This is a genomic window from Cupriavidus sp. 2TAF22, assembly GCF_052115045.1.
In the GTDB taxonomy this organism is placed as follows: domain Bacteria; phylum Pseudomonadota; class Gammaproteobacteria; order Burkholderiales; family Burkholderiaceae; genus Cupriavidus.
Genome location: NZ_JBFRFX010000025.1, coordinates 1 through 57046, shown reverse-complemented (window position 1 = coordinate 57046; position 57046 = coordinate 1). Strand labels below are relative to the sequence as shown.

Annotated in this window: 47 protein-coding genes and 4 pseudogenes (1 of these 51 cut by a window edge); 28 read left to right on the top strand and 23 right to left on the bottom strand. The window is 62.7% G+C overall.

The features are described from left to right. Nucleotides 1-1276: the 3' portion of an amidohydrolase gene (locus tag AB4Z48_RS26800; RefSeq protein ID WP_441619565.1), read on the top strand. The gene continues 104 nt to the left of window position 1, outside the view; only the last 1276 of its 1380 coding nucleotides appear in the window; its start codon lies off the left edge, out of view; the stop codon is at nucleotides 1274-1276. A gap of 377 nt (nucleotides 1277-1653) precedes the next feature. Beyond that, entirely contained in the window at nucleotides 1654-2976 is a 1323-nt protein-coding gene (locus AB4Z48_RS26795) for a (Fe-S)-binding protein (RefSeq protein ID WP_441619563.1), read from the top strand. A 159-nt stretch (nucleotides 2977-3135) separates the two neighbouring features. Here AB4Z48_RS26795 and AB4Z48_RS26790 read toward each other — a convergent pair whose 3' ends face one another. Further along, complete coding sequence (locus tag AB4Z48_RS26790) at nucleotides 3136-4026, bottom strand: LysR family transcriptional regulator (RefSeq protein WP_441619561.1); 891 nt, start codon at nucleotides 4024-4026, stop codon at nucleotides 3136-3138. Between the two features lie 256 nt (nucleotides 4027-4282). Between AB4Z48_RS26790 and AB4Z48_RS26785 the strand changes: the two genes are divergently transcribed. After that, nucleotides 4283-5326 (top strand): PDR/VanB family oxidoreductase, encoded by a 1044-nt coding sequence (locus AB4Z48_RS26785; RefSeq protein WP_441619559.1) that lies wholly within the window; start codon nucleotides 4283-4285, stop codon nucleotides 5324-5326. A 105-nt stretch (nucleotides 5327-5431) separates the two neighbouring features. Here the strand turns inward: AB4Z48_RS26785 and pdxR (AB4Z48_RS26780) are convergent, their stop codons facing one another. After that, nucleotides 5432-6886, bottom strand: coding sequence for a MocR-like pyridoxine biosynthesis transcription factor PdxR (gene pdxR / locus AB4Z48_RS26780; protein WP_441619557.1), 1455 nt, complete (start codon nucleotides 6884-6886; stop codon nucleotides 5432-5434). Nucleotides 6887-6999: 113 nt separating this feature from the next. Between pdxR (AB4Z48_RS26780) and AB4Z48_RS26775 the strand changes: the two genes are divergently transcribed. Both AB4Z48_RS26775 and AB4Z48_RS26770 read left to right on the top strand, forming a co-directional pair. Then, the gene (locus AB4Z48_RS26775) at nucleotides 7000-8355 is read left to right on the top strand and encodes an aspartate aminotransferase family protein (RefSeq protein WP_441619555.1); all 1356 of its coding nucleotides are present in this window, start codon (nucleotides 7000-7002) and stop codon (nucleotides 8353-8355) included. 84 nt (nucleotides 8356-8439) lie between these two features. Next, nucleotides 8440-9933, top strand: a complete 1494-nt coding sequence (locus tag AB4Z48_RS26770; RefSeq protein ID WP_441619553.1) for an NAD-dependent succinate-semialdehyde dehydrogenase — start codon at nucleotides 8440-8442, stop codon at nucleotides 9931-9933. Nucleotides 9934-10051: 118 nt separating this feature from the next. On the opposite strand, the gene cobD is transcribed toward AB4Z48_RS26770, so the two are convergent. From cobD to AB4Z48_RS26750, 4 genes are all read right to left on the bottom strand, one after another. Next, nucleotides 10052-11128, bottom strand: coding sequence for a threonine-phosphate decarboxylase CobD (gene cobD / locus AB4Z48_RS26765; RefSeq protein WP_441619551.1), 1077 nt, complete (start codon nucleotides 11126-11128; stop codon nucleotides 10052-10054). 128 nt (nucleotides 11129-11256) lie between these two features. Beyond that, on the bottom strand, nucleotides 11257-12537 hold the full coding sequence (locus tag AB4Z48_RS26760; RefSeq protein WP_441619549.1) for an amidase: 1281 nt from the start codon (nucleotides 12535-12537) through the stop codon (nucleotides 11257-11259). Nucleotides 12538-12745: 208 nt separating this feature from the next. Then, on the bottom strand, nucleotides 12746-13378 hold the full coding sequence (locus AB4Z48_RS26755; protein WP_441619547.1) for an NIPSNAP family protein: 633 nt from the start codon (nucleotides 13376-13378) through the stop codon (nucleotides 12746-12748). A 45-nt stretch (nucleotides 13379-13423) separates the two neighbouring features. Further along, complete coding sequence (locus AB4Z48_RS26750) at nucleotides 13424-14383, bottom strand: tripartite tricarboxylate transporter substrate-binding protein (protein WP_441619655.1); 960 nt, start codon at nucleotides 14381-14383, stop codon at nucleotides 13424-13426. Nucleotides 14384-14589: 206 nt separating this feature from the next. Here AB4Z48_RS26750 and AB4Z48_RS26745 point away from each other — a divergent pair. Beyond that, nucleotides 14590-14742 (top strand): annotated as a pseudogene (locus AB4Z48_RS26745) (IS256 family transposase); the annotation flags it as partial. 584 nt (nucleotides 14743-15326) lie between these two features. Here AB4Z48_RS26745 and AB4Z48_RS26740 read toward each other — a convergent pair. Beyond that, complete coding sequence (locus tag AB4Z48_RS26740; RefSeq protein WP_441619546.1) at nucleotides 15327-16085, bottom strand: sulfite exporter TauE/SafE family protein; 759 nt, start codon at nucleotides 16083-16085, stop codon at nucleotides 15327-15329. A gap of 760 nt (nucleotides 16086-16845) precedes the next feature. Between AB4Z48_RS26740 and AB4Z48_RS26735 the strand changes: the two genes are divergently transcribed. The 4 genes and pseudogenes from AB4Z48_RS26735 to AB4Z48_RS26720 all read left to right on the top strand — a co-directional run. Then, nucleotides 16846-17625 (top strand): acetoacetate decarboxylase, encoded by a 780-nt coding sequence (locus AB4Z48_RS26735; RefSeq protein WP_441619544.1) that lies wholly within the window; start codon nucleotides 16846-16848, stop codon nucleotides 17623-17625. Nucleotides 17626-17646: 21 nt separating this feature from the next. Further along, nucleotides 17647-18427, top strand: a pseudogene (locus AB4Z48_RS26730) (3-hydroxybutyrate dehydrogenase). Between the two features lie 13 nt (nucleotides 18428-18440). Further along, nucleotides 18441-19736: a DUF3734 domain-containing protein gene (locus AB4Z48_RS26725; protein ID WP_441619542.1), complete on the top strand. Its 1296-nt coding sequence runs from the start codon at nucleotides 18441-18443 to the stop codon at nucleotides 19734-19736. Between the two features lie 33 nt (nucleotides 19737-19769). Next, nucleotides 19770-19926 (top strand): annotated as a pseudogene (locus AB4Z48_RS26720) (epoxide hydrolase); the annotation flags it as partial. Nucleotides 19927-20277: 351 nt separating this feature from the next. On the opposite strand, the gene AB4Z48_RS26715 reads toward AB4Z48_RS26720, so the two are convergent. The 4 genes from AB4Z48_RS26715 to pdxR (AB4Z48_RS26700) all read right to left on the bottom strand — a co-directional run bounded on the left by AB4Z48_RS26715 (nucleotide 20278) and on the right by pdxR (AB4Z48_RS26700) (nucleotide 23551). Then, nucleotides 20278-20661 (bottom strand): DUF6697 family protein, encoded by a 384-nt coding sequence (locus tag AB4Z48_RS26715; protein ID WP_441619540.1) that lies wholly within the window; start codon nucleotides 20659-20661, stop codon nucleotides 20278-20280. A gap of 145 nt (nucleotides 20662-20806) precedes the next feature. Continuing rightward, complete coding sequence (locus AB4Z48_RS26710; protein ID WP_441619538.1) at nucleotides 20807-21643, bottom strand: PTS sugar transporter subunit IIA; 837 nt, start codon at nucleotides 21641-21643, stop codon at nucleotides 20807-20809. Further along, nucleotides 21640-21861, bottom strand: a complete 222-nt coding sequence (locus AB4Z48_RS26705) for a DUF2188 domain-containing protein (RefSeq protein ID WP_441619536.1) — start codon at nucleotides 21859-21861, stop codon at nucleotides 21640-21642. The genes AB4Z48_RS26710 and AB4Z48_RS26705 overlap by 4 nt, the downstream gene beginning before the upstream one ends. Nucleotides 21862-22063: 202 nt before the next feature. Next, a complete protein-coding gene (gene pdxR, locus AB4Z48_RS26700) occupies nucleotides 22064-23551 on the bottom strand; it encodes a MocR-like pyridoxine biosynthesis transcription factor PdxR (protein ID WP_441619534.1) in 1488 nt (495 codons plus the stop codon). A gap of 123 nt (nucleotides 23552-23674) precedes the next feature. Here pdxR (AB4Z48_RS26700) and AB4Z48_RS26695 point away from each other — a divergent pair, with 123 nt between their 5' ends. After that, nucleotides 23675-24313, top strand: coding sequence for an FMN-binding negative transcriptional regulator (locus AB4Z48_RS26695; protein ID WP_441619532.1), 639 nt, complete (start codon nucleotides 23675-23677; stop codon nucleotides 24311-24313). Between the two features lie 195 nt (nucleotides 24314-24508). Here the strand turns inward: AB4Z48_RS26695 and AB4Z48_RS26690 are convergent, their stop codons facing one another. Continuing rightward, a complete protein-coding gene (locus tag AB4Z48_RS26690; RefSeq protein WP_441619530.1) occupies nucleotides 24509-25105 on the bottom strand; it encodes a flavin reductase family protein in 597 nt (198 codons plus the stop codon). Nucleotides 25106-25262: 157 nt separating this feature from the next. Here AB4Z48_RS26690 and AB4Z48_RS26685 point away from each other — a divergent pair, with 157 nt between their 5' ends. Next, nucleotides 25263-26447 carry an acetyl-CoA C-acyltransferase gene (locus AB4Z48_RS26685; RefSeq protein ID WP_441619528.1) on the top strand — a complete coding sequence of 395 codons (1185 nt, stop codon included), beginning with the start codon at nucleotides 25263-25265 and terminating at the stop codon, nucleotides 26445-26447. A 59-nt stretch (nucleotides 26448-26506) separates the two neighbouring features. On the opposite strand, the gene AB4Z48_RS26680 is transcribed toward AB4Z48_RS26685, so the two are convergent. Continuing rightward, on the bottom strand, nucleotides 26507-28303 hold the full coding sequence (locus tag AB4Z48_RS26680; protein ID WP_441619527.1) for an acyl-CoA dehydrogenase C-terminal domain-containing protein: 1797 nt from the start codon (nucleotides 28301-28303) through the stop codon (nucleotides 26507-26509). A gap of 344 nt (nucleotides 28304-28647) precedes the next feature. Between AB4Z48_RS26680 and AB4Z48_RS26675 the strand changes: the two genes are divergently transcribed. The 11 genes from AB4Z48_RS26675 to AB4Z48_RS26625 all read left to right on the top strand — a co-directional run bounded on the left by AB4Z48_RS26675 (nucleotide 28648) and on the right by AB4Z48_RS26625 (nucleotide 39545). Next, a complete protein-coding gene (locus tag AB4Z48_RS26675) occupies nucleotides 28648-29265 on the top strand; it encodes a 2-hydroxychromene-2-carboxylate isomerase (RefSeq protein ID WP_441619526.1) in 618 nt (205 codons plus the stop codon). Between the two features lie 40 nt (nucleotides 29266-29305). Next, nucleotides 29306-30034 carry an SDR family oxidoreductase gene (locus AB4Z48_RS26670; RefSeq protein ID WP_441619524.1) on the top strand — a complete coding sequence of 243 codons (729 nt, stop codon included), beginning with the start codon at nucleotides 29306-29308 and terminating at the stop codon, nucleotides 30032-30034. 10 nt (nucleotides 30035-30044) lie between these two features. Then, entirely contained in the window at nucleotides 30045-31625 is a 1581-nt protein-coding gene (locus AB4Z48_RS26665) for an AMP-binding protein (RefSeq protein WP_441619522.1), read from the top strand. After that, complete coding sequence (locus AB4Z48_RS26660) at nucleotides 31622-32608, top strand: Bug family tripartite tricarboxylate transporter substrate binding protein (RefSeq protein WP_441619521.1); 987 nt, start codon at nucleotides 31622-31624, stop codon at nucleotides 32606-32608. Before AB4Z48_RS26665 ends, AB4Z48_RS26660 begins: the two co-directional genes overlap by 4 nt. A gap of 52 nt (nucleotides 32609-32660) precedes the next feature. After that, a complete protein-coding gene (locus tag AB4Z48_RS26655; RefSeq protein WP_441619519.1) occupies nucleotides 32661-34316 on the top strand; it encodes a class I adenylate-forming enzyme family protein in 1656 nt (551 codons plus the stop codon). Next, the gene (locus AB4Z48_RS26650) at nucleotides 34313-34948 is read left to right on the top strand and encodes a glutathione S-transferase family protein (RefSeq protein WP_441619517.1); all 636 of its coding nucleotides are present in this window, start codon (nucleotides 34313-34315) and stop codon (nucleotides 34946-34948) included. Before AB4Z48_RS26655 ends, AB4Z48_RS26650 begins: the two co-directional genes overlap by 4 nt. Before the next feature lie 71 nt (nucleotides 34949-35019). Next, nucleotides 35020-35781 carry a TetR/AcrR family transcriptional regulator gene (locus AB4Z48_RS26645; RefSeq protein WP_441619516.1) on the top strand — a complete coding sequence of 254 codons (762 nt, stop codon included), beginning with the start codon at nucleotides 35020-35022 and terminating at the stop codon, nucleotides 35779-35781. Nucleotides 35782-36066: 285 nt separating this feature from the next. Further along, on the top strand, nucleotides 36067-37029 hold the full coding sequence (locus tag AB4Z48_RS26640; RefSeq protein WP_441619514.1) for an NAD(P)H-dependent flavin oxidoreductase: 963 nt from the start codon (nucleotides 36067-36069) through the stop codon (nucleotides 37027-37029). Nucleotides 37030-37292: 263 nt separating this feature from the next. Beyond that, on the top strand, nucleotides 37293-38012 hold the full coding sequence (locus AB4Z48_RS26635) for a hypothetical protein (RefSeq protein WP_441619513.1): 720 nt from the start codon (nucleotides 37293-37295) through the stop codon (nucleotides 38010-38012). A gap of 84 nt (nucleotides 38013-38096) precedes the next feature. Continuing rightward, nucleotides 38097-38555, top strand: coding sequence for a MaoC family dehydratase (locus AB4Z48_RS26630; RefSeq protein WP_441619511.1), 459 nt, complete (start codon nucleotides 38097-38099; stop codon nucleotides 38553-38555). Between the two features lie 180 nt (nucleotides 38556-38735). Continuing rightward, nucleotides 38736-39545: an oxepin-CoA hydrolase, alternative type gene (locus AB4Z48_RS26625; RefSeq protein WP_441619509.1), complete on the top strand. Its 810-nt coding sequence runs from the start codon at nucleotides 38736-38738 to the stop codon at nucleotides 39543-39545. Between the two features lie 150 nt (nucleotides 39546-39695). On the opposite strand, the gene AB4Z48_RS26620 is transcribed toward AB4Z48_RS26625, so the two are convergent. The 5 genes from AB4Z48_RS26620 to AB4Z48_RS26600 form a co-directional block, all read right to left on the bottom strand. After that, a complete protein-coding gene (locus tag AB4Z48_RS26620; protein ID WP_441619507.1) occupies nucleotides 39696-40166 on the bottom strand; it encodes a hypothetical protein in 471 nt (156 codons plus the stop codon). An 89-nt stretch (nucleotides 40167-40255) separates the two neighbouring features. After that, nucleotides 40256-40465 (bottom strand): hypothetical protein, encoded by a 210-nt coding sequence (locus tag AB4Z48_RS26615; protein WP_441619505.1) that lies wholly within the window; start codon nucleotides 40463-40465, stop codon nucleotides 40256-40258. A gap of 164 nt (nucleotides 40466-40629) precedes the next feature. Beyond that, on the bottom strand, nucleotides 40630-42012 hold the full coding sequence (locus AB4Z48_RS26610) for an MATE family efflux transporter (RefSeq protein WP_441619503.1): 1383 nt from the start codon (nucleotides 42010-42012) through the stop codon (nucleotides 40630-40632). Nucleotides 42013-42110: 98 nt separating this feature from the next. After that, nucleotides 42111-42467, bottom strand: a complete 357-nt coding sequence (locus AB4Z48_RS26605; RefSeq protein ID WP_441619501.1) for a YciI family protein — start codon at nucleotides 42465-42467, stop codon at nucleotides 42111-42113. A gap of 26 nt (nucleotides 42468-42493) precedes the next feature. Then, nucleotides 42494-43402, bottom strand: a complete 909-nt coding sequence (locus AB4Z48_RS26600) for an NmrA family NAD(P)-binding protein (protein WP_441619499.1) — start codon at nucleotides 43400-43402, stop codon at nucleotides 42494-42496. Nucleotides 43403-43658: 256 nt separating this feature from the next. Here AB4Z48_RS26600 and AB4Z48_RS26595 point away from each other — a divergent pair, with 256 nt between their 5' ends. Next, complete coding sequence (locus tag AB4Z48_RS26595; protein ID WP_441619497.1) at nucleotides 43659-44222, top strand: PadR family transcriptional regulator; 564 nt, start codon at nucleotides 43659-43661, stop codon at nucleotides 44220-44222. Nucleotides 44223-44459: 237 nt separating this feature from the next. Here the strand turns inward: AB4Z48_RS26595 and AB4Z48_RS26590 are convergent, their stop codons facing one another. Then, nucleotides 44460-47378 (bottom strand): autotransporter outer membrane beta-barrel domain-containing protein, encoded by a 2919-nt coding sequence (locus tag AB4Z48_RS26590; protein ID WP_441619494.1) that lies wholly within the window; start codon nucleotides 47376-47378, stop codon nucleotides 44460-44462. Between the two features lie 929 nt (nucleotides 47379-48307). Between AB4Z48_RS26590 and AB4Z48_RS26585 the strand changes: the two genes are divergently transcribed. Genes AB4Z48_RS26585 through AB4Z48_RS26575 form a run of 3 tightly spaced genes read left to right on the top strand, consistent with a single transcriptional unit; the run spans nucleotide 48308 to nucleotide 51024 of the window. Beyond that, on the top strand, nucleotides 48308-48799 hold the full coding sequence (locus AB4Z48_RS26585; protein ID WP_441619493.1) for a polyhydroxyalkanoate granule-associated phasin: 492 nt from the start codon (nucleotides 48308-48310) through the stop codon (nucleotides 48797-48799). Further along, nucleotides 48796-49695: a class I SAM-dependent methyltransferase gene (locus AB4Z48_RS26580; protein WP_441619491.1), complete on the top strand. Its 900-nt coding sequence runs from the start codon at nucleotides 48796-48798 to the stop codon at nucleotides 49693-49695. Before AB4Z48_RS26585 ends, AB4Z48_RS26580 begins: the two co-directional genes overlap by 4 nt. 48 nt (nucleotides 49696-49743) lie before the next feature. After that, the gene (locus AB4Z48_RS26575) at nucleotides 49744-51024 is read left to right on the top strand and encodes an Nramp family divalent metal transporter (RefSeq protein ID WP_441619489.1); all 1281 of its coding nucleotides are present in this window, start codon (nucleotides 49744-49746) and stop codon (nucleotides 51022-51024) included. Nucleotides 51025-51278: 254 nt separating this feature from the next. Here AB4Z48_RS26575 and AB4Z48_RS26570 read toward each other — a convergent pair whose 3' ends face one another. Then, nucleotides 51279-51743 carry a hemerythrin domain-containing protein gene (locus tag AB4Z48_RS26570; protein ID WP_441619487.1) on the bottom strand — a complete coding sequence of 155 codons (465 nt, stop codon included), beginning with the start codon at nucleotides 51741-51743 and terminating at the stop codon, nucleotides 51279-51281. 700 nt (nucleotides 51744-52443) lie between these two features. Further along, nucleotides 52444-52690, bottom strand: a pseudogene (locus AB4Z48_RS26565) (ISNCY family transposase); the annotation flags it as partial. A 196-nt stretch (nucleotides 52691-52886) separates the two neighbouring features. Here AB4Z48_RS26565 and AB4Z48_RS26560 point away from each other — a divergent pair. After that, complete coding sequence (locus AB4Z48_RS26560; RefSeq protein ID WP_441619485.1) at nucleotides 52887-54356, top strand: alginate export family protein; 1470 nt, start codon at nucleotides 52887-52889, stop codon at nucleotides 54354-54356. Nucleotides 54357-54525: 169 nt separating this feature from the next. Here AB4Z48_RS26560 and AB4Z48_RS26555 read toward each other — a convergent pair whose 3' ends face one another. Further along, nucleotides 54526-55260 carry an IclR family transcriptional regulator gene (locus AB4Z48_RS26555; RefSeq protein WP_441619484.1) on the bottom strand — a complete coding sequence of 245 codons (735 nt, stop codon included), beginning with the start codon at nucleotides 55258-55260 and terminating at the stop codon, nucleotides 54526-54528. A 361-nt stretch (nucleotides 55261-55621) separates the two neighbouring features. Continuing rightward, nucleotides 55622-57022 carry an ISNCY family transposase gene (locus tag AB4Z48_RS26550; protein WP_441619482.1) on the bottom strand — a complete coding sequence of 467 codons (1401 nt, stop codon included), beginning with the start codon at nucleotides 57020-57022 and terminating at the stop codon, nucleotides 55622-55624. Between the last annotated feature and the right edge of the window lie 24 nt (nucleotides 57023-57046).

The window sequence follows — 57046 nt, the reverse complement described above, 5'->3', positions numbered from 1 at the left end:
GCCGGCCCCCGCCAGTGCCGACACCCTGCACGCACAGATCGAGGCGCGCGCCAAGGCCGTCGAAGCCCAGCTCATCGCCTGGCGCCGCGACATCCACCAGCATCCGGAACTCGGCAACTACGAGACCCGCACCGCGGAGCTTGTCGCCGACCACCTGCGCAAGCTGGGCATGGAAGTGGAGACGGGCGTGGCCAGGACCGGCGTGGTTGGCGTGCTCAAGGGCGGCAAGCCTGGTCCGGTGGTGGCGCTGCGCGCCGACATGGATGCGCTGCCGGTGAAGGAACGCGTCGACGTGCCCTTCGCTTCCAAGGCAAAGGGCCGGTACCTCGGCAAGGAAGTGGACGTCATGCACGCATGCGGGCATGACACCCACGTGGCGATACTGATGGCGACGGCCGAGGTGCTGGCCGGCATGAAGGACCAGTTGCCGGGCACGGTCAAGTTCATCTTCCAGCCAGCCGAGGAAAGCCCGGCGGATTTCGAGCCCAACGGCAGCAATATGTGGGGCGCCAAGCAGATGGTGTCCGAAGGCGTGCTGGACAACCCGAAAGTCGATGCCATCTTCGGCCTGCACGTTACCAGCGGCATGGAATCCGGCAAGCTCGGCTGGCGCAGCGGCCCGTCGATGGCGGCGGCCGACCAGTTCTGGATCGACGTCAAGGGCCGCCAGACCCACGGTGGGCGTCCGTGGGGCGGGATCGACCCGATCGTAGTGGCTTCGCAGATCGTGATGGGCCTGCAGACCATCCAGAGCCGGCAGGTCGATGCCATGCTGGAACCGTCGGTGATTACCGTGGGCACCATCCACGGCGGCAACCGCATGAATATTGTGCCGGAGAGGGTCGAGATGATGGGCACCATCCGCACCTATGACGAAGGCATGAAGAAAGACATCCATGCCCGCATGAAGCGCACCACCGAGGCCATGGCAACCAGCGCTGGCGCCGAGGCCAGCTTCCGCGTGGTGGAGCTGTACAACGCCACCATCAACCAGCCGGCCCTCACTGAGAAGATGGCGCCCACGCTGCAGCGGGTGGCCGGCGAAGGTAACTGGATGATCGCGCCCAAACGGAGCGAATCGGAGGACTTCTCGTTCTACCAGGAGAAGGTGCCGGGGCTGTTCTTCTACCTCGGCGTGACGCCCAAGGGCCAGGATGTGAGCAAGGCGGCCGCCAACCACTCGCCCGAGTTCTATGTGGATGAGCCGGCCCTGGTCAGCGGCGTGCGCGCGCTGTCCAACCTGACGGTGGACTACATGCTGATGGCGCAACGCTGAGCGCCCGGGCGGGCAGCGAGTCGGTGCCGACGCGCGACATGCACTTTGCCGCGCAGGAATCCGCGCCGTTCAGCCAGATGGAAGCCGCGTTCGGATTGGTTCCTGGCGGCGGCGCGGCCCGGCTCCTCACTCGTCTGACGGGCCGCGGCCGCGCGCTCGAGGTTCGCCCATCGAGATGCAGGCGTGCGAAGTCGCCTTGAGATTCCGGGAACATTACGCTGCCTGGAGAAGAGCCGCAAATCTTGAGGAATTGGGGCGAAATTGCGGCACGCTATTCCAGAAAGGAATCAACTGAAGCCAACTTTTCGCGGGCGGATCGCCACAATGGTTCTCAAGCGCCCGACATTGGGCGGGAGAGCGGTGCCTCAAGGATCCCCATGGAAAACAACACCCACAGTCCCCAGATTTTGAGCAGCTACGTGGCCCGGTCGTGGCAGGATCTGCAAGATGCTTGCACTCGATGCGGGAAGTGCGTGGAAGTCTGCCCGGTCGTGCCGTTTGCCGATGCCGCGGGGGAAGACCCGAAGGCCGTAGTGAAAGGCGTGTTTGATTTTGTCGGCGAGCCGGACGCTACGATCTCGAAAGCCTCGTACGCGTGGGCAAAGCAATGCAATGGGTGCGGGGATTGTATTCCGGCGTGCCCGGAAGGCATCAACCCACGCCGCATGCTAGCCCTCGCCAATGCCGAGATTGCGCGACGCACAAGTCCTACGCCACACCTCTTTCACAAGCTCTCCCGCGCGATTCGCATCATGGTTTCCATGCAGATGGTGCCGGCTGACGCCGCCCGCCTGCTGAGGCCAAAGAAGCCCCGGCCCGTCGACGTCGTGTTCTATACGGGTTGTAATGCGATTCGAACGCCGCATGTGCTATTCAATGCAATGTGCGTGCTTGACGCCCTTAGCGTCAATTACGAAGTAATGGGCGGCCCCGCGTCATGCTGCGGGATCGTCCACAGCAAGTGGGAAGGGGATTTGCCAAAAGGCGGCAGGGTGAGCGAGCAGACGCTCCAGAAATTCGGTGATTTCAAGCCGGAACGCGTCCTGAACTGGTGCCCGTCCTGCCAGATTCATTTCACGCAAACCATTGAAGGGTACCGCGAGGTCAAGTTCGATATCGATCACATCACAAAGTACCTGATCGAGAGGAAGGACCAGTTGCGCGCGCTCTTTACCACGCCCGTCAATATGCGCGTGCTCCTGCATACCCATCGAGGCCTGCTGCAGGTTAGCCAGGACGTCAAAGAGCTCTTGCAGGCCATCCCCGGACTCACGATCGTCGATGAAGTGGAAGAGCAGGGTTATATGTGCGGCAATTCCGGCTCTGACCGTTGCCCAGGACTGAAGCAACAGGAGCGCACTAGGACGGTCGACCATTACAAGCGCGGCGACATGGATGCCGTTGTCTCGCTATACCATGCCTGCCACCGCAGCCTGGCCTCCGATGGCAAGGTGCACGGATTCAAGGTAGTGAGTTTCACCGACCTGCTTGTCCGTGCGCTCGGACATGAGCCCTATGCGGACATGCTGGAACAATTTCGTGGCCGTGACGACTGGCGTACGATGGTGGACGAAGCTGCGCCGCTGCTTGAGGCGAACGGGATCGAAATGGATCCGGACGAGTTGGCCGCCGTCTTGCCTGACGTATTCTCCATGGCGGAGTATCGAGGCGGACTCGCTGCGTTCGCGCCGGGAGAATAGGCGTTATTCAAGTCAGCTTTGGCGATCTTCGTGCTTGAGTAGAGTTGCGGCAGAATGCCGCGACCCTTGCTCCGGTCGCGTATGAGCCAAGCTCAAAATGCCAGGGCTGCGGCACGAACGAAGGACGCGGGCCCCGCCCCGGCGCCGAGCCCGACATCCTCATGCTGGCTTCATGGCCGAATGCAGGGCGGTGCGGAACTTCTGTACCGCTGGCGACATATAGGCTTTCCTGCGGTAGAAAAGCTGCATGCGGGTCTCGAACGCTGTCTCGTAGGGGAGCGCAACGAGATCTCTTCCAGCATGGGTCTGGAGCATTTGATCCGTCAGGATCGTGATCAGATCGCTGTCGCGTAGCAATGACGGGAGGAGTGCGGTTGATGCGTCGGTCTCGATGACGACCTGTGGCGCGCCGAGCCCGTGCTCCTGAAAGAATTTGCTGACGAGTTGGCGCATGCCGTGACCAGGGAGTGGCAGTAACCACTGCGCGGACTTGAGCAGTGCCGGCTCCACCGATGCAGATGCCAAGGGGTGGCCACGCCTGGCAGCGATAACGTACCGCTGACGGCCAAAGTCATCGGACTGGAGTTCGTCGGGTATGGCCTCCGGCATGAAGCAAAGCGCAAGATCCAGCTGGCCATCTTTCAACTCTTCGAAAAGCAGTGTCGACACCTGCACGGAGAGCGCAAAGGATATTTCCTTTTCGCGCTTTGTATAGCGTGCCACCATCGGCAGAAGTGCGGATTCCAGGAGTGCAGGCACGACGCCGAGACGGATCCGCCCCGCAGACGCAGACTTGACAGCGGACATTTCGGCGTAGGTCTGCGCGACGGACTCTCTCACATCCGCAATGCGCTCTAACAGGACGCGTCCTGCGTACGTCAGTTCAACACCTCTTCCACCTCGATCGACGAGCCGGACTTCGAATTCGGCCTCCAGTCGCTGCAAGATCTTTGTGACGGTCGATTGCGTCAGGCCCAGTTTCTGCGCAGCGCGATGCAGGCTGCGAGCCTCAGCCAGTACCGAAAATACACGTAGATCCTCGATTCTCATCTTGCCTCCGTATGCTGCTCGCGTGGTGCCCAGGCCGAATGTAACGGAATTCAAACGGGGGTGGAAGCCACAACGGGGTGCGCAAGGCCAGATTCCGGTATGGAATCAAATCGTGCTCCGCATTCCTCGCTCGCTGGACGAAAATCGGGGTGTCACTCTCGGCCACCTGCGGCGTCGGTTCACTTGACGAATCCTGCGAACCTGATCGACCCAGCGTCGCCTGCCAAGCATCTCATCGAATTTGTGGAGACTACCCATGATGACGCAAACACCCGCTTCCCCGGCGACCGCACATGTGGCGCAGAAGGTCGCCCATCCTTCCACGCACGCTGCCGCGGATGCCCTGCATGCGCTCGTGCATAGCGTGGTCGCTGTTGCGGATGGCGTCATCAGCATTGAACTGCATCCTGCGCTGCCCGACATCAGTTTCCCCGCGTTCGCCGCCGGCGCTCACATCGATCTGCACCTGCCAAATGGCCTCGTTCGTAGCTACTCCCTGCACAATTCGCAGGAGGATGTCGGTCGCTATCGGATCGGTGTGTTGCGTGACCGATCCAGCCGTGGCGGATCGAGCTGGGTGCACAGCGAGTTGCGGGCCGGCGATGTGCTTCCCATCTCGAAGCCGCGCAATAACTTCGCGCTGGTCGAAGATGCGCCGAGATCCGTATTCGTATCTGGCGGCATCGGGATAACTCCGCTCCTCTCCATGATGCGTCGTCTCGATAGTCTCGATCGGGCGGCGCATCTTCTGTACTGTGCGCGTAACCGCCGCGAGGCGCCGTTTCTGCGTGACCTGGAGAAAATGGTCGGCGACAGGCTTGCAATGCAGCTTCACTTCTCGGAGGAGTCTGGTGCGACGGCAAGTCTTGAAGACTATCTGCGGGCCTTCACGCCCAACGATCACTTCTACTGTTGCGGCCCTTCGGGGATGCTCGACGCGTTCGAGGCAGCATGCGAGGCGTTGGGCTTCCCCAATGTTCACGTCGAGCGCTTCAGGGCCGCCACGGTCGATTCCGGGCAGGCTGTCCCCAGCGGGCAGTGCGTGGTCGAACTCGCCAAGAGCGGCCGCACCCTGCATGTCCCCAAGGAAAAACCGTTGCTCAGCTGTCTGCTGGAGGCAGACGTGGACGTCCTGTATAGCTGCGAAGAGGGTGTGTGTGGTTCCTGTGAGACGCGCATCCTCGCTGGGGAGGCCGATCACCGGGACAGCATTCTCAGCAAATCGCAGAAGGCATCGAACAGCGTGATGATGGTGTGTGTCTCGCGCTGCAAGTCCGATCACATGGTGCTTGATCTCTGAGGATGAGATAAGGAGGGCTCGCTGCCGCGGCGCGAGATGGCACGTTGCTTGACTGTGCCGTCCATCATCCGTGCCGTGGCCATGTCGGCCGCCAGTGCGGAACAATCATCTGCGCAGTTCATTGACTACGCGAGCGAAGGCGTCGGCAGATGCGCGGATCGCCTCGACTTCGATGGCGCCATAGCCCAGCACGAAACCATCGCGAAACGGCGTGGCATTCTGATTGTAGGTATTCAGGCGCCGAAGATAGATTCCCTCCGCACGCGAGCGGGAGACGGCAGCCTCGAAATCGGCCAGGCCGTTGATCCTGACGGTCAGGTGCAGGCCTGCGGCATTGCGCGAGGTTTCCATCTCCGCGCCGAAATGCTGGTCGAGGCATCGCAGCAGTTCGTCCTGACGCGCGCCGTAGATCTCACGCATGCGTCGAATATGCTTTGCAAAGTGTCCGTCGACGATGAAATCCGCCAGGGCAGCTTGCAGCGAAAGGTAGCCTGGCCGATACAGGCGCAGGGATGCGGCTGCAAAGCCGTCGACGAGATCCGTTGGGACAACGATGTAGCTCAGGCGCATCCCCGGGTACATCACCTTGCTGAACGTGCCCATCAGAATGACACGATCGCTGGTATCGACACCTTGCAGCGAGGGCAACGGGCTCTGGTCGTATCTGAACTCGCTGTCGTAGTCATCCTCGAGAATGAACGCGTCCCACTCCTCGGCCCGCGCCAGCAAAGTTCGGCGTCGCGCGTCAGACAGGGTGACGCCCATCGGAAACTGATGTGATGGTGTTGTGACGATCAATCTCGGGTGTCCTTCGCACTGGTCGACCAGCATGCCTTCCCGATCGACATCGACAGCCTTGACCTCAAGCCCGTTGGCCTTCAATACGATGGGTGCCGCCCAATGGCACGGATTCTCGACATAGGCGAGCTGTCCTTCATCCGCCAATATCCGCGAACACAGATCGATGGACTGGTTGACACCCATCGTCACGATGATCTGCTCAGGCGAAGCACGAACGGCCCGCGACACGCGCAGGTACTCCGCCAGGGCACGGCGCAGGGGCAGGTAGCCTCCCGGGCTCGAGTATCCCATCAGGTCAGCATGCTGCTCACCGAGATAGCGATTCTGAATCGCTCGCCATGTCCGAACCGGAAAGTAGTTGACGTCGCACACCCCCTGAACGAAGGCACCTTTGAATTCCTGTATCCCGGTGGGCGCTTGCACGATCTGCATCCCCCTGCGTGAAAGCGGACGGGCGTCGGAATTCTTTACGAAGGGTCGCTCGCAGAGCGGCAACTTGTCCGAGACAAAGGTGCCGTTGGTTGAGCCGGCGCAGAGATAGCCATCGTCCAGCAAATTTCCATATGCATTGACGACGGTTACACGCGCCACCCCTAGCGCAGACGCAAGCGCGCGCGACGCGGGCATCCGTGCGGATGCTCTCAAAGTGCCGTCCAGGATGGCGTCGCGAATGAGGTTAGAAATCTGCCGCTGCAGTGGCACGTCGTCGTCTCGGCGCAACGTGCTGTTCAGTAGATCGGAAAGCAGAGAATCGGCCATATTGGCCCTATCAATCTGATCGAGTTGGTCTCACAGGGTAGCGTCGGGTGCGCGTATTGTAAAGGCTCAAGACCGCTCGGAATTACTGAGAAACCAGCATAAAAGGAGTACTCGTGGCTGAGTCTGACACCAACCAGCAGAACGCATTGAATCTGGAGTCGTACTTCATGGGGTTCACGCCGAACAAGCAATTCAAGCGTCGTCCCCGCCTCATTGTCAAAGCCGAAGGTAGCTATATTTACGGGCCGCAAGGCGAGCGCATATTCGATGGGTTCTCGGGCCTGTGGTGTACGGGCATGGGGCACTGCCATCCCAGGATCGCCGAGGCAGTGAGCCAGCAGATGCGGCAATTGGATTACGTTGCCGCGTTCAACATGTCCCACCCATCCGCGTTCCGGCTCGCCGATCGCATTGCCAGACTGGCGCCGGCAGGGATGAATCACGTCTTCTTCACGACGGGCGGATCGGACGCCGTGGACACTGCGCTGAAGATCGCCATGGGTTATCACCGCATTAACGGCGACGCGGCGCGCTTCCGCTTCATCGGCCGCGAGCGCGGCTATCACGGTGTCGGGATGGGGGGCATCTCCGTGGGCGGGATGGTTCCGAACCGCAAGATGTTCGCGACGATGATGATGCCGGGTGTCGATCATCTTCCCCATACCCACAGCTTGAACGACATGGCGTTCTCCAGAGGGCAGCCGGCCTGGGGCGCGCATCTCGCCCGGGAACTGGAGCGCTTGGTCGCATTGCACGACGCATCGACCATCGCCGCCGTCATCGTGGAGCCGATGGCAGGATCGACCGGCGTACTCGTCCCGCCTGTGGGCTATCTCGAGGAATTGCGCCGGATCTGCACCAGGCACGGAATCCTCCTCATCTTCGACGAAGTGATCTGCGGCTTTGGACGAATGGGGGAGAACTTTGCTGCGCAGCGCTTCAACGTGAAGCCCGACATGATCACCTTTGCAAAGACGGTGACCAATGGGACGCAGCCGCTGGGTGGCGTGATCATGACCGACGAAATCTTCAATACGTTCATGACGACGCCCGAACACGTGAACACGATCTTCCATGGCTATACGTACTCGGCGCATCCTGTGCCGGTAGCCGCGGCGCTGGCCGCGCTGGATGTCTTCGACGAGGAAGACGTGCCTGCGCAGGTCCGGGCGCGCGAAAAGCTCTTCGAGGATGCGCTCCATTCATTGAAGGGCGAGCCGAATGTGATCGACGTCCGGAACATCGGCCTGGCTGGCGCAGTCGAGTTCACGCCGATCGACGGTCGACCGACGTTGCGCGGGTATCAGATCACCGAGCGATTGCTCGATCGCGGGTTCTATACGCGCTGGACTGGTGACATCGCGTCGATCTCCCCGCCGTTCTTCTCCACGGAAAGTGAACTCACCCAGATGATCGAAACCATGCGGGAAGTCATCCGGGAGAACGCAACGCAGGCGCAGAGCAGCTAGCGCCTGATCCATGAACGAGACGGAGTACATCCAGTCGATGCGTTCTGCAAGGACAGGGATGAGTGGATACATTTGGGAGTTGATATGGCTACTGTTACACAAGAGATTCATGCAGGTGCGGACTTCGGACTCGAGATCGCAAACGGGGATTTGCTGCGGAACGCCTGTTACGTCGATGGACGATGGGTGGGTGCGCAGGATGGCGCGACTGCGGCGGTAACGAATCCCGCCAACAATGCGGAACTCGGCACGGTTCCGTGGTGCGGTGTGGCGGAGACGCGGCAGGCGATTGCCGCCGCCGATCGGGCGTTCGACCAATGGAAGAAGCAGACGGCAGCTTATCGCAGCTGGCTTCTCAGGCGATGGTTCGATCTGATCCTGGCAAACAAGGAAGACCTTGCCCGGATCATCACCGCCGAACAAGGTAAGCCAATCGGCGAGAGCCGGATGGAGATCGAGTATGGCGCGTCGTTTGTCGAGTGGTTTGCCGAGGAGGCCAAGCGCGTGTATGGCGACGTGATTCCCGCGCCGATCCAGAGTTCGCGTCTCACCGTACTCAAACAGGCTATCGGCGTGGTGGCGGCGATTACGCCGTGGAACTTTCCGGTGTCGATGATTACGCGGAAATGCGCACCGGCGCTGGCGGCAGGATGTACGATCGTCCTCAAGCCGTCCGAGCTGACACCCTTGTCGGCGCTTGCGCTGGCACGCCTTGCGGAGGAGGCCGGCTTTCCTGCGGGCGTGGTGAATGTCATCACTGGCGACGCCGCGGTCATCGGATCCGAACTGACCGGTAGCACACGTGTACGGAAGATCAGCTTTACCGGATCCACCCGTGTGGGCAAGCTGCTGGCAAGCCAGGCGGGACACACGATCAAGCGCGTCTCGCTCGAGCTTGGCGGTAATGCGCCGCTTATCGTTTTCGATGATGCCGACCTCGACGTAGCCATTCGTGGCGTGATGGCATCCAAGTACCGGAACACCGGACAGACGTGCATCTGCGCGAATCGCATCTTTGTTCATGATCGCGTGTATGACGAGTTCTCGCGTCGCCTGGTCGAACAGGTGACGGCCTTGAAGGTGGGTAATGGACTGGAGGAGGGGGTTACACAAGGCCCGTTGATCAACCCGGCAGCGAAGGAGAAGGTCCACCGGCACGTGACCGATGCCGTCGGAAAAGGCGCTCGTGTGGTCCTCGGCGGAAAGCCGCATGGGCTCGGTGGTACCTTCTACGAGCCGACGGTTATTGTCGATGCGACCCCCTCCATGGCGTTGGCAGACGAAGAAACCTTTGGCCCGGTGGCCCCGCTTTTCCGCTTCCATACAGAGGACGAAGTCATTGCCATGGCGAATGCGACGCCTTATGGGCTGGCAGCCTACGTTTTCACGCGCGATCTCGGGCGCTCCTGGCGCGTCACCGAGGCCTTGGAGGTTGGTGTCGTGGGCGTGAACGAAGCCGCCGTTACGAATGCCGTCGCACCATTCGGAGGAGTCAAGGAATCCGGTGTCGGCCGGGAAGGGTCGAAGTATGGCCTCGATGAGTTCGTGGAGGTGAAGTACGTGTGTACGTCTATCTGACCCGCTATCCAGGTCGGGCGCCTTGCCGATGGGCATGGCATCCGGAGATCAGGTCAGCACGCCAATGATGAACGGCCCGAACTTCTTCGGAAGCTCGGGCCGTTTCGCTGTCGTGGCTTTACTTGCCGCCTACGATGTGGCGCGCATCACGCAACGCTTGCTCGATGCGCATCCATGCGTGCTCATCAGGCGGCAGGGACATGCGCAATCCCGGCACGTTTTCGAAGCGTCGTGTCCAAATGCCGTGGCGTGCCAGGCAATCCTGCCAGACTTCCGCAGCCGGCGTACGTGTCCACGCAAAAAGCGGCGTGTGGGTGCGGGAGGCGTCGAGGCCGTACTCACCCAGCAACTTTACGAAGCGTGCGCTGCTCTCGGTGAGACGGGAACACGCTTGTCTATGCCAGGCGCCATCCAGGAGTGCTGCTCGTGTGACGACACGGGCGGGTCCGGAAATCGTCCACTGTCCGCGCAGGTACTCCATGGCACGATGGACGCGCTCGCCAGTGATGACGGTGCCCACTCGGGCGCCTGCCAGGCCAAAGAACTTGCCGACGGAGCGCAGCACGATCAGGCTGTCGACGTTCGCGTGCGAGGCTACGCTGAATTCGGGCGTTGCATCGATAAACGCCTCGTCGACGATCAGTGCGCCACCGCGTGCGGCAAGCTCGCTGTGCCACGCGAGCAGCGCGTCGGGCGTGAAGAGCTCGGCCCCGGGGTTGTTCGGGTTGACGACCACCAGATATTGCAGATCCGCGGGGAGGGTGCGGCCAGGTTCGAGAAGAAAGCCCGCGCGATCGCGCACGTCGGAGACCTCCGCTGTCACAAAGTACTCGAGAGGAAACCCGTCAGCCGAGAACGCCCGTTCATACTCCCCGTACGCGAGGTAACCGACCCCGATACGCCCCTTTGGCAGAATCTTGGGTAGCATGCGGATCGCCGCCTGGGACCCGGGCATCACCAATGCACGTGTCGCGCGGTAGTGTTGTGCCGCTACCTCTTCGAGGTCGTCGTGATCGTCGGGCAAGCGCAGCCACGCGTCTGCATCGATGGGCGGCACCGGGTAGCCGACGGGATTGATACCGGTCGACAGATCTATCCATTTTTCACGCGGAATGCCGTAACGGCGAACGACCGCGCGAAGATCTCCCCCGTGGGGAATCGGGGCTGGAAATTCAGTATCGACAAGGTTGGTCATGAGCGTTTCTCCTGGGTTGGCCTCGTCCTCGGCGGCCGGTCTTGCTCGGGTGGGCGGGRAGGCCTGCCACCTGCTGCGTTCAAGCGGCTTTTCCCCGCGGGTGTCACTGGCGCGAGGAAGCATGTCGCTCAGGTCGGCCGGGTCGGCCGGGTCAGCAAGCTCTGTGCTTCGAGCTTCTCGACAAGAGCCAGAAGGGACTTGTCTGACCCAGCCGCACCGATGATGGACAGGCCAAGTGGGGCACCGTTGGCGGTAAGTAGTGGCAGGGAAATCTGTGGCAATCCCACCAGCGTGGCGATACTGAGGAAGCGCAGATCCGAAAGCCTCTGGCTGTTGAGCTCGGCCACTGTCGAGGCGCGCAAGGGGGCGGGGCCGGAAACCGTGGGCATGACGATCACTTGTCCTTGCTCCAGTGTGGCATGGAACTGTGCACGGATGCGGTCGCGTACCACGCTTGCCGCGAGATACTCATCTCGCGTTACCTTGCTCGCCAGCATGATTCTTTCGGCGATGTCCGGCCCAAGCGCGGGTTGCGCTCGCGCAACCCAAGGACCGAGTTCCTTCCAGACTTCATAGAACTGCACCGTACGGAAGGCGTTGACGAACTCGTCGAGCTCAGGGATTGCCGTGTGAAGGGAGCGACGGTCTTCCAGGCACGGATGCCATGTGCTCAATACGGATGCTGCCGCTCGCTGGGTTGCTTCGGGCAGGACCGACCAGGCGCCGTCGAATGACATCCAGCCCGTGAACGCTTCCGGCCGCATCGCGTCAGGGAGCAGAGCGCGTCCTGCCGCAGCAAGTGTCCGGGCATCGCGTGTCAACCAGCCGACAGCGTCAAACGAAGGCGCGAGAGCACGCACGCCATCGGAGGGAATCACGCCATGTGTCGTCCTGATGCCAAAGACACCGCAAAAGCTCGCTGGTGCACGAATCGAGCCGGCCGTGTCGGTACCCAGGCCGATATCGCACAAGCCGGCTGCAACGGCTGCTGCGGATCCGCAGGAGGATCCTCCGGTGAGCCGGTCAGGCGCGGCGGTGTTTATCGGAGACCCATAGTGAAAGTTGTTGCCGGCCAGGCTGAAGGCAAGCTCATCGGTCACGGTCTTCCCGACAATGCGGGCACCATTCTCACGAAGCTTCGACACGGCGAAGGCGTCTGCGGCAGGCAACGCATGCGTCTCCTCCCATTGCGGATTGCCGTAACCGGTGGGACACCCGGCGATATCGAAGACGTCCTTGATGCCGCAAGTGAGCCCGTCAAGGTGTCCGGAGCCTGTTGGCTGCCATTCGACAGCCTTGCCTGGCACGAAGGCTCCGACATCATCTCGCGGCGATTGTGTGGGAGACCGTTTTATCGACGTGGAGTGGTCGTCGCTGTATTGGCCTGAAATGTGATGATTGAAGTTCATGGCATCCTTCACGCTTCTCGGTTTGTGCAAGCGTCTTGCTGATATTTTGGCGACGGGTTGCGGAATCTGTGGCCCGAATCGATTCCGATGCGGAATAGGGCCCTGGCGACGACTCAAGCTATCGCCGCTCAGGCACTAGCGGTTCGTCATCGTTCTGCGGGCGCCGGACGCGTCGTCCCTCATCCCGGAGTCTGCCGCGCGTGTGCAGCTATGCAAGCGGCGAGAATGGTGCAGGGACGCAAAGAAGTGAGTTGGCGTCGATGAGGTGAGCCGGCGCTCCCTTTGGCGGCCAGATCTTCGCGCGAGCTGCTTCGGCGCGGATTTCAAAGCGCTCACTGGCATTGGCATAGGGCCAGATATGCGTGATGCGAGGAGCGCCGTCCAATGCGTACATATTGATCACCAGCGCAGAGAGCTTGACGCGATCGGGTACTGCAGCCTCCCAGGCTGTTATCGTCGGAGGCAACCCGCCCGGCTTGAGGCGGTAGGTGCGGATCTCATAGATCGAACCATAGGTGCCCGGCGTTATCGGTGGGAGGAAAGGCAGTGCCTTGTAGCTATCCGTCTCGAAGGAAGTGATGACGGCGCGCTCGCTTTCTCCGCTTGCAGACAGGCTGAATGGGCCCGGATGGAACAGCGTTCTCTCGCGTTCGGCGGCGAGCATCTCGGCGGATTCGAACTCGCGCAGGATAAGCATTCGACCAAGAGCGCCTACATCGGTAGTCCATGCGCCGAGTAGGCGCCCAGCCACGCAAGCGGCATTGACATAGGCTTCTGCACCGCGGATGACCGCTTGGGTGTCCTGGAGATTGAAGTTGAGTGTTGCGAGTTCGTATAGCATTTGGCCTCCTTGGTCGGTTCCGGCTCGATGGGGAAAGCGTTTTCTTCAGTCCGCGTATATCCCTGCCTTCTTGATCACCGGTCCCCATTTGCCAATTTCTGATGTCAGGACGGCTCGCAAGGATTCCGGAGAGGCGCGACGCGCGCTAACCGCTTCTGCACCGAGAGCGTTCATCCTGGCGCGAAAGTCGGGGTCGGAGACGGCGCTCTGAAGCGCAGACACGAGCTTGTCGATAACTGGCTTGGGCGTCCCCTTCGGAGCATACATTCCGTGCCAGTTCCTCACGTCCATGATCAGGCCTTGCTCGGCCGAAGTTGGAATGTTCTTGAAAGCCTCGACACGACGACTCTGCATAGCTGCGTAAGGCTTAAGGGAGTTCGCTTGGAGCAGGCCTGCGAGGCTGGTGGTTTGGTCGCACATCAGGCTGACCTGGCCGCCCATGAGGTCGCTCAACGCCGGCGCGGAGCCCTTGTATGGGACAGTTGTGAGGGTCGTATGAATGGAGTCCTGGAGGAGAAGACCGCAGAGATGAGACGCCGATCCAACTCCCGCGTTGGCGAGTGAAAGGTTGGCTGCGTTGGCATTGATGTACCCGAGTAGATCCTTGAGGTTTGCCGGAGGTAAGTTCCTGGTGCCAACCAAGACCATCGGTACGTCGGCAATTTCACCCAACATCTCGAAGTCCCTGAGCGGATCAAAGCCGAGCTTTCGGTACAGCGCCGGAGCGGTGGCCATGCCGATGTGGTAGACAAGAACGGTGTAGCCGTCGGCTGGCGATTGAGCCACCTTCCTCGCGCCAATCGTGCCACCGGCACCGCCGAGATTCTCGACAACCATCGAGGTCTTCAAGTACTTGGACATCACGACCGATACTTCACGCGCGACCTTGTCGGTAGGACCGCCGGCCGCAAACGGAACAACCACCGTTATGGGCCGATCGCCCGGATACTCCTTCGCCTGTGCATTACCCGACAGTCCAATGACTCCAACTACTATTGCCGTCAGAACTTGTGCAACCTGGTTCACGATGTCTCCTTGATGTCTTTGTCTTCGGGGCAGAATGCGGCTCTCTGGAGAGCGCTATGGGGGGGCGTCCTGTTGATATTGTTCTGCTGAATACCGAGAATTCGCTTCGATATTTGATTCCGTGCGGGAATATGAGGCCTGTCAGAAATGTTGTGTTTAGGGCATAACAAGTCGGCAAGGAGCATGTCATGACCTGCATCGTGCATCTGATCAGCCTGGAGCACGCCGGCTGGAAGGAGCGCCGGGCAGTCGTCGCGGATCGCAAGCCCGTGTACACCGCGTCCACCGTGGAGGCTGCGCTGGCCGAACTGGCGGCCTTCGGGCAAGGGGAATGGGGCTAGCGACGGACTCCGCTGGATCCGCGCGTCGACAGCGAGGTCGTGGCGGCAACTTTCGGCAAAGACTTGAACGATTGCGCGGCGAAATGCCGTCGTGACAGGCGCTTCCCGTGCTGTTGGCGATTACGTCGCCAAGGTTCTCGGAAAAATGCAGAGACTTTGGTGCTTCCCGCAAGCTCACACCCGACTTTCGAAGCGTGCTTCGCCGCCGGCTTCTGGAGTGGCGAAAAGTAGCGTAAGCAAAGACCTTTCTATTTTCCAGGGCGACAGCCGGCTATGAAGTCAGGATTCAACCGAATGTTCCCTGATCCGGGCGAGCCTTCCCCTGAAATCGGCGATGAACCGCTATTTCGCAGATGGTGATCCGTCCAGAAGGGCAGCCATTTTGGATATCTGGCTCGCGTGCAGACTCGCTACCTGCCAGTAGACGGAATGAAGAATGGGACAAGCGGGCGTCGATGGGAGCACCACGCCGCGACACCCCTTGGTTCGACATTCATGCGGCCGCTGTGCGCACCAGCGCGTTCGGGGGGGCCTGCTGTCGAGCGCCAGCGCATGCCTTCCTTCGCACCCCTTCCCCACCTTCAGTGCAGATAACCCGACGCGCCATCCCACAGCAGCTTCACGGCCGTGACCACCAGCAAGCCGTAGCAGGCCTTGTACATCTGCTGCTGGTCCAGCTTGGCATGCAGGCGCCAGCCCAGCCAGACGCCAGAGGGAACGGCGAGGAGGCAAATCGCCATCAAAGTCCAGACGGCGCCCGCCGGCCTGGCCAGCGCCAGCCATGGCGCCGCCTTGATGATGTTCCCTACCGTGAAGAACAGACTGGTCGTCCCGGCATAGACCTGCTTGCTAAGGCCAAGCGGCAACAGGTACATCGCCAGCGGCGGCCCGCCGGAGTGCGCGACCATGGTGGTAATGCCCGACGTGAAGCCGGCTCCTATGGCCTTGGGCGATGAGCGCGGCCGCACCACGACTTCTCCGCCGCGCATAAACCACAGGCCGACGAAAGTCAGCGTGACCGCTGCCATCACGATGGCGATAGCGCGGTGATCCAGCACGCGAAACAGCACGTAGCCGATACCGATGCCGACCACCAGTCCGGGCAAAAGCAAAAGGAGGTCGGCCTTGGACCACGTGGATGGCTTCCAGTAGCGCAGGCTATACAGATCCATCGCGATGAACAGGGGCGCAAGCAGGCCGCCCGCTGTCACCGGGTCCATCACGAGCGATAGCAGTGGAATGCCGACGATGGCAAAACCGCCACCGAACGCGCCTTTCATGAAGCAGATCAGGAAGTCACCCGCGAACGTGACGAGGATGGTGGTGGCGCTCAGTTCCATGTTGACCATCTCCCTTCGCCCGAATAGCGGGCAGAGCGGCCATGCAGAAGAGCGCCGCCACCCACGGCCTGTGCGGTGGCTTGTATGAGGTACCAATGCATTGCAGACACGAGTTCCATTGCGACTCCGCCCAACGCCCAGAGCAGGATGCTGAGCGCTTGGACCGGTCACGCGAACGGAGCGGTTTGCCTGGGCGCCAGGGTATCGGCTGAGTAGTCGGGCTCATCGTAGTCTGCGCATGCATGACAATCAAATTATTGTCATGGATACAATCTTTCGATGGCACAAGCGTGCTACCACAGTGGCACGAACCGATCCGTGACGGAGCCCGCGCTCCGCACACTGACGGCGCGTAAGGGCAGTCGAAGCGTCTGATAAGCAATTCGGCGCTGCCAGAATCGGGAGCGCCGTTTGGGCGCTGCGAAGAACGAGGCCGATCTCGGCACATGCTGCAATGCGCCGTTGTGCATTTCGGCGCGGCGACAGCAACGACCCCTGGACTCTCTGTTCGTTCCTTCCAAAGGACGAAACATACATTTGCCGTTGCTATGGTGTTACTGCGTCCGGAAAAACCCTAGGATGCGTCCACTGCGTGGCAGTTGTCCGCCACCTCTACCTGCCCATGTCCGGCCGGCAGGCCGGCCAATCCATCCGCGACGCGTCGTCCGGGCCATGTGCGTGTTTTCACACGCTGGCTTCGCTCGTCCCCGAAGGGCGCGTTGGGCGATCGGAGGGTTCTCATCGCACAAGGGAACGCACAGTGAAAATTGAAGATATCCGCCGCAACGCCTTCGCCATGCCGGTGCACAACCCGTCATATCCGCGTCCGCCATTCCGCTTCCTGCAGCGCGAGTACTTCATCGTCTCCTATGAGACCGACCCGGACGCGCTACGTGCGGTGGTGCCCGAACCGCTGATGCCCGACGGCAATCTGGTGAACTATGAGTTCATCCGCATGCCGGACTCGTCCGGCTTCGGCAATTACACCGAAAGCGGCCAGGCAATCCCCGTCGTCGACGCGCAGGGGCGCAAGGGCAGCTACACACACGCCATGTATCTCGATGACGAGGGCCCCATCGCCGGAGGCCGCGAGATCTGGGGGTTTCCCAAGAAGCTGGGCTCGCCGCGCCTGTCGATCGACGGACACGACACGTTGCTCGGGACGCTCGACTATGGCTCGCAGCGCGTTGCCACCGGCACCATGGGCTTCAAGTTCCGCCCACTCGATCCGGCATCGGAGCAAAAGGCGCTCGCCGATACCCCCAACTACCTGCTGAAGGTCATCCCGCACGTCGACGGTTCGGCGCGCATCTGCGAACTGGTTCGCTTCCACCTGCGCGACGTGACGGTGCACGGCGCATGGCAAGGCCCCGGCGCGCTCGAGCTGCATGCGCATGCGCTGGCATCCGTTGCCGACCTGCCGGTTCGCCGAGTGGTGGGCGCGAAGCATCTCATTGCCGACCTCACCCTCGATATCGGCGAAGTCGCCTACGACTACCTCGCGCCGGCCGAGGCGCCGAAGCTGGTCGTCAACCAATAACCCACCGCACAAGGAGCAACCATGTCTTTGCAAGGAAAAGTCGCGCTTGTTACCGGCGCAGCCAGTGGTATCGGCGAGCAATGCGCGCGCCAGTTGGCGAATGATGGCGCGACAGTCGTCATCGCCGACCTGAATATCCAGGCCGCACGGCAGGTGGCCGAGTCGATCGTCGCCGGCGGCGGCAAGGCGATTGCCGTGGCGATGGATGTCACAAGCGAAGACGTCGTCAATGCTGGCATCGATGAAACCGTGGCAACGCTGGGCGGCCTGGACGTACTGGTCTCGAACGCGGGTGTCCAGATCGTCAATCCGATCGAGGACTATGCCTTCGCGGACTGGAAGAAGATGCTGGCCATCCATCTCGACGGCGCGTTCCTGACCACCCGTGCGGCGATCCGGCACATGTACGCGTCGGGCAAGGGCGGGGCGATCATCTACATGGGTTCGGTTCACTCGCACGAGGCCTCGAAGCTCAAGTCGGCCTACGTCACGGCCAAGCACGGGCTTCTCGGCCTGGCGCGTCGTGGCCAAGGAAGGCGGTCCGCGCGGGGTTCGCGCCAACGTCGTCTGTCCCGGCTTTGTCCGCACGCCGCTGGTCGACAAGCAGATTCCCGAGCAAGCCAGGGCGCTGGGCATTTCCGAAGCCGAAGTGGTCAGCAATGTCATGCTCAAGGAAACGGTCGATGGCGAGTTCACGACTGTGGCCGATGTGGCCCGCACGGTGTCGTTCCTGGCCGGCTTCGAATCGGCCGCGCTGACAGGCCAGTCGATCGTCGTCAGCCATGGCTGGTTCATGCAATAAGAGGAGGAACCCAGTGCGCCGCAGTCAACGCAACACGTCTCATCCCGCCGAACCGCTGGCGCTGCCGCCCTATGACGAGGTCGGCCTCGTCCTTCAGGGCGGCGGCGCGCTTGGCTCCTATCAGGCTGGCGTCTATGACGGCCTGGCCCAGGCGGGCATCCATCCCACCTGGGTGTCAGGCATTTCCATCGGCGCCTTGAACACGGCGATCATTGCCGGCAATGCCCGCGAGGATCGCGTGGAAGCGCTACGCGGATTCTGGCAGACCATCAGCCTTCCGCCCGATGCCATTGGCAAGGCCGGAGCCTGGCTGCCCGCGACATTCGGCTTCCCGGACATCGCGCGCAAGTGGTCAAGCATGTGGGCCGCCGGCCGCGCGCTGATGGAAGGCCAGCAGGGCTTCTTCCTGCCGCGTTCACCGCTCCATGGCTTCGGCGGCCATGGCGACGGGCCGAGCCAGGTGAGCTTCTATGACACCAGCGCATTGCGCGCGACGCTGCTGAAATACGCCGATTTCGATCGCATCAACGATGGCGAAATGCGCGTCTCCGTGGGCGCCGTCAATGTACGGACCGGCAACCTCGTGTACTTCGACAATACGAAAATGCGCCTCGAGCCGGAGCACTTCATGGCATCGGGCGCGTTGCCGCCGGGTTTCCCGGCCGTCGAGATCGATGGTGAGTTCTACTGGGACGGCGGACTCGTCTCCAACACCCCGCTTACCGAGATCGTGCGCGAATCCCAGCACAAGGACACGCTCATCTTCCAGGTGGACCTGTGGAGCGCGAGCGGGGCGCTGCCGGGCAACTTCCTCGACGTGTCCGAGCGGACCAAGGATATCCAGTACTCAAGCCGGACGCGCGCCATTACCGCGTTCATGGAAGGCCGCCAGAAGCATGCGCGGCTGATCAAGGCATTGCTGGAGCATGTGCCAAAGTCCGTTCGCGATACGCATCCGCTGATGCGCGAGGCGCAGCGCATTGCCGATGGCAGCGCCGTCAACGTCGTGCACCTGATCTATCGGAACAAGTTCTTCGAGGGCCACTACAAGGACTTTGAGTTCAGCGCCGACACGATGGGCGAGCACTGGACGAGCGGGCTGGACGACATCCGTGACACGCTCGCCCATCCCGAGTGCCTGGCGATTCCGAGCCACGATGTCGGCTTCGTGACGCACGACGTGCATCGGGTCGACGCGCCGGCGCTGACGGGTTCCGGTCCGCTCGACACGGAACCGGTCACGCCCGGGATGACTACCATCGACCAGCTCCCTGCGCAGGCCAACGATCCCATGACGCGGGTCGCCTGAGCGCTGCGCCACAGGGGCTGAACGCCCACCGCAAGCAAGCTGGCGTTCTTCGACGTCAAGAGCCTCGAGATTCCGGTGGCCGAGCGTATTCCCAGACGAAAGCCATGCGGCGCCGCGCAGCCGGACGGAGCGGGCCTATCCGAAGCTCATCCGCTACAACCGGGTCGACAAGGGTGGGCACTTCGCTGCATGCCATTCGCATCGGAGTCGATATGCCCAATACTTTTCATCGCGTGGGGAACGGTCCACCCCCCCGTCCTTGTTATACGTCTGGTTTGGCGACGCCCACTCGTTCGAGCCGATCGAACCCTGGTCGTCTCGCGACGCCCTCAACGATGTGTTCATGAATTTTCGAGGCTAAGGCAGCATGCGCGAGACGCTCGGCGAGTACACGATCGACGAGATCGCCGGTCAAAGAACGTAGAGCATGCCGATTGCAACAAGACAGGCTGACACGGCGATGTAATACCGGAAGCCATGCGTGCAGCCGTCGCGTTCATGGGGGGCTGCCGCCCCCGTCTGTTGCCTCGGCATAAGTGCCTCATTTCTTGGTGGTCACTGGTTTTAGCTTGATGACGCGGGAAATCTGCCCAAGCGTAAAGCCACTGTTGACGACATACGGCGCGCATGCCAGTGGCGACGTCAGCGACTCCGCCGCGGTGAAGTGGCCGAGATAACGGTACTTGTCGGTCTCCCGCCTGACAAATACCGGGATGGCTTCCGGCTGCGTTGCCAGCGTCCTGCCGGCAGCGCGAGCCGCCGCGCCACTGCTGCAAAGAATGGCCTCCGGGGCGTGAGGATTGAGGTCCTGTCGCAGACATACGGCCACTACCTTGCCATTCTTTGTAGGAAGAAATGCTTGCTTGCTACCGCCACAGACCGTATGGATAAGTTCGCGGGTGTATTCCTTGCCAATTTCAAACATAAATGATCTCCGAACGGATGCGCGCTGGAAAAAGCAGCATCAGGACAGAGACGATATCGAGATTGGCATAAATGCCACGAAGAAGCTGAGGTGTGGAGAATCAACGGCCTGTATCTTTTCTCGCCCGCCACGCAAGGGCGAGATATCAGAAGCGGTAGCTGCCAAAAAGCCGGCAGACGGAAGCCGCGTCAGGGCAGTCTCTCAGTAGCGCGCGGAAGCGTGCGTCGCAGAAGTACTGTGCGACGCTAGCCAGCAAGTGCAGGTGAGCGTTGTTATCCCATTCCGGCGAGAGGATGAAGACCAGATTGTCAACGCCACGGCCGTCTGGCGCATGAAACGCGATCGGTTCCCGGGTACGTACGTAGCATGCCAATGCTTGCGCAAGACCTCGGACGCGGCCGTGTGGGACGGCGATACCCTGACCAAGCCCCGTGGAGCCAAGCGCTTCCCGTTCCGCCAGGCCCGCCGTCACAGCCTCTGCGTCGAGGCCGAAACGGTGCGCGGCGAGCGCACCGATCTGACGAAACAATTCAGACTGGTCAGACGCGTGCAGGTCAAGTGCCACATGCGCTTCACGTAGCATTTCGCCGAGCGATCGAGGTCGCAGATCGTCAGCGCCGGGCCATTGCCTTGGACGCGCCCCATGAACCAGGTCCATCCATGCACCAGACGGCGATTCCGGGATTTCCACCGCGTGACTGAATTCAGCGCCCGGTGCCACGTCGCGAATGCGCCGCAAGGCATCGGGGATGACCACCCGCGGCAGGGTCAGGGAAAGGCGCATCCGCGAGCCCCCGGGCAGCAAGGAAAGGCTGATCGTCCAGGACTGCCCGATGCAGTCTCTTGTCAGGGCCTGGCGCAGTGGCACTGCGTGCTGGACATCGACGACGATGTGCATCGTCACGGCACGCACCGACGGCAGGGGGTGGCGTGCATCCGCCTGCTCGCGCAAAGGTCGTCGCTCGGGCGACAATGAAGTCATGCAGGTACTCCCACTGTCCGTGTGGCGTAATCAACCCGCGCACACTCCCGGGCGGCGCGATCATATGTCACCAGCGTCGCGCCCTCGGCCCGGGCTAGTACCGTCCCGGCCATGATGGCTGCCTCGCGATCTGCGTGATGCGAGTCGGCGTAACGTGCGCCTTCATGGATCACATCCCAGCCATCCCGATACGGGACAACCTGAATCTGTGTCGTCATAGACCTCCAGAACCGGATATTCACTACCAAGGAACAGATCGGTGACTGAATGGTAGAGGGAAGGAAATCAAGTTGCCGTATCAGGGCACAGTGAACGCATCAAAATGACGTAAAGGGAAAGCGCTGCCTTGGAAAGCCCCACGACACGGCGTGACTACCGCTGCGGCGACGTTTCCTGCGAGAGAAGCCACGTTCACGATTTTCATCTCGGCATTTCGACAATGACCGCGGCAAGTCGTTGAGCAGCTGTCTTCATCTGCGAAATGCTGAAGCCACCAAATCCAAGGATCAGGCCGGGGCGCCCGGTCCCGGATGCGAACATCGGCGACACTGCGCGGACGACGACACCCTCCTGGGCACTCCGTTGCGCCACCGCGCGGTCGTCCATGCCACTGGCAAGCCAAAGTACCAGGTGCATGCCTTGATCGCCGGGTTCGATCCACGCGAGATCATGGGGGAGTAGCGTTTCGAGTGTCTCGATCAACCGAAGTCGATACTCTGCATACGCGTTGCGAACCTTGCGAATGTGACGATCCAGATGGCCCTCTGCCATGAAGGCGGCCAGCACATGTTGATCCGCGGTGGGTGGGTGACGGTCGATGAGCACACGCGCACCGCAGAAGGCATCCACCAGGCTATGCGGGACGATCGCATAGCCCAACCGCAATGATGGAAACAGAATCTTGCTGAAGGTGCCCAGATAGACCACGCGGTCTGGGTCCAGTCCCTGAAGCGCGGGGAACGGATAGCCTTGATACCGCAGTTCGCTGTCATAGTCGTCCTCGATCACCCAGGCCTTGCTGGCGCTTGCCCACGCCAGCAAGGCGGTGCGCCGGGCCATGCTCAGGGGCATGCCAAGCGGATACTGATGCGAAGGCGTGACAAATGCCACGCGTGCGCGTGGCGCCATGCGCATGCCAGCTTCGACATCGAGACCTTCGGCGTCAACCGGCACCCGGACCATGTCTTCACGACGGCCCATGCTTTCGAATATTGCCGTTACGCCGCGGTATGCGGGGTTCTCCACCCAGGCCTGGTCATGCGGCCCCAGCAGGACCTGGCTTGCGAGAAACAGTCCCTGCTGGGTTCCGCTCGTCACGATGACCTGGTCCGCTTCACAACGCACCGAGCGTGACTTGCGGACGTAGCCGGCAATTGCTTCGCGTAGCGGTAGCGCGCCAAGAGGATCGGCATATCCGGTGGGCGCACCCGGGCCTCTTGCGCGCAGCCGGTTGCCAAGGCGGCGCCATATGTCGGCGGGCGCGGTCAAGCCGATCGGCACCGAGATGGCGAACGGAGCCGGTGCCAGCGCCCGGAACTCCTGCGCGATCTGCGCGAATGGGCGCGCGCGCGCAGGCATATCTGGCTCGACCGTGAGGCTGGAAACCGCGCGGGCTTCGCGGGCAGGCTGCTGCTCGGCCACGCCATGCGCGACGCTGGTCCCCGCGCCAGCTTTTGATTCGAGAAAGCCCTCGGCGACCAACTGCTCGTAGGCCTCGATCACCGTGCCCCGCGCAACCCGAAGCGAATCCGCGAGCGAGCGCGTGGAAGGCAACGCATCGCCCGCCCTGATATCGCCCCTGCGCACGGCTTCTCGTAACGCCTCCGCCACCTGGCGGCTCAGATTGCCCGCCGTGCGGTCAAGCACGCCGAATGAGGGCATTTCCGCGACTCGTGCAGTTCTTGCCATGATTCTGGTTCACAAAAAATCCACCAAACTGGATCTTAAGAATAAACCACTATTCGAGCAGACTGGGAACGGTCGCGGTCTGCAGCCGGTCACCCCGTTCACGCCCCTTCTGGAGACATCCACATGTACGTTCCCGCCCATTTCGCCGAGACACGCAAGGAAGTGCTACACGCTCGCATCACCCAGCATCCATTTGGCACGCTGATCACGCATGGCGACGGCGGACTCGACGCCAACCATATTCCGTTCGAGCTCGTAACAGGGGAGGGCGAACTGGGGACACTGCGTGCGCATGTAGCGCGGGCCAATCCGGTATGGCAGAGCGTTGCAAACGGCGATGAGGTGCTTGCGGTCTTTCATGCGGGCGACGCCTATATCTCGCCAAACTGGTATCCGGGCAAGCACGAGTCTCACGAGCGGGTGCCGACCTGGAACTACATGGTCGTCCACGCGCACGGACGCATCACGATTCTCGACGATGAGCGCTACCTGCGTGGTGTGGTCGGTCGCCTGACGCGCACGCACGAGGCATCGCAACCGAAGCCATGGAAGATGGGAGATGCGCCGAGAGATTACCTGGAGGCCATGCTCAAGGCGATCGTCGGTGTGCAGATCGAGATCACGCGCCTTGTGGGGAAAAGCAAGCTCAGTCAGAACAGGGAAACGCGGGATATTCGAGGGGCTGCCGAGGCGCTGAAATCCCGCGGGAGCTCTCCGACCGGCGACGAGATGCTGGCGCAGGCTGCCGGGAAACCGGACTAGAACGACGAGCGGCAGCGCTGCAATTCCTGATCCCAGGTCGCGGCCGCCGATGCGCCGTGATGAACGCTCACGCCAATACTCCTTAATCTTTTGGGTGTTAATATAAGCGCGGCGTTGGGCAACTGCCCCGTGGACCGCGGGCCGCCGCGCGAACCGAAGGCGTGAAAGGTGGGGCGCGGCAGTGCGCCGCGCCATTCAGCCAGCCGGATTCCGGACGATCACGGGGCCGATGGTTCCATAGACCGGGCCAGCCAGCCGGGACAGCGGACGAAGCTCCCTGCTATCGATCTTGTTCTGCTGGATGAGGCCGTCGCGTGCGTGGATGCGCACCGGCGCGGCGACGATGAAGTCCGAGGTGGGGCCGAACCGGATGGTTTGCGACAGCCTGCACTCGAGCGCGAGCGGTGCGTCGCGCAGGCGAGGCACCGAGATGTCCACGCTGGGGAGAAGCGGCAGGCCGAGCAGGGTCGTTTCGCTGATGTCCGATGGGTGCGGGAAGGCGCTGGCGTGGAGCGCGTCGACCTGAGTGTCGTCGGCGATGTGCACCACCAGTTCGCCGTTGGCGATCACGTTGCGTGCGGAGTCCTTGCGCGACCCATCGTCCTTGAACGCCATGTTGATGCCGAGCAGCGGCGGGTTGTAGCAGATGATGTTGAAGGTGCTGAAAGGTGCGAGGTTGACCAGGCCTTCCTCCGAGCGTGTCGTGACCCAGGCGATCGGTCGGGGAACGATCATGCAATTCAGAAGCTTGTAGATCTCGCCCTTGCTCAGCGCGCCGACTGACTGTTCCATTCGCATCTCCTTCGGTTCCGTTCCGTGTTTTCGAGTATATTAACAACGGTAAGATACGGCAAGGATGATTCTGTCTGTCGCCTGTCGGATCGATGATGCCGTCCTCGACTCAACTCGACTCAACTTAACTCAACCTCCCTTTTAAAGGTCCCATGCCATGACCCGTGAAGCTGTCTTCGTCTCCACAGCACGTACGCCGCTCGTCAAGTCGCAGCGCGGCGCATTCAATATCACCGATGGCCCCACGCTGGCTTCGTTCGCAGTGCGTGCGGCGGTGGACCGTGCCGGCATCGATCCGGAGATGATCGAGGACATGATCCTGGGATGCGGCTACCCGGAAGGCACCACGGGCCGTAACCTGGCACGGCAGACTGTGATCCGTGCGGGGCTGCCTGTCAGCATTGCCGGCTCGACCATCAACCGGTTCTGCGCCTCGGGCCTGAATGCCATCAGCATTGCCGCGGGCCGCATCGTGAGCGAAGGTGTTCCGGCGATGATCGCGGGCGGGGCGGAGAGCATTTCGCGTATCCGCACGCGCGAGGACGGCGAAAACGGCGTGGATCGCTGGATTGCCGAGCACAAGCCGGACCTGTACATGTCGATGATCGAAACGGCGGATGTCGTTGCGAAACGCTATGGCATCAGCCGGGAAGCGCAGGACATGTTTTCGCTCGAAAGCCAGCGGCGCACGGCGGCGGCGCAGGCCGCAGGCCGGTACCTGGACGAAATCGTGCCGTGCACGACGGTCATGGCGGTAACCGACAAGGAAACCGGTACCGTCACGCACCGCGAGGTGACGGCGGACGCGGACAACTGCAACCGTCCGGGCACCACTTACGAAGCCCTGGCAAAGCTCGAACCGGTCCGCGGCAAGGAGCATTTCATTACGGCCGGCAATTCCTCGCAGCTCTCCGACGGCGCTTCGGCCTGCGTGATGATGGAGGCGGGAGAAGCCGCGCGCGCCGGCATTGCGCCGCTGGGTGCTTTCCGGGGCATGGCGGTGGCCGGGCTGGAGCCGGACGAGATGGGTATCGGGCCGGTCTACGCGGTGCCGAAGCTCCTGAAACGACACGGCCTCAAGATCGCGGATATCGGCCTGTGGGAGCTCAACGAAGCGTTTGCTTCGCAGTCGATCTACTGCCGCGACAAACTGGGCATCCCCGATGAGCTGCTGAACGTCAATGGGGGCGCCATTTCCATCGGCCATCCCTTTGGCATGACCGGCGCGCGGCTGGCCGGCCACGTGCTGATCGAGGGGAAGCGTCGTGGCGTGAAGTATGCCGTCGTAACGATGTGCATCGCCGGCGGCATGGGCGCCGCGGGGCTGTTCGAGATCTACTGATCCCGGCGCCCGGCTGCCGGGGCGCATTGCGCGACGGCAGCCGGAACCTCTTCGGCAAACTACAGTTCTTCCAGTGCGTGGTTCATCAGCACTGACACGTCCGCGTGAATGGCTTGCCCCAGCGCGCCAGTCTGCACGAGCATGTACTCGCCATAGAATCGCGCCGTCTTGAGCTTGCCGGCGTAAAAGGCGGGAGATTCATCGCCGTCGGGCGCGAGCGCCGCGGCAGCCATTCGCAACCATGCCACACCGAGCGCGACGAGGCCGAACATCTGCAGATAGTGGCTTGCCGCGCCCGCGGCGGCCCGCGCGTCGTCACGCGCGCGCTGTTGCATGAGCAGCGTCGCGTCCCGCAGGTGGCTGGTTGCCATGTCGAGGGCCTCGCACAGCGTTGCCAGCTCGGGCTCGTCCGCGTGGCCACGGGCCAGGGCGCTGGCCGCTTCCAGCCAGTCCGCAACCACGCTGCCATCGGCCAGCGACAGCTTGCGGTGCACCAGATCGAGCGCCTGGATGCCATTCGCCCCCTCATAGAGCGGGACGATCTGCGCGTCGCGCAAGAGCTGTTCCATGCCATTTTCATGGATGTAGCCATGCCCGCCGAAGATGGTGATGCCAAGCCGGGTGACCTCCACCGCGCTGTCGCTGAGGAAGCTCTTGATCACCGGGGTCAGAAGCGCGAGCCGGTTCTCGGCGCGCGTGCGCTCGACAGGGTCGGGATGGCGATTGCGGACGTCCAGATCAATGGCCGCGTCGAGGTATAGCGCGCGAGCGCCTTCGGTCAGTGCCTTCATCGTCAACAGGTTCTTGCGGACGTCGGGATGACGGACGATGAGGTCCGGCCCGTCGTTCGCAGTGCGTCCGGAGCCCGGGGCGTAGCCCTGGCGGCGGTCCAGGGCATAGGCCCGGGCATTCTGGAGAGACAGTTCCGCCGCGCCGATGCTCTGTACGGCCACGCCGATGCGCGAGGAGTTCATCATCGTGAACATCGCCATCAGGCCGCCGTTGGGCTCGCCTACCAGCCAGCCCAGCGAATCATCGAACGCCAGTGCTGCCGTGGCCGATGCACGGATGCCCATCTTGTGCTCGATGGCTGTGCATGACACATGGTTGTCGCTCAATGCCGGCAGCGGCGTCCCGTCCCGGCGGGGGAGCGTCTTGGGGACAAGAAACAGGCTGATTCCCCGGGTGCCTGCCGGGGCGTCCGGCAGCCGGGCAAGCACGAGGTGCAGGATGTTCTCCGCGAGGTCGTGATCGCCACCGGAAATGAAGATCTTGCTGCCGTTGATACGGTAGGTGCCGTCGCCGACAGGGGCGGCACGAGTCTGTAGCCTGGAGAGGTCGGAGCCGCTGCCTGCCTCGGTGAGGCACATGGTTCCCGTCCAGCGTCCGCTCACCAGCATGGGCAGGAGTTGCTCGCGCAGTTCGTCCGTGCCGTGGGCCAGCAGTGCGCGGTACGCCCCCTGCGACAAGCCCGCATACATGCCGAACGCCATCGAGCCGGCACCGACGATTTCCCGCACCATGGTTGCCAGCGTGACGGGCAGTCCCTGCCCACCGTAGGCCGGATCCGCCGCCAGCGTCGTCCAGCCGGCATCCCGATAGACGGCGTACGCCCGCGCATAGCCGGAAGGGGTGCGCACCGTGCCGTCCTGGCGCGTGCAGCCTTCGTCATCGCCCGTACCGTTGATCGGCAACAGCACATCGCGCGCGAACACACCGGCGCTTTCCAGGATCGGGAGGACCAGGTCCATGGTTGCGTCTTCGCAGCCGGGCAGCACGGCAAGGCGCTTTTCGTAGGCGAGAACTTCCTGCAGCAGGAAGCGGAACTCGGCCAGGGGGGCTTCATAGGCGGGCATGCGGGTTCATCCTTCAGACATGGTTGGATATGGCATCAATGTTAACGATGGTAATATAAAAATCTGCGGGACGTCAGCGGACAATGGCAGCAGAGTTTCGACGCGATTGGCGCGGAAATACCGCATTGCCAGGCAAGTCGCGGAAGATGCACGGGGCCTGTGGATACGAGCAGTGCGCACCGCGACTCGCTTGCGATCTTAACGGTGGTAGTATAGGATCCATTCATTCCCGGACGGCGTCAGCAGAGATGGCGGCGCCATGCCGGAGCAGGCCGATCTGGCGAACATCCGCGCATCTGCGCATCGGTGTCGAAAGCCAGGCACATTGATCCAGGAGACAAGCCATGGCCGCATTGCGTGCCCATTTCCTATTCGATTTCGGTAGTCCCAACGCCTACCTCAGCCATCGCGTCATTCCGGCGATCGAAGACCGTACGGGCGCCCGCTTCGAGTACATCCCCATTCTCCTTGGCGGGCTGTTTCGCCTCACTGGCAATCGCGCGCCGTCCGAAGCGTTCGCGGGCATCAGGAACAAGCAGGAATACGCCCAGCTCGAGACCGAGCGCTTCGTGAAGCGCCACGGGATCACGGCCTACCGTTACAACCCGCACTTTCCCGTCAACACGATCCAGATCATGCGCGGCGCTGTGGCCGCCCAGCTGGACGGCAACTTCGACGCCTATGTGGAAGCGGTTTTCGTCGCCATGTGGGAACAGGGAAAGAAGATGGACGACCCCGACGTTATTCGGGAGGCGCTGGACCAGGCAGGACTGAATGGCGCCAGGACGCTGGCAAGGATCCAGGACGCGGACGTCAAGGAAGTGCTCCTGGCCAACACCCAGCGGGCATTCGAGCGTGGCGCCTTCGGTTCGCCCACGTTCTTCGTCAATGACGAGATCTTCTTCGGCAAGGATCGGCTGCGAGAGGTCGAAGAGGAAATCGATCGGGTCAAGGCCGGCTAACTGCCGGCACCGTCGGACACGACTACTAGGGAAGCAATTCATGAACGAGAAAAAGGCCGTGCTTGTCATCGGCGCTGGCGACGCAACCGGTGGCGCGATCGCACGACGATTTGCGCGTGAGGGATATATCGCGTGCGTGACACGGCGCAACGCGGACAAGCTGGCGCCGCTGGTCGCACAGATCGAGGCAGAGGGCGGGGTAGCCCATGCCTTCGGCTCGGACGCGCGCGACGAAGCACAGATGGTTGCGCTCATCCAGGAAATCGAATCCAGGATCGCGCCGATCGAAGTCGCGGTGTTCAACATCGGCGCCAACGTGCGTTTCGACATCCTGGAAACGACCGCACGCGTCTACCACAAGGTGTGGGAGATGGCGTGCTTCGGCGGGTTCCTCATGGGGCGCGAGACGGCCCGCGTGATGCTGCCGAGGAAGCGCGGTTCGATCTTCTTCACCGGTGCGACGGCCAGCCTGCGAGGCAGGGCGGGCTATGCCGCGTTCAGCGGCGCGAAGCACGCATTGCGTGCACTGGCACAGTCGATGGCCAAGGAGCTCGGTCCCAAGGGCGTTCACGTTGCGCACCTGATCATCGACGGTGCCATCGACACCGAGTTCATTCGCGAGTCGTTCCCGGAACGCTATGCGCTGAAGGAGCAGGAAGGCATCGTCAATCCCGACCACATCGCAGATACCTACTGGATGCTGCACCAGCAACCGAAGGATGCGTGGACGCACGAGCTCGAACTGCGTCCGTGGATCGAGGCCTGGTGACGGAGTTGTCATGTCGCACCCATCGCACTTCGCGCGGACGACGCCGGGCAAGCTTGCCGCCGTGTTCATTCCCGGTGGGCGTGAGCTTGGCTATCTGGAACTGGATGAGGGGTCCAATCGCGTCGCCAATCTCCTGCGCCAGGCAGGCATCAGGAATGGCGACGCCGTGCTCTTCGCCGTGGACAACTGCCCGGAATTCCTCTACCTCGCGTGGGGTTGCCAGCGGGCTGGCGTCATCTTTACCCCGGCATCGACCAGGTTGAGCGCGGCGGACCTTCGCTACATTGCGCGGGATTGCGACGCGCGCATGGTGGTGGTCTCGGTGACTGCCGTCGGCAGCGAAAGCCTGGCCGCGTCCGACTTCGACGCCATTCCCTGCCTCGCACTGGGCGGCGACATCCCGGGCTTCCTGCGGCTGGAGGATGCGCTGCGGGATAGTCCCGTCGCGCCCATCGCCGATCCCGCGCGCGGCAGGGAGATGATGTATTCGTCCGGATCGACGGGACGGCCGAAAGGCGTGCGCAAGCCGATTCCGCCGATTCCCTTCGACGCGATGGATCCGCGCGACGTGCCATTCGCGCGGCGGCCGGGCGCCGACGCCTCCATGGTTCATCTCTGCACGTCGCCGCTCTATCATGCGGCGCCGCACCGGGCCGTATCGGCGACGCTGGCGCTGGGCGGCACCGCGGTCGTGATGGAGCGTTTCGACCCGCTTGCCGCTCTGCACGCGATCGAGACATTCCGCGTTACGCACAGCGTATGGGTGCCCACGATGTTCCATCGCCTGCTGAGGCTGGATGCCGACGCGCGCAGCCGCTTTGACCTGTCCAGTCATCGCGTCGCGCGTCACGGCGCCGCGCCATGCCAGGTGGACGTCAAGACGGCGATGATCGCGTGGTGGGGGCCGATCCTCGAGGAGTATTACTCGGGAACGGAAGGCATCGGCGCCTGCTCCATCAGTTCGCATGAATGGCTGGAACACAAGGGCTCCGTCGGCAGGGCGACGGACGGGGTCATTCATATTCTGGACCTCGACGACGACGAAGTGCCGGCTGGCACGACAGGGACGGTGTTCTTCGAGAACCGCTCCAGCTTCGCCTACTGGAACGACGCCGACAAGACCACGTCCAGCCGCAGCAAGCAAGGGTGGTGGACCTACGGAGACATCGGGCATCTCGACGAAGAGGGCTACCTGTACCTGTCGGATCGCCGGGATTTCACCATCATCTCGGGCGGCGTGAACATCTATCCCCAGGAGATCGAGGCAGCCCTGCTCTCAGACAAGCGTGTCCTGGATGCAGCGGTCTTTGGCGTTCCCGATGAGGAGTTCGGCGAGTCCGTCCATGCGGTGGTCCACGTCGAGCGCTCGCCTGCTGCGCCTGAGACGCTCTCCGCCGAACTCAGGGCGATCTGCCGGGAGACGCTAGGTCCGGTCCGGATGCCGAAGTCGTTCTCCTTCGTCCTGGACTTCCCGCGTCTGCCGACGGGGAAATTGCAGAAGAAGGCGCTTCGGGAATCGGTGCTCGCATCGTTGCAACCGGCCCGGCCGCACACCCACTTTTCCGAAATACACGATGGAGACAGGAAATGATCAGGAAGTTATGCATCGGCGGCCTGGGCGTCGCAGTCTTTGGACTCCTTGCCACGCCCCTGCTGGCCGCTGCCGAGAAGTATCCCAGCAAGCCCATCCGGCTCGTTGCGCCGTTCTCGGCGGGCGGCGCGCTGGATTCGATGGCGCGGGAGCTGGCGCATGGCATGTCCTCGCGCCTGGGCCAGCCGGTCATCGTGGACAACCGGACGGGCGCGGCCGGCATCGTCGGCGTGGATGCCGTAGCGAAGGCCGCTCCGGATGGCTATACGCTGTCCGTCTCCCAGAGTTCGCAATTGCTGGTCAATCAGTTCCTGTACAAGAATCTTCCGTACAACCCGCGGCGCGACCTTGTTCTGGTGGCGAAGATCGCCGACTCTCCGCTTGTGCTGTTGGTGAACCAGAAGGTACCCGTCAAGGACGCCAGGGAGTTGCGCGCCTACCTGAAGGCGAATCAGGGCAAGCTGTCCTATGGCTCCTGGGGTGTCGGAACCGTCGGCCATCTGAGCGGCAGCAAGCTCAACGAAGTGACCGGCGCGCAGATGGTGCATGCCTCCTATCGTGGCGAAGTGCCGATGGTGCAGGATCTTGCCGCCGGCAATGTGCAACTCGGCTTCGCCACTGCGTTGCAGGCCAGCGTCTTTCTCCTCACCAACAAGGTAAAGGCGATCGGCGTGACCGGCACCAGCCGGCTTCCGAGCTTGCCCAATGTGCCGACGCTGGCGGAGCAGGGCTTCGATGAAAAGCTGTTCAAGACGGTCGGCTGGTCCGCGATTGCCGCGCCTGCCGGCACGCCCAAGGAGATCGTCCAGCGCCTGGCGGACGAGTTCCAGCTGGCTGCCAATCGTCCGGAGGTCAAGAAGCGTATCAGCGAACTGGGCTTTAACGTGAACTACGCGGGGCCGGCGGAATTCGCGGCGCTCTATCAGCGCGAGCTTCCGGTATGGGAGAGCGTCGTGAAAGACTCCGGCGCCTCGCTCGATTAAGGTCTGCTCCACTCTCAACACGCACAGGAAGCACAAGGAAGAGGAAGGCAACATGACGTCATTGGCAGTTGGGCAGCCGGGCATGGATCTGGCGAATCCCTATGAAGGCTGCGACATCGCATCGTGGCTCGTCGAACTCGCTCGTCGCCGCGGCGCCCATCCGTTCCTGGTCTGGGAGCCAATGGACGCAGAGGGGCGCACCTATACGTATGAGGCGTTTCTCGACCTCGTCCGGAAGCTCGCCGGCGGTCTCGCATCGCGTGGGGTGAAGCCGGGAGACAGGGTGATCGTCCATATGGAGAATTGCCCTGAGACGATACTGATGCGCTTTGCCTGCGCCTGGTCGGGCGCCGTATGTGTGGCGACAAACCCGCTCGCGGCCGGTCCGGAGGTGGCGTACTTTGCGCAGTCCTCAGGGGCCGTTTGCGCGGTCACGCAGCCTAAGTTCGCGGACATGTTCGCGGAGCACTGCCCGGGCCTGTCATGGATTGCCGTTGTCGATGAGGGGCCGGCAGATTCGCACTCGCGCGCAGAGACGGATCGAATGGTGCCCTTTTCCTCGCTAATCGGCGAGCCGCTTCCGCAACGCATCGCGGACCCTCTCGCGCCGGCATCGGTGATGTTTACCACCGGGTCGACCTCCCGGCCCAAGGGGGTCATGTGGACGCATGCCAATGTGCTCTGGGCGGCGGAAGCAAATTGCCGGCAGCAGGAAATCCGGGAGGACGATATCCACTTGCTCTTTCTCCCGCTGTTCCATGTCGTGGGCCTCTCGTGGTGCTTCTTCTCGACCATGTGGGCAGGCGGGACCATCGTTCTCCAGCCCGGCTTCTCCCGCAGCCGATACTGGCCCGTGGCGATGAAACACCGGGCGACCGTCGGCTCGCACGTTCACTTCACGCTGGCGGCCCTGCGGGCCGAGCCGGTTCCTGACCACGCATTCCGCCGCTGGGTGACTTCCACGCACGACCGTGCAGCGATGGCCCACTATGGCGTCGACATGGTTGCCGGCTGGGGGATGACGGAGGTGCTGATCCAGGTGCTGGTCTCCCGGCCGGAGCAGGGGGCGCTCACGGGAGGCATCGGACGCCCGAGCCTTTTCTGCGGCGTCAAGGTTGTCGATGACAATGGTTCTCCGGTCCGTCCTGGCGAAGCGGGCAACCTGCTGGTGAAGGGGGTGCGCGGGCTGTCGATCTTCCGGGAATACGATGGCGATGTCGCGGCGACCGATGCATCCTTCGATGATCAGGGCTTCCTGATCACCGGCGACCGTGTCCGCCTCAAGGAGGAAGGATGGTTCGAGTTCACCGATCGCGTCAAGGATGTGATCAAGGTGCGCGGCGAGAACGTGTCGGCCGCCGAGGTCGAAGCAGTCATCCTGAAAGTCCCCGGTGTACGCGAGGTGGCAGTCGTCGGCAAGGCGAGCGAGATGCAGGGTGAATACGTGGTGGCGTTTGTCGGGCAGGCGGCCGGGCTGTCGGACGACCAGGCGCAGGCGCTGCCCGGCACGATTCTCGAGCACTGTTCGCGCAACATCGCCCGCTTCAAGATTCCGAAGGAAATCCACGTGGTGGCGAAGCTACCCCGTATCGGCATCGGCAAGCTTGCCAAGGCGACATTGCGGGAATGGGCTGCATCAGGCGGCGTCGGGCAAGCGGGCCAGGGCGCGCCGCGCACGGCATTTGAAAGCGAGGAGCGCCGGGAATGAGGGAGCTCTATCACTGTGCGAGGTCGCGGTCGTTCCGGCCGCTATGGATGCTTGAAGAGCTCCAGATTCCCTACGCGCTTCACCTGCTTCCGTTCCCGCCGCGCGTCCGGGCCAGGGAGTACCTGACGGTCAACCCGCTCGGGACAGTCCCGCTCTTTATCGACGGGGCCGTCAGGATGACCGAGTCGAGCGCGATCTGCCAGTACCTGGCCGACGTCTATGCGCCGGACCGGCTTGGCATCCGGCCTGGCGACGCTGCGTACGCCCGCTACCTCAACTTCCTGAGCTTCGGGGAAGCCACCCTCACATTTCCCCTGGCCGTCTTCATGCGCTACTCCCGCCTCGAGCCGGATGCGCGCAAGCTGCCGCAGGCGGCGACCGACTACAAGCGGTTTTTCCTGGGGAGATTGCGCGGTGTCGAGGCAATCGTAGGCGAGGGGGAATACATCTGCGGGGATCGCTTCACAGCTGCGGATATATCGATTGGCTACGCGCTGCAGTTCGCGGCCATGAACGGCCTGGAGAATGAGTTTCCGGTGGCCGTCGCACGCTACTACGAACGCCTGCGGGCCAGGGCCGGATACCAGCGGGCGCAGCTTGCCGAATCCAGCGCGGAAAACGAGGCAGCATAGCAAACCTTGGGCCGGATATCGCCGGGTGGAAGTTGTCTTTCCCCAACCTGACTAGTGTTAAGATCGCCGACATGGAAGACACTGCACGAGCCAGGCGCGCGGTCCGGACAAAGACCACCGCGGCGCGCAAACCGGCGAAAAACGAAGAAGGCGCGGCCGATCCTCCCGCTGCGAAACGCGCCCGCGCGGCAAACGCAGAGAGCGCGGAGCTGGCCGGGGCGCGCCCTTACCATCACGGCAACCTCCGGGAAGAGCTGGTGCGTTGCGGCAAGGAACAGCTCAAGGAAGTCGGCCTGGCGGAGTTGAGTCTGCGGCGTATTGCCAGCAGCGTCGGCGTGTCGCAGGTCGCGCCCCGGCACCATTTCGGCAACAAGGAAGGCTTGCTTGCGGCCATCGCGGCCAGCGGCTTCCGTGATCTCACGGAATTCCGTCTCTCGCACCTGCGCCCGAGCATGTCCCCCGAGCAGCGGCTGCGCTCGCTGTTGTCGTCCTATGTGGCCTTTGCGAAGCTGCACCCCACGCTGTTCCATCTGATGTTCGCCCCGCAACTATTCTCGGCGGAGTCCCACGCCGAACTCGATATAGCGGCGAGCCAGTCGTACCAGACGGTCGCTCGGGCTACCGCCGAATACCTTGCCGAGAACGGCAACACGGACGAGGACAAGGCCCATGAAGTAGCCCGCGTCGCATGGATGTCCATGCATGGCGTCGCGACGCTGATCATCGAAAAGAGGATCAACCCCTGGGGCGCGCCGAAAGTCAGCCGTGAGCAACTGGTCAACCAGGCACTCGATCTCATCTTTTCCGGCATCAAGGGCCGGATTGGCATCTAGCCGGAACGCCGGCTCTTCTCCTCGCTGGCCAGCTTCCTGGCTCAGCACGCCAAACGCATTTTCGGAACCACCCTGTTCGGTCATCGCCGCGCGGGGGCTTCTGCATGCGCTTGCCCTGGCGATCTGGTTTTCAATCCTGGCGGGAAAGACAACTTGCCAACGCTTAGGGTCGCCTGATGGCATGTCGTTCGGCGGTCTGCGGCATGCAACGACTTGCAATCTATATTACCGGTGTTAAGATGAGGCCGTGCGCCTGTACACAGTGTGTTAGCTTCGGAGAAAACCATGGCTCTACCGTCCGTCCTCGCGAATCGCCTTTCGCTTCCCGTCGTCGCCTCGCCGCTCTTCATCATCTCGAATCCGGATCTCGTCATTGCCCAATGCAAGGCCGGAATCGTCGGTTCCTTTCCCGCGCTGAACGCGCGTCCCGAGGGCGCGCTCGACGAATGGCTGGACAGGATCTCGACGGAATTGGCCGAGCACGATGCGAGGCATCCGGATCGTCCTTCCGCACCGTATGCCGTCAACCAGATCGTTCACAAGTCCAACAATCGCCTCGAAGCGGACATGGCGATATGCGAAAAATACAAGGTTCCGATCGTCATCACCTCGCTCGGTGCACGTGAGGAAATCAACGATATCGTGCATGGGTGGGGCGGGATCGTGCTGCACGATGTCATCAACAATACCTTCGCGAGGAAGGCGATCCAGAAGGGGGCCGATGGCCTGATCGCCGTGGCGGCGGGTGCCGGCGGACATGCCGGCGTGCTGTCCCCCTTTGCGCTGATCCAGGAGATCCGCGAGTGGTTCGATGGTCCTCTGCTGCTATCGGGGGCGATTGCCGGCGGCAATGCCATCCTGGCGGCGCAGGCAGCGGGCGCTGACCTTGCCTACATAGGGAGCGCCTTCATTGCCACAGAAGAAGCCAGCGCCGTCGATGGCTACAAGCAGGCTGTGGTCGAGAGTGTTGCTTCCGATATCGTCTACACGAACCTGTTCACGGGCGTGCATGGCAACTATCTGCGCAAGAGCATCGTGGCAGCCGGCCTTGATCCGGATGAGTTGCCTGAATCCGACCCTTCGGCGATGACCTTCGGGTCGGGCGGCAATGCGAAGGTCCGGGTCTGGAAGGACGTATGGGGCGCAGGACAGGGCATCGGGGCAATCAAGGAAGTGGTCCCCGCTGCCGACCTGATTGGCCGCTTCCGGGAAGAGTACAAGCAGGCGCGCAATCGTCTTTCGCTGTAAGGCAGGTACCGCGAATCGTTCTCCCCACCAAGGAGCGACGAGGAGCAGCGAAACTTGCAATTTGAAAGTTCCGCTGATTATCATGAAGGCAACTAGCCGGCGACCGCCAGAACAAGTCGCGCAGGCGACAAAAGTGGCCAGACCCGGCCTTTTCCTGCGCGGCCAGCGGTGGCCGCGCGAGGGACCCGCAAGATGCTGATTGACGACTTGTCGCGGCCGGTCTCACGGCCCCCGGATCTTTCGGGCGATCAAAGGAGTTGCACTTGAACAAGCTGTTGGCAGAAGTCATTGAGGCACATGGTGGCCTTGAACGATGGAACAAACTGAGTTCGGTGACGGCGACGCTCGTTACTGGCGGGGGATTGTGGGGGATGAAGGGCCTGGTGCAGGACCCCACTCCCCGTGAGATGACAGTTGCGCTCCACGAGCAAACCGCCTCCGTCTTTCCGTTCGGGCAGCAGGACTGGCGCACTGCCTTCAGGCCAGACCGGATAGCGATCGAGACCACCTCGGGCGCGACCGTTCGCGAGCGCGCCAATCCCAGGGCCTCGTTCGCCGGCCACGGAATGGACACGCCGTGGGATCCGCTGCACCGGGCATACTTTAATGGCTACGCGATGTGGACGTACCTGACGACGCCCTTTCTCATGGCGATGCCTGGGTTCGATGTCACCGAGATCCCGCCATGGCGGGAGGGCAGGGAGCTCTGGCGTGGGTTGCGCGCGCAGTTTCCCGACCACATTGCCAGCCATGGCAATGTGCAGGATTTCTACTTCGGCGACGACTTGCTGCTGCGCAGGCATGACTACCATGTCGATGTCGCGGGCGGCTTCCCGGCTGCGCAATATGTCCACGATATCGTGGAGGTGAACGGCCTTCGTTTTCCGACCAGGCGCCGTGCCTATTTGCGTGGCCCCGACCTGCAACCGATCCGCGACCTGCTGCTGGTCTCGATCGATCTCAGCCATTTTCGCTTTGGCTGAGGACGTGCGAGACCGCGGCTGCCGCGCAGATGTGGCATCGCCCGCCAGACGGTCGGCCATGCGCGGAAATATGTAGGAGCAAACATGAACATCCAATACATCGAGGATCTGGCGCCGGGCCAGAAATACGGTTCAGGGCGGCTGCCCGTCGAACTGGACAGGATCAAGTCCTTCGCTGCCGAGTTCGACCCGCAGCCTTTCCATCTCGACGAAACGGCTGCCCGCGATACCTTGTTCGGCGGCCTGGCCGCGAGCGGCTGGCATACAGCGGCGCTGACCATGCGCTTGCTCGTCGACGGCGAACTCCGGCCCGCGGGCGGCATCATCGGGGCGGGTTTTGAGGAGCTGCGTTGGCCCAAGCCGGTGCGGCCTGGAGATGCATTGCATGTCGAGAGCGAGATCCTGGAGGTGCGGACGTCCAAGTCGCGTCCTGACCAAGGCATCGTGAAAGTACGCATCACAACCTTCAACCAGCATGACGAACCCGTGCAGGCCGGCGTCGTCAACCTGGTCGTGCGGTGCCGTCCCACTGGCAACGCGTAGACGGGGGAGCGCCATGAAGAGTTGATACCCGATGCCTGCGCCATGGGAGGCCGCTACGACGCGCGGCCGACTCCCGTTGAGTCGCATGGCCTATTGCCACCCGCAGCTCCGTGAGGGGCAGCGCGCTGCCCGACAGACTGCCGGCTGATCAAACCTCGCCCCGCGTACAGAATTCACGATATGACCACCTTCTCCTCTTTGCTGCAGCACACGGACGGCCGCGTGCTGGTGCTCACCATCAACAATCCCGGTAAGCGCAACGCCATCGCGGCAGACCTCTATGACAACATCCGTGCCGCACTGGCCGCTGCCGCGGACAATCCGGAGATTGGCGCGATCGTGCTGACCGGCGCCGACAATTACTTCTGTGCCGGCGGTGACCTGGAACTGATCAGCAAGCGGCGGGAACTGACCTATGAGGAGCGCATCGAGCGCTTGGGACACCTGCACGACGTGGTGTGCAAGCTGCGCGACTTTCCCAAGCCGATCGTGGCGGCAGTCGATGGTGGCGCGGCGGGCGCGGGTTTCTCGCTGGCATTGGCTTGCGACCTGTTCGTGGCATCCGCCGGTGCCGCCTTTTCGATTGCCTATGTGAAAGTGGGGCTGACGCCGGATGGCGGCATTACGGGCCTCCTGGCGCAGAGCCTGCCGCGGCAGTTGCTGACGCAGCTGGCGTTGACCGGCGATCGCATCACGGCGGAGCAGTTGCAGCAGTTCGGCGTCGTCAACCAGCTGGTCGAGGCCGGGCAAGCCGGCGCGGTGGCGATCGCGCTGGCGGCGCGGCTTGCGCAAGGGCCCCGGCAGGCAATGGGGGCGATCAAGGCGCTGTGCCGGCATGCCCATGAGCGCACGCTCGACGACCAGCTGGAAGCCGAGCGCATCGCGATGGCCGTGGCCCAGGGCGGCGCCGAAGCCGCCGAAGGCATTGCTGCATTTCTGGAGAAGCGGCCCGTGGATTTTGCCAGCGTGCGCCGCGGCGCAGCTGGCTGAGCACATCGCCACCGGGGCCGCCGCCAGGCCCCGCCATGCTTTTCTCCCCGGGCAGCTTCGGGTTCCTGGCAATGCGGGTGAGCATGAGGGAAGGGGCCACCACTCTTTGCGAGAAGAGACTTCCCCATTGCGCTTCCGGGCGCGCATGACTCAATCCGGGCTGTGAGGCGACTTCGAAGGAAGAACGTCGCCATGCTGCGGGCGAAGGAGAATGCGGCCGCCACACCCGTACCGTCGTGCGGGTGGCCTGGGGCTGTCGCGCATGGCGAATTCCTCTGCAACCGTGCGAATGACGAGCCCGCATGAGTGCCGGGTAGCAACACAGATGCACACGAACATCATGAAGAAGCCGAAGCCAGTAAGCCACGTCAGGTCGGTGCCGGGCCCGTGGCAGTCGTAGAGGCATTTGGGCCTTCCCTTGCTGTCGGATAACGGCTCGAGCAAGGCCACCAGCCACCAGCCGAGGTAGGTGAGGGAAACCGGCAACAGGGCGATCAGATACTTCGCCCACCACCGCAGCTTGCAGCGAAGCAGCCGCAGCAGCCGCAGCAGCCGGATAGCCGGCCTGTCGAGCGCCGCGTCCAATGCAACTGCCAGATTCCCAAGGCCACCTGTCTTCATCCATGCCCCCGTCGCACCTCGATTGCTCTCAATGTCCGCCCGCGGCAGAACGCGGGCGGGTCGCAGATGACCAGTCTCCAGACGCGCCCTCAGACGCGATACCCGTAGAGTGTGCCGTCGGCTTCGCGCGCGTTGTCCAGCGGGTCGCCCGCAAGTTCGCTGCGGGCATTGCCGTTCGGCTGAACCGTGCCGGCCGGTGGCCCCCCTGTGTGGTCATTGACCGTGGCCAAAGCCACGCTGGCGGCAGCGGCGAAAGCGGCGACTGTAATCGCCAGCATTGGCATGCGTGTGCGGATCATCTGAACTCCCTTGGTTGAATAGGAAAGGACTGCCTGCAGCAGGAATCTTGTAGAACGCAGGTTTCATGAGCGGTTGGCCAGCGGCTGCACGCATACCTGCGAGCGCCGCCCGAGGCCCCCGGGCAGGCGCGGCCAGTTGAGCGGCCTGGCCAATGCCCTGGTGTCTAGCGGTCCCAGCGGGTCCGCAGAAATCCAAGCAGACTGATGGTCGCTGCCACGACAATGCTGGCGGCCACCAGTACGAAAGCGGTATGCAGGCTCGCGTAACCTTGCAGGACCAGCACCATGGCAGCCAGCGCAAATACGAAGCGCACCACGCTTGCGATCATCGGCCAGAGGATGCGTTGTGCCCCCTGACCTGCAAAGTAGAGCTCGAAGATCACGCCAATCACCGCGTAGAACGGCGCTACCACATGCAGGTATCCTGCGCCGGCCGCCACAACGGTGCTGTCGCTGGTAAACAGGCCTAGCCACAGCTGCGGGAAGAGGGAGACAACGAGCCCGACTATGCCAACCACGCCGGCAACGAACAGCACGTTCACCATCGCCGCGCGCCGGGCACGCGCCACGTTGCCTGCGCCCAGGTTCGTGCCAACCAGCGTGATCGCCGCGGTTCCGAATCCGAACATCACCGGCACCAGCAGCATATCCAGGCGGGAGGCAATGCCGTAGCCGGCGATGGCGGTGACGCTCACGGCGCCGGCGGCAGCGGTCAGTGCGGTGACGGACATGGCCGACATGACGGCGTTGATCGCCGACAGCAAGCCGACGCCGAGGATCGCGCTGAAATGCTTACGTTGCAGGGGATAGCGACGCAGGCGCAGCGTCGACGAGGGCGAACGCATGTAGAGGACCACAACGCTCAGCGCGGCGATATTGCACAGCACTTGGGCGACGCCGGCGCCCGCCACGCCCATGCGCGGCGCGTCCAGCCAGCCGTTGATCAGCACCGGTGACAGTATCAGGCCGGCGACCGCGCCGCCCAGTATGATCATCGCCGGCACCTTGACGTTGCCGGCTCCGCGCAACGCCGCCTGCAGTAGCAACAATATCCAGAATGGGATCGCACCTCCGAACAGGAGGTTAGAGTAGCGCACCGCCTGGTCCAGCGATGGCCCGCTGCCGCCAAGGCTGCGGTACAGAGCCGGGCCGGCCAGCACCACCACCAGGGAGAACAGTCCGCCTGCTATGGCGGCGATGACCACCGCATGCCAAGCCAGGCTTTCCGCCTCGTCCCGGCGGCGGGCGCCGGTGGCGCGGGCGATGGCCGAGGACACGCCGCCGCCGATGCCGGCACTCGCCATCGTGGCCATCAGCACCGTGACGGGAACCACAAGCGATGCAGCGGCAATCGCTTCCAGGCCCAGTGAGCTGACAAAATAGGTCTCGGCGACACTGAGCAAGGTCGTCATGAACAGCACGACGACTGTCGGCAAGGCAAGGCGGATCAATGTCGACAACAGCGGACCGTGGAGCAGTTTGTTGGCCGGCAGGTTGTCAGGAGGCGGAGACATCTTCTCGGCCTGACTAGCAAGAGTAGCGGACATGATTTTTATGTAAGCCAAGAAGAAGGGACCGCCCGACAATGGCCGGGCGATGACAGTGCCATATGCAAGCGCCGACGCGCGCCTACGCGCCTACCCGCCTACCCGCGGATAATCGGCACGACCGGGATGACTTCCGTGTATCCGGCCGATGAGCTGGGGCTGCGTTCAGCCCAGTTCAAAGCCTCCTCCAGCGTCTCGACATTGATCACCACAAAGCCGCCAAACAGTGCGTGCCCGTCCGGAGATGGGCCATCCTGGACCTGGCGCTGGCCGTCCCGCACCCGCACGGTGCTGGCGTTGCGCGGATCGAGCTGGGTGCCGACCCGCATGACGCCGGCGCCCGCCATGGCGTCCATATATTGTTTCCACGCTAGCGAGACTTGCTGCCCTTTGAGCGGATCGGCGTGGATTTCATAGCTGTTCGGTGGCTGTTGAAAAGCGAGAACAAATTCCATCGTTGCTTCCTTTTTGAAAGGGAGGATCAGGCAGGCGTGAACGCGGCCGCGTGGCGGCGAGCGAATTCGGCGGCGGAAATCGGCGCACGGCCGACTAACTGCTGGAAGGTGTCGGTCATACGGTCGTAGCGGTTGTCGCGATGCAACTGGGCCATGATGACCAGGTGTGAGATCAGATGCGCCGGCTGCTGGAACTCCTGGAGCTTGGCCTCCCAGATCTGCGGTGGGACGTTGAGGTATTGGATGGTGCGGCCCAGAGCGCCGCTGAACTCCTGCGCGAGCTCGGCCATCGTCAGCGACTGGGGGCCGGTCAATTCGTAGATCTTGCCGATATGCGGCTCTGGGTTGGCCAGCACAGCAGCGGCGGCAGCCCCTACGTCGGCGGCGGCGATCGGCGAGGTCTTGCCGTCGGCGAACGGCAGGCGGATGGCGTTGTCGTCGCGGATGCCCTTGGCTGCCGGCAGGAACAAGCCTTCGAAGAAAGCGGTTGGGCGCAGGTAGACCACCGGCAGGCCGGACCAGCGCAGCATCTGCTCCGCGAGCCAGTGCTGCTGCTGTTGCGGGCTGCCGGTGGTCTCTGTCTCGCTCATCTGTGACAGCGTCATCTGCGACAGATTGACGAAGGCCTTCACACCCAGGCTTTTGGCTGTGACCGCGACGGTGGCGGCTGCTTCCAGGTATGTGGGCGATACCGACATCGTGAAATACACCACGGAGCAGCCTCGCATGGCCGTGCGCACGGCGACTATGTCGAGCATGTCGGCGACCACGACTTCGGCGCCGAGGTCACGCAGCATGTCGGCGCGCGCGTCGAGCTTGCGCACCATGGCGCGCACGCGATGGCCTTGCTCCAGCAGGATGCCGATGGCCGCGCGCGCGGTCGAGCCGACGCTGCCGGCGGCGCCGGTGACGAGGATGGTTTCTTGGGACATCATTGTCTTCCTTGTATCAATGAGCGAAGTGAAGCCGGTGTAGCTGATGCTGTCGGCACCTGCCGGCGCCGCCTCGGCCAGGCAACCTTGGCGCTCGGAGGCGGCCGCACCCGGTCGACGCTGCTACGCCTGGCGCAGTCGCTGGCCGGCGAATAGGGTAAAATCGGCTATGTGGAAAAATACATAGTGTCACGGTTTTTTGACTATGTCAAAAAAAACATAGTCATCCCGCGTGCGCGTTTGACGCAATCAAGGAGCAATGCGAGTGAGTGATCTGAAGGAAGCCAAGGCAAGCAAGGAAAAACCGCTGAAGCATGTTCTTCTTGCCGGGATACATAGCCAGCCACGTTCCGGCTACGAACTGACCAAATGGCTGCAGATGGCGGGCCAGCATTGCTGGTCGGTAGAGCACAGCTCGGTGTACCCGGCTTTGCGAGAACTGGAGACGGATGGACTCATCAAATCGGAGCGCTTGCCGGGAACGCGCGGGCCGGAACGCTCGATCTACAGCATGACCGATGCTGGACGCGAGAAGCTGACGGCTTGGGTGGCGAAAGGTTCACCGCGCCCGGCCATCAAGGACGAACAGATACTGCGGGTGTTGTGCTTCGATTTGCTGCCGCGCGAGACAGCGTTGCAGCAGATCCGCGAGGTGCGTTCGGACCACCAGGCCCAGCTTGAGTTCTTTCTCGCAAGGCAGGCCGTGCTGACCGAGCAGCAGCCTGGACCGCTGCTGGTGACACGCCGCGGCGTGCTGGCCGAACAGGCCTATATCGCTTGGTGTGACGAGGTGGAGGAAATGATCGCCCGCAGGCCAGCCTGAGGCCCCGCCCGAACCCAGGCTGGCGCGCCTTGGAGTATGTCCGACAGGATGGAGCCGGGGTCGGGCAGGAGAATATTGCGCGGCAAGCCCACTGGTGCCCACGGTGAGACGAGCCGCCGGCGACGGCGTTCGTGGCGCTCGAACTGGACTGCTCGATCGGGGGATGAGGTTCCTACAAGGCAGACAAGGGAGACAAGGGAGCACGCCTCCCGGCGTTCTCCCCGTCACTGCGCTGGCTTAGAACGGCAGGCGCAACTTCACCGATGCCGTCTGGTTGGTGAAGCGGTCGCGCACCTCGGCGTCGTAACGCACGCTCACTTCCATCGCCTTGCTGTTGGTCACGACGAAGCCGAGGCCGCCGCGTGCCAGCCAGCGCGCCGGCGACATGCCGCGCGTGACGAACTGCGCGCCGCCGCCGACGTACGAAGCGGTGATGGCCGACTGGCCCGCCATCGCGTCGTAGCCAAAACCGAGGTTGGCCGTGAACATGGCGTGCTCGGTAATGCCCTGGTTCAGGCGGGCTTCGGTGGACAGGATCAGCTCGCGCGTCGAGTTCTTGCCGACCGCCAGGCTGAGCGCATCCGCGCCGTTCTCGGTGTAGGCCGCATCCTGGATGAACGTGTAGTCGGCGCGCACGGACGGCGTCACGGTAGTCTTCGCCGCGAGGTTCAGCATGCGGCCGAGGCCGACGCCGACGTGGGCGTTCCAGCTGTTGTAGCTGGAGGACGCGCGGCTGTTCAGGCCGCCGAAGTTGATGTTGCGCTGGCCTTCGTTATGGCCGGTGCCCACGTCCGCCTGCACGCTGATGTCGGTGCTGGCATCGAGGCTGTAGCTGCCGTAGCCGATCAGGCGGTAGCCGTCGACGCTGGCGCTTTGCGCCGCCACCGGCGAGTTGCCGTCGATGCGGCTGTGCATGTAGGAGAACGCACTGCCCACGCGCACCTTGTCGCTGACCACGCCGTCGGCGCCGAGCAGCATGCCGTAGGTGTTGGCCTTGTAGCCGGCCACGCCGTCGCGGTCGCTTTGCTTGGCCCACGAGCCTAGCGGCTTGAACCAGAGCTGGCGGTCGGAGACGAACTCGTCGCCCGAGGACAAGCCGCGGTTGGCTTCCTGACGCGACTGGATCACGCGGTTGGTGGCGTGCATGGCGGCGCTGTTGACTTCCGTCATGCCGGCGGTCATCAGCGGCAGGGTCTGCTTGACGGCGTCCGATACGGCTTGCTCCGTGGACAAGGTGCCCAGCGCCGTGATCGCCGGAGCCATGGCAGCCGGGGCCGACGAGCCTTGCGAGATCAGCGCGTCCAGGACCTGCGCGGCGCCCAGGCCTGGCGTGTTGCGCGCACCGGTGACACTGCTCACCACGGTGATCACGGGCGCGGGGGTGGGCGTTGGCTCCTGCGGTGGCGTCGGGGACGTCGGCGTGACTGGCGCGGCCGAACACGAGGTGGCGCCGGCGCGGGCAACGCACAGGTCCACGGCATTGCCGTTGCGGGTGGCGATGAAGTCGAACAGCGCGCTGTTGTCGGTCACCGTCAGGGCCGGGCCGGCCACCAGGGTGCCGGCGGTGAGCACGCCGGGTTGCACGCTGGTGCCGGCGACGAGGGATGGCGCGCCGATGACGTTCACGCCGATCTTGTTGCTGGCCGAGATATCGGCGGTGCCGGTGACGGCCAGCTTGCCGTACGCGCCGTTGGCACCGATGCCGGTCTGGAACACGCCGCCCGCCGCTTGCGTGTAGTTGCCCGCGATGGTAGCGGTGGTGCCGGCCGCGACCGCCAGCGTGCCGGCATTGTTCACGCCTGCGGATGCGCTCACCGTGTGGCGCTGGTTGAACACCGCGTTTTCGGCAATGTTGAACGTGCCGACATTGAACGTATTGCCCGACGTGAACGTGCCGTTGACATTGACCACGGAATTGGCGCTGCCGTTGACTGCGCCCGTCACCGCGGCGCTGTTCAGGTCGATGTTGAGCATGGCGTTGCCGAGCGAGACAGCGCCGTTGAGTGTGCCGGTCAGGCTCACGCCGTGCGTGATCGTGCTGGCCGTGTCGATCGAGATCGCGTTGGCGGCATTGATCGTGCCGGCCACGTTGATCGCGTCGATCGTGCTGTTCACGACGTTGATGCCGGTCCCCGAACCGCCTGGCGACGTGGCGTTGATGGTGCCGTTGTTGTTGATGCTGCCGGTGATCGTGCTGTTCTGGACGTTGATGCCGTATGCCATGCCACCCAGGCTGATGCCCGGCAGCCCCGCGAGGACCGTGCCCGTGCCGCCGGTCGCGGTGATCGTGCCGTCGTTGCGGATCGACGCCACCGTGCTGGCGCCAATATTGATGCCGGTCGCAGAGCCGCCGGCGCTGCCGAATATCCCGGCGCCAATGGCGTTGCCGCCGGTGGCGGTGATCGAACTTGCCGCACCATCGTTGACCAGCGCGCCAACCGTTGCCGACTGGAGGTTGATGCCGGTGGCTGCGCCGGGGCTGGTACCCGGCATCGGAATGCCGCCGCTAATAAAAGCGGCGCCGCCGGTAGCCGCGATGCCGCCCTGGTTGGTGATGTTACCGACCTTGGCCGTCGCAATGCTGATGCCGGTGGCGGCCCCACCGGCACCGTTGTCGAGGCCCGGCATGCCCATGGCACCGTTGCCGCCGGACGCGGCGATGGTGCCGCCGGCGACGTTCAGGATGCCGCCCAGCGTGTCCGACGTGGCGCTGTTGCTGACGACAGTAATTGCGGTGGCGCTGCCGCCGTTGTTCATCGGCGTCGGCATGGCAGGTATCCCGGCCGTGCCGATGCTCTCGATCCGCCCGTGATTTTCGATGTTGATGGCGCGCGAGAGAAGCGGCCCGGTCACCGAGACGCCGGCGGCGCCCGCCACGCTGATCAGCCCGCTCGGCGAGGTGACGTTCACGCTGCCGGCCGATCCCAGCACGCAGGTCTGGGCCATCGAGCCGGCGACGGTGTTCGCGCCCAGGGGCGCGCATGCCGGCGGCACGGCCAGGGCCGGCATCGACGCGATCGCGCCCAGCGCCACCAGCGCGGCACTGGTGATCGAGCGGGGTATGGACGGCGGCGTGGCCGCGCACAGGGTGGATGCTGCTGAGGTGCTGCGGATGGCAGGGCGTGCCTGCCCTCGAATGCTGCGATGCTGTTTCATGTCTTACGAGGACCCGGTGATCGGTAAATTGCGAAGTAGACTTGCCGCTTGATTGTTTTTTGTGATTTCTTTGTTTTCTTGTTGACCGTCTTGCCTCTCCGGTTGTCGCGTGATGGGGCCGCTGGTAGCTCCGTTCGCTTTGCGCCCGGCGCACGCCCGCATCCGAGGTTGTGGAGGGCTCCACGCCCGGTTGCTTCTGGGCACAGAAGGGGCCGCGCTCTGGCTGCGAAAGTTCGCCGACGCCGGACGCAGCGTTGCTGCACCCGCTTATCGGCAGCGACGCGGAATTCTTTAGTGGCTGAGGATGTGGGGCAGTGGGCCGCTGCCCTGGAGACCCGAAGGCGCGCCGGTGTGAATGCCGGATCCTGTCCGGTCCGCGGACCGCCTCGCGCTTTTTTCGACAATCCGATGCGAGGCCGAGAAACACCCGGGACATGTCCCGGGGTTGGTCTGGATGATGACCTCCACTGCCTCGCCAAACGGCGGCGGGGAAAATTTGGCGGTTGAGTCCTCGCGATCCAGTGCACTGTATGTATATACAGTGCCCACGAAAATATTGAGCGCCTGGATTCGGATGTGCTGCCAGTTCCATCCTTGTTCGTTTAACCGGTCAAACGAACAACGCGTCCTCAAGCCTGGACGTCATTTCACCGCTTTTCAACGAACGTTGCTGCGTTGCGGCATTTTCTACAAAAAGATGGCTAACTGACCGGCCGAGGCTACTATCTGGGCAGGTGGCCTGGCAGACGGTGCCCTTCATTTGCACGCTCCGTACGGCTTGCTTCGAGCCACCGCTGTCGTGTGCCCGATAGGGCGCGCATGGCATAGATCCTGCGCGGGAGTTCGGAGCGCCGATGCGCAAAGCTCGGCGTTGACTTTTCTCCTCCGCCACGAGTCGCCTTTCCACTGCGTTGCCCTGGGAACCCCTTATGCCTTCATCGATTCTCTCGAAGTCTGTCACGGACGCGTCTTCGAACTTCTCGCGCCTCTACACTGAAATATTTGAACTGCTCCACGCGACCGTCGAAGTCGTTTCTGTTCGCACGGCTCGCATGGCAAAGGCTTTGGTGGCTCCGGACGAGCGGGACCCGCACGAGTTTAGCCTCATGGGCCGAGAGAAGGGCGAGGCCGCGTCCGAGTCGATAGGTGCTTTGGGCGCAGGCTTGCTCAGCCTGACCGTGGTGCTGGCGAGCGAGACCACAAATCACTTTTGGGCCGCCTCCGCAGCGGCATCCACGCTGGTAGCCAGCCGCTCAACATCTCAGTGGCTCGAGCGTCAGGAGGCGTTCTTTAAAGTGGCTTGCGACCATCCCGCCAGTCCGCTGCAGCTCACCAACTGGGGGACATGTCTGATGCAGGAGGTTCTCGCACCCATCCACGTCCGGGCGACGGCCAACGCGAAACGCCTAGGGGCGCCATGAACGCTGTCCGGACCGCGAAAGCACATCTCGCGAGCAACGGCGAGCGACGTGCGACCAGTAGCATCGAAGACGGAATCAAGATCTCGCCGACCCTCGAAGGGGTTTCGGAAACCATGCTATGGACGCTATACGACCGCGCATGCGAAGCGCGCCGCGCTGACAGTATCATTGCAGACCCCCATAGCGTGCGCATCTGCGACGCCCTGGAATATGACTTCGCCGGCCGCTTCGGCACGCCCATTGGCTCATTCTCTGCGCGCGCCGTGGAGTTCGACCGCTTATTGAAGCGCTGGCTCGAGCGGCATCCTGACGGTCTGATCATTTCCCTGGGTGAAGGCCTGGAAACGCAAGCGCATCGTGTCGACAACGGCCGAATGAGTTGGATTACGGTCGACCTTCCGTCCGCGATCAAGCTGAGGGAGCGCTTTCTACCATCGTGCGCACGGTTTCGCCACGTCACGTCGAGTGCCTGCGAGGCGCGCTGGGCAGACGGAATCAAACCGGGCACTCCGGTGTTTATCGTCGCACAAGGCCTGTTCATGTATCTTGAGCCGGAGGCGGTGAAGGGCATTTTTATTCACATAGCAAATCGTGTTCCAGGTGCCGAAATAGCGTTCGACGCCGTTCCGCGCTGGTTCGCCCAATTAACGGACTGGGGCGTCATGCTCACGTCCGGCTATCGCCTGCCTCCGATGCCTTGGGGTGTCGATAGGGATGAGATAGAGGCGCGGCTTCGTACCTGGTCACCCGGGATCTCTTCCCTGCGCGTGCTTGAGTACCGAACACCGCGTGGGTGGCCCAAACTCGCCGAAGACTTGCTCCGCCTCAACCCGATGACCAACCGGCAGATGCCATTCGTTGTGCATGTGAAGCTGACCAGAAGGAACCGTCAATGAAGCGCTCCGTCGCGGCGGCAGATCGGACCGCGGTCAGAAGGAGGGCGAATGCCTGTGACAAGGACGACCAAGAATCGGCGGAGCTTTCTCGTGAATCGGCTCGGTCCCGGCCTGATCACCGGCGCCTCGGACGACGATCCGAGCGGGATCGCTACTTATTCTCAAGCAGGCGCGCAGTTCGGTTACCTGATGCTATGGACCATTCCTCTGACGCTGCCGCTCATGATTGGCATCCAACTGGTCAGTGCGCGACTCGGACGCGTTTCAGGCCGCGGCATTGCGTCGAATATCCGCAAACACTATTCCCCGCTGATGGCGCTCCCCTTCGCGGTCCTGGTTGTGCTGGCAAACGTTATCAACGTGGGCGCCGATGTGTCTGCCATGGGGCAAAGCATGAAGCTTCTGGCGGGCGGCTCCTATATCCTGTACGTCTATTTGTTTGCGCTGTTCTCGCTGCTGGTCCAACTGTTCTTGCCGTACCGGCGCTATTCCGCCTATCTCAAATGGCTGGCACTCTCACTACTTGTCTACGTTTTCGCGGCCTTCCTGCTCCACGTCGATTGGCGCGCTGCACTGCGGGGCACGTTCATGCCGCGCGTAGTCTGGTCCAAGGAGTTCTTCACAACCCTGATCGCGGTCTTCGGCACCACCATCAGCCCATATCTGTTCGTATGGCAGGCCGCCTCGGAGGTGGAGGAAGTAGATCTTGAGCCAAAGGCCAGGCCGCTCAAGGACGCCCCGATGCAAGCGCCTTATCACCTGTCCCGTATCACATTTGACACGACGGTGGGCATGGTTGTGTCCGCGGCGATCGCCTATTTCATCATGATCGTAGCGGCGGCTGCGCTTCACGCCAACGGGGTGACCGAGATACAGACGACAGCCCAGGCAGCAAAAGCGCTGGTGCCCGTCGCAGGTCGTTTTGCGCAAGCGCTGTTCTGCGCCGGTGTCATTGGAACCGGGCTGCTCGCGGTGCCCGTATTGGCCGGCTCCGCGGCGTATGCGGTGGCCGAAGCGTTTCGGTGGCGGCGCAGTCTTGAAGAAAAGCCGGCGGGTGCCAAATGGTTCTACCTGGTGTTGACCGGTGTGATGGTGGCCGGCACCGCGATGTGCCTCCTGCCGTTCGATCCATTCAAGATGCTCTATTGGAGTGCGGTTCTCAATGGCGTGGCCGCCGTACCCGTCATGATCATGTTGCAGTTGCTCTCGCGACGACAGGCTGTCATGGGCTCGTTCTGCTCGTCGCCGTGGCTTCAGGCGGTCGGCTGGGTTGCCACGGCAGCCATGGCGCTGTCTGTCGTCGGCCTCATCGTCACCCTGTTTGTCTAGTCCGGCGAAGCGCCCGGCACATTGCGCGGGTGGTAAGCTCAGCCGGCAGTGCGGGACAGGCGGTATCGTGGATCGGCTGCATGCCTGGCGCCACGCCAGATCCAGATCCAGATCCACAAGCGTTTCATCGTGGCCACGGACATCAAGGTCTACTGCGTTCCTCAGCATCCGTGGCAACGCGGCCAGAACGAAAACACGAACGGCATCTCAGTCCATCGCAAGCCAAACGCAACGCCGCAGAGAGCCATCCTCACTCACGCTGGCTCGCCCAGCAGCTCCGATTTCCGTGCCTCCAGTTGCATGGCAACTTCGCGAAGGTCGATCTTTGCCTTGATCACCGCGGGAAAGAGTTCGCTTTCCTCTTCCTCGACATGGTGGCCAACATACTCGGTCAAGACCTTGTAGTTCGCATCGAGCATGTCCGGGTCTCCCGCTTCGATTTTGGCAATCAGTGCCTTCGCCACGCCATGCTCGACCTTGGCTTCATCAAGCATGTCGTCAAGCTTCTCCGACACGCCGCGCAGGGCAGGGTAGAAGATCTCTTCCTCGATCTGCGCATGGACTGACAGCTTCTGACATGTCTCCGTGGCGATCGCGTGTTTTTCTGCGACGGCCTTGGTGGCTTCGAATTGCTTGAAGAGCTTCTTCACGGCACGATGGTCATCCATCAGGAGGCCGAGGGTCGTGCGTTGTTCAACGGGTATTTTTGACTTGTCCATGAGGACCTCCGTAGGGGAAAGTTGCGCACTGCGGATGCGCACTGTTGGGGTATTGCTGCGCGGAGCGTCAAGCGCGCTCAACGGCGCTTGCGCCTTTTCACCGGCTTCGTGGTTGTCATCCCATCGGTCCAGGCCGCCATCATCTGCCTCGCGCCTTCCGTCATCGCATTGGAAGCCGCACGCTTGCCTTGCGCTGTCAGCCGGCCGCGCGCCGCAGTATGGAATGACCGGATTAACGGCACTTGGCGTCCCGGGCCTGGTCGATCGTGGCGCCGCCGGTCCCTTGCAGCGGCCGCCCATGAAGCCGGTCGATATCGGCCTATCCCGCGCTTTCCGGGGCAGGCTAGTCCCGGCATGGCAGCCAGAGCGAAGCATTATTTGGTCCAGCCAATCGTCCCACGACTACTTGCATGGTTGTCGGAGCACCAACAGGCCACGCAGCGCTACCTGCGATGAAGACCTTGTTCATTTGCGGAAGTTTGGTGCAATAGACGGTGGCAATATTTACCAGGTTTTTGCAGAAAGGCAGCACGCCCGGCAAGTGATAGCGGAGCAATTGCAGCCGCGCTGGGGCGCCATGGCGACGCCTCCACAAAGGGGGGGCGCATGTTCGGCGGCACCTCGGTCCCGGCATCCAGGACCGCGAATCTACCGCCTGCCAGCAGCAAGGCGACTAGTCCGGACGGCCGGTGCGGGGCCGCGGCCGGTGAGCATCGAAGTCGCTGCGCGGCGGCTTGGCGAAGCGAGCATGGAAGTCGGCGATAAAGGCTGGCGCAAAGACGTTGGCGGCTGGCATGGCGCTGATCCCGCGCAGCCGCAGTTCCTTGACCAGGCGCTGCTGCAAGGTGCCATTCATCCGCTCGACACGGCTCTTGGCGGGGCTGGAATTGGCGCACAGGATGTCGATATTGAGCTCGAACAGCGGCCCGCCCGAACTGGGTGTAGCCACGCGCGGATTGAATCCCGCTTTGAGGGGCACGCGACACGCTCCTCAAAGCCCGCATCCAGGCCTTGGCCGGCTGCAGGAAGGTAAAGGCGAATCGGTCACCCGGTTCTTCTGGTGATCTTGCTCTCGCAATCCTATTCTTGTGCTGACGCGGTATCTCAGCGGTCGCCGGCGAATCCTTGCGATGCGGAATGCCCATGATGACAAAACTTGTCCAGGCGGTTAGCCGGCGGCTGGTTCGCCAAGTGGGGCAGTACAGTATTGCTCAATCGATACTTGCCAGCCTGGGGTTTCTTATTCTCGCGAACGATGCAGTTGCCCAGCAGACGTTTGTCGCTCCAGGCAGCGCGCCGCCGCCGTACAAGTTGCTACGCTACGATGAGGATTTCACATACCTTCGGGATCCCACTCATCGCGGCGATCTTTGGGATCCTGTCAAATACATCCCGATTGGACCGCATGACTGGTCACTAAGCCTTGGCGGCGAGTTGCGGGAGCGGTTTGAGAACTACTCCGAGGCCAACTTCGGGGTGCCGGGCAAATCCGCCGACGGATACCTGCTTCATCGCCTGCTGCTCCACGCCGACCTGCGTGCCGGTGACTATTTCCGCGGCTTTCTTCAACTGGGAAATCAACTGGCAGCGGGCAAGACCGCGGCGGCACCGCCCTATGTCGACCGCCTCGACGTACAGCAAGCCTTCGTCGACTTTAGGGCACCACTGACGGGCGACGCGAATGCCGACCCCGACTTGCGAATCGGCCGTCAGGAGATGGCATTGGGATCGCAACGCCTCGTTTCGGTTCGGGATGCGCCAAACGTCCGTCGCGCTTTCGATGGCGTTCGCCTGGGGGGCGCGGTCGACAAGGTGCGCATCGATGCTTTCGTCACACGTCCGGTTCTCCTGCAGACGGGCAATTTCGACGACCATCCAAATCATGCGCAGGGCTTCTGGGGCCTGTATACGACCTTTCCCAGGAGCTTCATCCCCGCATCCGGCCTCGATGTCTACTATCTGGGCTTCGAAAACAGCCGAGCGCTGTACAGCGCAGGAGCTGGTGTCGAGAGACGGCATTCGATCGGCGCGCGCATCTTCGGCAGCGGCAAGGGCTGGGATTGGGACTGGGAGGCCCTGGCACAATTCGGAAGCCTTGGCCAACAAGACATCCGGGCGTGGGGGTTCTCAACGGACACCGGCTATACATTTCCCGTCGCCGACTGGAAGCTCCGCGGGGGCTTCAAGGCCACTGCGGGGAGCGGCGACCATGACTCCCGCGATGGCCGGCTTGGTACCTATGGTGGCCTGTTTCCAAAACTTGCGTACTTCAATCAAGCCGGTCTCCTCGGCGCTTCCAACGTGCTGGACGTACAGCCATCCGTAACGCTGGGACCCAATGAGCGGGTCAAGATCACCATCGCCTGCGACTTCATTTGGAGAGAGACGACAAACGACGCAGTTTATACGGCGATAGCCACTCCGATCGCCGGTACGGCGGGACGCCCTGGTCGCTACACGGGCAGTCAGCTTTCTGTCGACTTGTCCTGGCAAGTCAACCGGCATATAGCCATCAATGCCGGCATCGTGCATGTGGACGTGGCAAAGGTCCTGAGCAGCGTTGGCGGCCACAACACTAACTTCACCTATGTCTCGGCTGGCTACAAGTTCTAGCAGGCCGCAGATTTCCTTCGCTACATCGATGGCAAGGCTGCCAGCGGGACCACACAGCAGTGCAAGCCCCCCTCGCATTCGATGATGCGGTGCTCCTTGCCAGGCGCGGAATTTATCGCGCACGGACGGAGAATCCTGCGCTATCCATTTGGCCCGCGAGACTCCGCCTTCAGGGGAAGAACTCCTTGCGCGCATCGAGCAGGATCGCCACGTATCGGTCGAGATTATCTTCGACCCGCTGCGTGGGTCCCACCAGTGACAGTGAAGTCAACCTGCCACCGACCTCGCCGGCGATACCCACGGCGGCGACGCCCTGACTGCCTTCGTCCTTGGCCAGGTACCATTTCTCACGAGCGCACTTCTCAATTTCGCTGCGAAGGACGCTGACGTCGCGAATGGTGTTGGGAGTGACCGCCGGCAAGGGCAGGGCGTCGATCAGCGCATCCCGCTCCGTCTTCGGCATGGCCCCGAGAATGGCCTTGCCCAGCGCGGCCGAGTGGAGGTCATAGACCGTTCCGGGCCGCACGACGTAGCGCAACGCATGCGGGCTCTCCTGGCAGGCAAAGATCTTGACGTGGTTGCCCTCCAGGTAACCGCACAACGAAGTCTCCCCAGACTCCTTGGTCAGAATCTCCAGCGCCTCGGTCGCGAACGCATGCAGCGGGTCCAGTGCGGCGATACGCTGCGCGACATCGCTCAGGCGTGCCGTCGGGTAGAACTGGCGCGACTTCGGCGTACGCAACAGATAGCCAGCCTCGCGCATGGTGAACAGCAGATCGGAACAACTGCTGTCAGCCAGTTCGAGGTGTCGGGCCAGTTCGGAGTTGCTCAGCGGGCGCCCTTCGCGCGCGAAGACTTCAAAGACTTGCAGGACACGGCTGGCAGTGGGAACGACTTGAGGCATGGTTACTGATCAGAACGGAATGATGACGAAGTGGTCTGGCCCGGGTCAACGCAGGGCGGACAGTTCCAGCGCGCTTTGTGCCATCAGCATCGACTGGATCTGGTTGGTACCCTCGGCGATGGTCAGATGGCGCACGTGACATTACTAATTGGGGCCAACATCAATTTGTCCAGGCAAAGTTGAAATGTCCGGGCGCCAGCAAAGTTGAAATGTCCGGTTGTTCGGTGTCATTTCAGTGTTGTTTGTTCTGCTTATGAGGTTCCCGTCGGGCGGTGGTGCTGGCCTGAAGCGGCAGAGTTGTGATCAGGGTGGGGCTGTCATGCCAGCAGGGCGGATTTGAATTCCCAGGTGTCAAGCTGAATCAATTCTCAGTTCCGTTAAGCGGCCACGGTTGCCGCTGTAAGCGTTTTAGCGCTTCCAACATATCGTTCTGATCCAGCGAGCGCTGCGACTTCTTGCCTGGTGGTCGTCCACGCTTGCGGACAACGCCTTCCGTGGCAGGCAAAGAGAGCGATCGTGTGTTGTCGCGTTTCTCCTGGACATATTGCGCCATCTGCAACACAGCTCCGAGTCGCTTGTTATCGACGATGGCGCCTTGATCGATCTCCGACAGTCGGTCATAGATGGTGTGGGGCAGGGTAGCGCCATTCGCCCGTGGCTCAATCCTACCGTCCGGATAGTGATAGACGTCGATATAGCGCCCAGCAAGCTTCCGATGCTCTGGCGTATCGGCCAGCAGGTAGAGCATCTTGTCGTACTGGATCGTCAGGCTCTTGGATACGCAGCGCGGTTCGCGCCAAGTGAAGATCAGGTCCAGGTTCTCATCAGGTCGCAGCGAACGATGCGCGTTATGACTGTTCCGGGGCACCTTGGCAAAGCGCGCGTTGTAGTCAGCGATGAACTCCGGCATGAAGACGTTGGCGTCCTCCATGGTGCTGATCGCGCGCAGACGCAGTTCCTTGACCAGGCGGTCCTGCAGGGTCAGGTGGGTTCGTTCCACACGCCCCTTGGCTTGGCTGCTGTTGGCGCAGATGCCTTCGATGTTCAGCTCAAACAGGGCCCGGGAAAACTGGGTATGGCCGTCACCACCGGTTGCGTTCGGCTTGTTGACGCGGAACACGCTGGCCTTGTCGCTGTAAAACGCCACGGGCTTGCCATGGCGCTCCAGATAGGCGCGTGTCGCGGCGAAGTACGTGAAGGTTGCCTCCGAGTGGGTAAAACGCAGTTCCATGATCCGGCTGGTGGCGTCGTCGACATAGACCAGCAGCGTGCAGGCCGGCGCGCGCTCCTCAAACCAGCGGTGATCGCAGCCGTCGATCTGAATCAGCTCGCCCAGGCATGCGCGACGGTTGCGTGGCTGGTAGACCTTGGGCGGGCGCTGCTTCCTTGGCACCCAAAGCCCGGCGCTCACCATCAGTCGGCGGATCGTTTCCTTGGACAACGTCAGCCCATGGCGCTCGCGCAGCTTCTCGGCGGCCAGGGTCGGGCCGAAGTCGGCGTAGTGTTCCCGGATCAGGCCAAGGGCTACGGATTCGCGGTCCACCGGCATGCGGTTGTTGCTGGGCCGGCCGCGCCGCCGCGACGCGAGCCCGGATGGGCCTTCCTGCCTATAGCGTTCTAGCAGCCGCCGGAACTGCCGATCCGTGATCTCCAACCGTTCGGCGGCCACGCTGGGCCGCAATTGACCATCCACGACCGCCTGAACGGTCTTGAGCCTGTCTAACTCACGCATGCTTACTGTAATGACCTCGGGTCTAGCCATCCTCGGGCGTCTCCATTGCATTCA

Excerpts from the sequence above, each read along its gene's own strand:
- AB4Z48_RS26795 (WP_441619563.1), top strand. The coding sequence starts at position 1,654 with ATGGAAAACAACACCCACAGTCCCCAGATTTTGAGCAGCTACGTGGCC.
- AB4Z48_RS26790 (WP_441619561.1), bottom strand. The coding sequence starts at position 4,026 with ATGAGAATCGAGGATCTACGTGTATTTTCGGTACTGGCTGAGGCTCGC.
- AB4Z48_RS26785 (WP_441619559.1), top strand. The coding sequence starts at position 4,283 with ATGATGACGCAAACACCCGCTTCCCCGGCGACCGCACATGTGGCGCAG.
- pdxR (WP_441619557.1), bottom strand. The coding sequence starts at position 6,886 with ATGGCCGATTCTCTGCTTTCCGATCTACTGAACAGCACGTTGCGCCGA.
- AB4Z48_RS26770 (WP_441619553.1), top strand. The coding sequence starts at position 8,440 with ATGGCTACTGTTACACAAGAGATTCATGCAGGTGCGGACTTCGGACTC.
- cobD (WP_441619551.1), bottom strand. The coding sequence starts at position 11,128 with ATGACCAACCTTGTCGATACTGAATTTCCAGCCCCGATTCCCCACGGG.
- AB4Z48_RS26760 (WP_441619549.1), bottom strand. The coding sequence starts at position 12,537 with ATGAACTTCAATCATCACATTTCAGGCCAATACAGCGACGACCACTCC.
- AB4Z48_RS26755 (WP_441619547.1), bottom strand. The coding sequence starts at position 13,378 with ATGCTATACGAACTCGCAACACTCAACTTCAATCTCCAGGACACCCAA.
- AB4Z48_RS26740 (WP_441619546.1), bottom strand. The coding sequence starts at position 16,085 with ATGGAACTGAGCGCCACCACCATCCTCGTCACGTTCGCGGGTGACTTC.
- AB4Z48_RS26715 (WP_441619540.1), bottom strand. The coding sequence starts at position 20,661 with ATGTTTGAAATTGGCAAGGAATACACCCGCGAACTTATCCATACGGTC.
- AB4Z48_RS26710 (WP_441619538.1), bottom strand. The coding sequence starts at position 21,643 with ATGACTTCATTGTCGCCCGAGCGACGACCTTTGCGCGAGCAGGCGGAT.
- AB4Z48_RS26705 (WP_441619536.1), bottom strand. The coding sequence starts at position 21,861 with ATGACGACACAGATTCAGGTTGTCCCGTATCGGGATGGCTGGGATGTG.
- pdxR (WP_441619534.1), bottom strand. The coding sequence starts at position 23,551 with ATGGCAAGAACTGCACGAGTCGCGGAAATGCCCTCATTCGGCGTGCTT.
- AB4Z48_RS26695 (WP_441619532.1), top strand. The coding sequence starts at position 23,675 with ATGTACGTTCCCGCCCATTTCGCCGAGACACGCAAGGAAGTGCTACAC.
- AB4Z48_RS26690 (WP_441619530.1), bottom strand. The coding sequence starts at position 25,105 with ATGGAACAGTCAGTCGGCGCGCTGAGCAAGGGCGAGATCTACAAGCTT.
- AB4Z48_RS26685 (WP_441619528.1), top strand. The coding sequence starts at position 25,263 with ATGACCCGTGAAGCTGTCTTCGTCTCCACAGCACGTACGCCGCTCGTC.
- AB4Z48_RS26680 (WP_441619527.1), bottom strand. The coding sequence starts at position 28,303 with ATGCCCGCCTATGAAGCCCCCCTGGCCGAGTTCCGCTTCCTGCTGCAG.
- AB4Z48_RS26675 (WP_441619526.1), top strand. The coding sequence starts at position 28,648 with ATGGCCGCATTGCGTGCCCATTTCCTATTCGATTTCGGTAGTCCCAAC.
- AB4Z48_RS26670 (WP_441619524.1), top strand. The coding sequence starts at position 29,306 with ATGAACGAGAAAAAGGCCGTGCTTGTCATCGGCGCTGGCGACGCAACC.
- AB4Z48_RS26665 (WP_441619522.1), top strand. The coding sequence starts at position 30,045 with ATGTCGCACCCATCGCACTTCGCGCGGACGACGCCGGGCAAGCTTGCC.
- AB4Z48_RS26660 (WP_441619521.1), top strand. The coding sequence starts at position 31,622 with ATGATCAGGAAGTTATGCATCGGCGGCCTGGGCGTCGCAGTCTTTGGA.
- AB4Z48_RS26655 (WP_441619519.1), top strand. The coding sequence starts at position 32,661 with ATGACGTCATTGGCAGTTGGGCAGCCGGGCATGGATCTGGCGAATCCC.
- AB4Z48_RS26650 (WP_441619517.1), top strand. The coding sequence starts at position 34,313 with ATGAGGGAGCTCTATCACTGTGCGAGGTCGCGGTCGTTCCGGCCGCTA.
- AB4Z48_RS26645 (WP_441619516.1), top strand. The coding sequence starts at position 35,020 with ATGGAAGACACTGCACGAGCCAGGCGCGCGGTCCGGACAAAGACCACC.
- AB4Z48_RS26640 (WP_441619514.1), top strand. The coding sequence starts at position 36,067 with ATGGCTCTACCGTCCGTCCTCGCGAATCGCCTTTCGCTTCCCGTCGTC.
- AB4Z48_RS26630 (WP_441619511.1), top strand. The coding sequence starts at position 38,097 with ATGAACATCCAATACATCGAGGATCTGGCGCCGGGCCAGAAATACGGT.
- AB4Z48_RS26625 (WP_441619509.1), top strand. The coding sequence starts at position 38,736 with ATGACCACCTTCTCCTCTTTGCTGCAGCACACGGACGGCCGCGTGCTG.
- AB4Z48_RS26620 (WP_441619507.1), bottom strand. The coding sequence starts at position 40,166 with ATGAAGACAGGTGGCCTTGGGAATCTGGCAGTTGCATTGGACGCGGCG.
- AB4Z48_RS26615 (WP_441619505.1), bottom strand. The coding sequence starts at position 40,465 with ATGATCCGCACACGCATGCCAATGCTGGCGATTACAGTCGCCGCTTTC.
- AB4Z48_RS26610 (WP_441619503.1), bottom strand. The coding sequence starts at position 42,012 with ATGTCCGCTACTCTTGCTAGTCAGGCCGAGAAGATGTCTCCGCCTCCT.
- AB4Z48_RS26605 (WP_441619501.1), bottom strand. The coding sequence starts at position 42,467 with ATGGAATTTGTTCTCGCTTTTCAACAGCCACCGAACAGCTATGAAATC.
- AB4Z48_RS26600 (WP_441619499.1), bottom strand. The coding sequence starts at position 43,402 with ATGATGTCCCAAGAAACCATCCTCGTCACCGGCGCCGCCGGCAGCGTC.
- AB4Z48_RS26595 (WP_441619497.1), top strand. The coding sequence starts at position 43,659 with ATGCGAGTGAGTGATCTGAAGGAAGCCAAGGCAAGCAAGGAAAAACCG.
- AB4Z48_RS26590 (WP_441619494.1), bottom strand. The coding sequence starts at position 47,378 with ATGAAACAGCATCGCAGCATTCGAGGGCAGGCACGCCCTGCCATCCGC.
- AB4Z48_RS26585 (WP_441619493.1), top strand. The coding sequence starts at position 48,308 with ATGCCTTCATCGATTCTCTCGAAGTCTGTCACGGACGCGTCTTCGAAC.
- AB4Z48_RS26580 (WP_441619491.1), top strand. The coding sequence starts at position 48,796 with ATGAACGCTGTCCGGACCGCGAAAGCACATCTCGCGAGCAACGGCGAG.
- AB4Z48_RS26575 (WP_441619489.1), top strand. The coding sequence starts at position 49,744 with ATGCCTGTGACAAGGACGACCAAGAATCGGCGGAGCTTTCTCGTGAAT.
- AB4Z48_RS26570 (WP_441619487.1), bottom strand. The coding sequence starts at position 51,743 with ATGGACAAGTCAAAAATACCCGTTGAACAACGCACGACCCTCGGCCTC.
- AB4Z48_RS26560 (WP_441619485.1), top strand. The coding sequence starts at position 52,887 with ATGATGACAAAACTTGTCCAGGCGGTTAGCCGGCGGCTGGTTCGCCAA.
- AB4Z48_RS26555 (WP_441619484.1), bottom strand. The coding sequence starts at position 55,260 with ATGCCTCAAGTCGTTCCCACTGCCAGCCGTGTCCTGCAAGTCTTTGAA.
- AB4Z48_RS26550 (WP_441619482.1), bottom strand. The coding sequence starts at position 57,022 with ATGGCTAGACCCGAGGTCATTACAGTAAGCATGCGTGAGTTAGACAGG.